Raw genomic sequence first — 57,671 nt, 5'->3', positions numbered from 1 at the left:
AAATGGTGAGAATGCGTGGGTCGGCGGTATCAAATTTCAAACAGCATTTTAATTGATGTCAAATTAGAGTTCTTATAAAAGCAATTCGGTAATTCTGAGAAAAATTACGATATTTCCCCTTGAATTGTTTTTGTAACAACTTCTCTTTGCGACATAAAAACGGTGGTGTGTTGAATGTGTTTCACGCACCAAATACAACATTCGACAATAGAGGTGGTCAACATGAGCAACCCATCTACCGGAACTGGGATGCGAACATTTACCGTCGTTGTGATGGCAATTTTCGCCTTGGTTCTATTGATTGGTGGTATCTGGCTGGCAGTCCTTGGCGGTTCTTGGTACTACATTATCGCCGGCCTGTTAATGCTGGCTTCAGCAATATACTTAAGAAAAATTCAAAACAGTTCTTTATACATTTATGCAGCGTTGATGCTGGGTACAGTGATTTGGGGACTTTGGGAGGCAGGTTCTGACTTTTGGGCACTTGCACCGCGTTTTGATATTTTAGGCTTATTGGGCCTTTGGTTACTGATTCCTGCCGTGACACGCGGTATGGAAAATGGCAAAACTGCGAAAATTACATTATCAGGCACACTGGTGATTGCGATTATCGTGATGATCTATTCAATTTTTAATGATCCGCAAGAAATTCACGGTGAAATTAAAAATGCACAACCTCAAACAGCCAAAGCGATTGAGGGTATTGCTCCTGAAGATTGGCCTGCCTATGGTCGTACACAAGGTGGTGTACGTTATTCTCCACTCACCCAAATCAATAGCGACAACGTTAAAGATTTAGAAGTAGCATGGACTTTCCGTACAGGTGAGTTACCAACAGAAAACGACTCAGGTGAAACCACAAACCAAGTCACTCCGATTAAAGTCGGCAATGACATGTTTATGTGTACAACTCACCAACGTTTAATTGCACTTGATCCTGCGACAGGTAAACAAAAATGGGCATTCGATCCTAAACTTAAAGCGGACAATACCTATCAACATTTAACATGTCGTGGTGTGTCTTATTTTGACGCAGCAAATACCACTCAGTTTGCAAAAAGCTTAGAGAACAAACGCTCGACTTCTACTGAATGTCCGCGCAAAGTGATCTTGCCTGTAAATGATGGTCGTTTGGTTGCAGTCAATGCTGACACAGGTAAAGCATGTAGTGATTTTGGTCATAACGGCGAAGTCGATCTACAAAAAGATATGCCTTATCCGTATCCGGGCGGTTATATCCCAACTTCACCTCCAGTGGTTACTGGCACAACCATTGTGATTGGCGGTTCAACAACTGATAACTTCTCGACTAAAGAGCCATCTGGTGTCATCCGTGGTTATGATGTTAATACTGGTGAATTATTGTGGATCTTTGATACAGGGGCGCAAGATCCAAATGCCATGCCAGGTGAAGGTCAAAAATACTCTGTAGCCTCACCGAATGCATGGGCACCTTTAGCATATGACGAAAAACTTGACATCGTTTATGTGCCAACAGGTGTAGGCACACCAGACATTTTTGGTGGTCACCGTACGCCATTAGATGAACGCTATGCAAACTCAATGTTGGCATTAAATGCATCAACAGGTAAATTAATTTGGAATTTCCAAACCACACATCATGATTTGTGGGATATGGATGTACCATCACAACCTTCATTGGCAGATATCAAAGATAAATCAGGTAATATTGTTCCAGCGATCTATGTCTTAACCAAAACAGGTAATGCATTCGTCCTTGACCGTCGTACCGGTAAAGCGATTGTGCCAATCACCGAAAAAGCGGTTCCACAAACTGTAAAACGTGGACCACAAACTAAAGGTGAGCATTATTCTGCAACTCAACCGTTCTCTGATTTTGATTTAGCACCAAAAGATAAATTGACTGATAAACAAATGTGGGGTGCCACTATGTTTGACCAGTTGATGTGTCGTGTGTATTTCAAATCATTAAACTACGACGGTATTTATACACCACCTTCTGAAAATGGCACATTGGTATTCCCAGGTAACCTTGGGGTATTTGAATGGGGTGGTATGTCGGTGAACCAAGACCGTCAAGTCGCTGTGATGAACCCAATTGGCTTGCCATTTGTGACTAAGTTGATTCCTACAGATCCAAACCGTGAGCAAACTGCGAAAGGTGCGGGTACTGAACAAGGCGTGCAACCGATGTATGGCGTACCTTATGGTGTGGAAATCAAAGCCTTCTTGTCACCACTTGGCTTACCTTGTAAACAACCTTCATGGGGCTTTACTGCAGGTGTAGATTTAAATACACATGAAGTGGTCTGGAAAAAACGTATTGGTACAATTCGTGATAGTTTACCGAAATTGTTCCAATTACCTGCTGTGAAAATTGGTGTACCGGGTCTTGGTGGATCAATCTCGACTGCTGGTAATGTCATGTTTGTAGGCGCAACACAAGATAACTATATCCGTGCAATCAATGTAACGAATGGTGATACTTTGTGGGAAGGTCGTCTACCAGCAGGTGGTCAAGCGACTCCAATGACTTATGAAGCAAATGGTAAACAATATGTTGTGATCATGGCTGGTGGTCATGGTTCATTTGGTACAAAACTTGGTGATTACCTTGTTGCGTATGCGTTACCAGATAAAAAATAAGTGATTTTACATCGCTAAATAAAAAGCCCGATTTATCGGGCTTTTTATTGGCTGAAATTCTTTATGTAAATTTATGCTAAGTAATGGAGAAATAATTCAATATATTAATAAATAAAAAGTAAAGGACCGAAATCCGCTATATCAGTGAAATTGCGACAGTCTTATCAATAAAATCGCTATTAAATATGTAAAAAACGCATTTTCTTGATAGATGAAATCTCGTTATGCTGTGCATTGTTATAATAGAAATTACTAGCTGTACGCCATGTATTTATATACTGATTTTGACCAGCAACTGGTTAATGAACGTGTTGCACAGTTCCGTGATCAAACGGAACGTTATTTAGCAGGTAAATTGACGGAAGATGAATACCGTCCACTGCGTCTTCAAAACGGCCTTTATGTACAACGTTATGCACCGATGCTACGTATTGCAGTACCTTATGGCCTGATGAATTCTAAACAATTACGTAAAATTGCGTCATTGGCTCAGGACTATGACCGTGGTTATGCGCACGTATCTACTCGTCAAAACATTCAGTTTAACTGGCCTGCACTAGAAAATGTGCCTGATATGTTACAAGAGCTCGCATCTGTTCAAATGCATGCGATTCAAACTTCGGGTAACTGTATTCGTAACACAACCACTGACCAATATGCAGGTGTGGTTGCAGGTGAAATTGCTGACCCACGCCCAACGTGTGAATTGATTCGTCAATGGTCAACTTTCCACCCAGAATTCGCTTTCTTGCCACGTAAGTTCAAAATTGCAGTTTCAGCACTGGAAGAAACTGATCGTGCGGCAACGTCTTTCCATGATATCGGTGTGTATATCGTGAAAAATGAAGCAGGCGAGATTGGCTATAAAATCAAAGTTGGTGGTGGTTTAGGCCGTACCCCAGTGATTGGTAGCTTTATTCGTGACTTCTTGCCACGTGAAGATTTGATTGCTTATTTAGAAGCGGTACTTCGTGTATACAACTTACACGGTCGTCGTGATAACAAATATAAAGCGCGTATCAAAATTTTGGTGAAAGCATTAACACCAGAAGTATTTGCAGAGAAAGTGGAAGCTGAATTTGCACATACCATCAAAACGTTAAAAATCGATGCTGATACCTTGGCGAAAATGGATGAGAACTTCACACCATTTGATTACCAAGATTATGCGGATGAAGATTTCGCAGAGCAATTTGCCGCAGAGCCGAAATTTAAACAATGGTTCAACATCAACACCAATGCACATAAAGTCAAAGGTTACCGCATCGTTACGATTTCTCTGAAACGTGCGGGTATTGCACCGGGTGATATGACTGTTGAAGAAATGAACCTGATTGCTGATTTGGCTGACAAATATACCTTTGGTGAGTTCCGTACCACACATGAGCAAAATATTGCGCTTGTGGATGTACCACAAAAAGATTTGTTTGATCTATGGAAAATCCTTGATCAACATAATCTTGCACGTGCGCATATTGGGTTCTTAACCGACATCATTTGCTGCCCAGGTGGTGATTTCTGTTCATTGGCAAATGCGAAATCGATTCCAATTTCTGAAGCGATCTCTCGTCGTTTTGATGACTTAGATACCATTTACAATTTGGGTAAATTGGATTTAAACATCTCTGGTTGTATGAATGCGTGTGGTCACCACCATGTCGGTAATATCGGTATTTTAGGTGTAGATAAAAAGGGTGCTGAGTTCTATCAAATCACTTTGGGTGGTAATGCCGACCATGATGCATCAATTGGTGACATCTTAGGCCCATCATTTGCAGCCGAAGTTGTACCAGACATCATTGAAGAAATCTTAAATACTTATCTAGACCTTCGTGCAGAAGGCGAAGAGTTTATTGATACTTACCGCCGTGTTGGCATCCAACCATTTAAGGAGCGTGCATATGCTTAATACAGCACTACAAGTCCTCTCTAAAGATGGCTCGATTGCAGACAATACTTACCAAGTCATTGGTGAAGATGGTGTGTTGCCACAAGGTGACGTGGTTTTAACAGTTGAGCAGTTAGATCAACTTGCGAATGTGTCTGGTAAAAAAGCACTTTTCGTAACGGTGGATGCTTCACCTGAAACCAATGAATTCCCGCTTGATCAGTTAGATGCAATCTTTATCGAGTTTGCTGGTTTTAACGATGGTCGTGGCTATTCATTTGCTGCGTTGTTACGTCGCCAAGGTTTTCAAGGCGAGCTACGTGCAACAGGTGATGTATTCAAAGATGTGTTGAACTACATGAAGCGTTCAGGTTTCGATACTTTTGTAGTGAAAGAAGGTAAAGATATTGCTGAAGCTGCTGCTGGCTTAGGTGATTTTACCAATCCATATCAAGCTTCAACTGCAGTGCCGCAAGCGCATTATCAAACTGGTGCTTAAGTACCTCGATCAATAAAAAAGCCTCCATTCGGAGGCTTTTTTATTGATCGAAATACTTTTAATGAGTGATTATTCATTTTTAAGCTGGCAATTGACCATCCATTTAATACCGAACTGATCGGTAAATGCGCCATAGAGTGCACCCCAAAAGGTCTTTTCGAGAGGCATTTCTATAGAGCCACCTTTGGACAATGCATCAAACAATCGTTTGGCTTCAGCTTGTTCACTGCTTTCTAAATTAATCGAAATATAGTGATTGCTGCCTAAGGTAAAGGGTTGATTGGATTGCGCACAGAATTGTTCGCTGACATCTGAGGCCATCAGCACGGTAAATTCATTGATCGGTAGGGAAATATGCATAATCTTTTGCTGATCTGCATCGGATAGTGAAATGCCTTCCTCAGCAGGCATATCACCATAACGCATCACATTGAGGAACTCTCCACCAAATACAGAACGATAAAAATTAAAGGCTGCCTCGGTATTGCCTTGAAAATTCAAGTAGTGATTGAGCTGCATAATGGTCATCCATTTTTTATTATGTCGACATTTATTTTAAGAGCCTTTGCTGACCTGTATGTGAACAATTTATGTCTAAAATGTAAGCATAAAAAATCCCTCTTACAGAGGGATTTTTCAGTCTCCCTCCTTTATTAAAGGAGGGGTTAGGGGAGGATTAAAGAATATTCCCTCTAAATCGCCCTTTGCGAAGGGAGTCTACAGAGCATTAAAGCAATTCAATCGCCACAGCAGTCGCTTCACCGCCACCAATACACAGTGCTGCAATACCGCGTTTACCACCTGTGCGTTTTAATGCATGGATCAGCGTTAAGATAATGCGTGAACCGGTAGAACCAACAGGATGTCCAAGCGCACAAGCACCACCATTGATATTTACTTTTTCAGCATCTAATTTAAATTCATCAATAGGGCACATTGTGACCATCGCAAAGGCTTCATTGATTTCCCATAAATCTACATCAGCAACATTCCAACCCGATTTATCTAGAACTTTTTGAATTGCGCCTACAGGTGCAATGGTAAACTCGGATGGATGTTGTGAATTTGATGCATAAGCCACAATTTTTGCGAGCGGATTTAAACCTTTTGCTGAAGCTTGATCTGCTGAAGTTAAAACTAAAGCAGATGCACCATCAGAAATAGAACTTGCATTGGCAGCGGTAATCGTTCCATCTTTAGCAAAAGCAGGGCGCAGCGTTGGAATTTTTTCGATGTTAGCGTTAAAAGGCTGTTCGTCTTTATCGACAATCACATCGCCTTTACGACTCGAAACAGTGACAGGCACGATTTCGTCAGCAAAATAACCCTCAGTAATTGCAGTTTGAGCACGTTTAAGGGAGCGAATGGCGAAGTCATCCATTTGTTCGCGTGTATAGCCTTTGGTATTTGCCATATCTTGCGCAAAAGAACCCATGAGTCGGCCCGTTTCTGCATCTTCTAGACCATCTAAGAACATATGATCTTTAACGTCACCGTGGCCCATACGGTAGCCAGCTCGTGCTTTGGTCAAAACATACGGGGCATTGGTCATTGACTCCATACCACCTGCAACCACGACTTGAGCCGAACCTGCCTTAATCATATCTGCCGCTTGCATCACGGCCTTCATACCTGAACCACACAGCTTGTTGATGGTTACGGCACCAGTTGAATCTGGAAGACCGGCTTTACGCATCGCTTGACGGGCAGGACCTTGTTTCAGGCCAGCCGGAAGCACACAGCCCATAATGACTTCTTCAACATCTGTCGGTTGTAAACCCGCGCGTTCGATGGCTGCTTTAATCGTAACTGCGCCTAATTCTGGTGCAGTGACAGCGGCTAAACTCCCTTGAAAACCACCCATTGCTGTACGGGCACCATTCACGATGACGATATCAGTCATTACATGTCTCCATTTTCTTATACATTAATTTTTGAATACGTCAGCAGTATAAGTAAAATTGAACAGGAATAAAGCAAATTTAAAAGGCTGCTTTGGACTCACCGGTTCTCAAATTAGCAAGTGGCTGGGTTTTCAAATCGGATATGTCCCATTCGACTTAAGACTGCTCGGATCGGTTGAAGTCTTGATTTCGAACAGTAGTAGAAACTGCCATTTGAACCATTGGGTAAACCTGAGCTGGCTTGAAAGGTGAGACTTGGAATGTGTAGAGTCCCACGCCAAGAGAGATCGCCATATTTTAAATTGAGTTTATCTTGCAGCAATATTTTTTCATTTGCGTCGACTTGACGGTTTTTATTACTGTCAATAAATATGATCAGACCACTGTTCCAGTTGTTAGGTTGGCAAAGTTTAAAGTTAAGACTAGGACAAATCACAATATTGGAATGATAAATAGTGGCCTGAGCCCGTGCGAATGCATTGTGATTCTGAATAGTCAATTTGATGTTATTCGCTTCTTGCTGCGCCATTAAATTGTTGAAATGTGGTAAAGCTATCGTCACGATAATGACCATAATCGCAATTGAGACCAAAAGTTCAAATAACGTAAAGCCGGTTTCTTTATTGTAAAGCATTGATTTAATCCAAAATTTAATATTATTTTTATATGTTTAGTGTTATATGTGTTTTTAATGGCGATATTAATTTTGAGTATAGAATTTTATTACTCAATTTTAGATAAAGCTGTTAAAATGAAAATAGCAAGTGACAATAGGCGATTCACTGCTCAAAATTGAGTAAAAATTTACCGAATTACAACGGAAATTGTAAGTAATTTTGTCAATAATTTACTTGATTAGATTAATCAAGCACTTGGAAAAAGAAAAAAGTGTTTGTATGATTCAGTGTGAATAGCTTAAAAAAAAACTGGGGTATAAGAAAGCCTATCTCAGGATAGCCAATTTTTCGGCTTGAGCTTTAACAACAATTGTTATCTCTGGAGGATAAATCCATGAAAATGAGTCGTATTGCATTAGCAATGCTCGTAGCTGCTCCTTTAGCAGCTGCAAACGCAGGCGTAACTGTTACTCCATTAATGCTTGGTTACACTTTCCAAGATTCTGAACACAACAACAGCCGTGGCAACCTTACTGAAGGTCCAGAGCTACAAGACGACTTGTTTGTTGGTGCAGCACTTGGTGTTGAATTAACTCCATGGTTAGGTTTCGAAGCTGAATACAACCAAGTTAAAGGCGATGTGGATACTGATTGGGGTGAGTACAAACAAACTCAAATCAACGGTAACTTCTATGCTACTTCTGATTTGATTACTAAAAACTATGACAGCAAAGTTAAGCCATATGTATTGTTAGGTGCTGGTCACTATAAATACAAATTTGACGAAGCTGCTGCTCGTGGTTTAGGTGCTGACCGTGGTACTACTGAAGAAGGTACTTTGGGTAATGCTGGTCTAGGTGCTTTCTGGCGCTTAAACGATGCTTTATCTCTACGTACTGAAGCTCGTGCTACTTACAACATCGATGAAGATTTCTGGAACTACACAGCTTTAGCTGGTCTTAACGTAGTTCTTGGCGGTCACTTGAAACCTGCTGCTCCTGTAGTTGAAGTTGCTCCTGTAACTCCAGTTGCTCCAGTTGCTCCAGCTCCTCAAGAGTTGACTGAAGATCTTAACATGGAACTTCGTGTGTTCTTTGATACAAACAAATCAAACATCAAAGATCAATACAAACCTGAAATTGCTAAAGTAGCTGAAAAATTAGGCGAATACCCTAATGCTACAGCTAACATCGAAGGTCACACAGATAACACTGGTCCACGTGCTCTAAACGAACGTTTATCACTAGCCCGTGCTAACTCTGTTAAATCTTCACTTGTTAACGAATACAACGTTGACCCAGCTCGTTTATCTACTCAAGGTTTCGCGTGGGATCAACCGATCGCTGACAACAACACTAAAGAAGGCCGTGCTATGAACCGTCGCGTATTCGCTACGATTTCTGGTAGCCGTACTGTAGTGGCTCAACCTGGTCAAGCTCAATAATTTGAGTTTAACTTCGGTTAGAAAAAAGCGGCTCTTTTGAGTCGCTTTTTTTTATGTCAAAAAATTAAAAAAAGCATTCTTAAATAGGGAAAAGCTCTAATACAATTAAGGTGTTAACTTTTGAATAATCATTGGATGTAAATGGATTTATCTATTCATGTGGCAATTAACCATGTAAAAATTCAAACTATTTGTATATTAATTAATCACTTATTTGCCTTAGAGCTTTAATTGAACATACACAGTTTTTGATTTAATTTTTTATAATATTAATTAAAAACAAATATTTACATTTATTTTATCTACAATTTATAAAAAATGAATATTTATATTTTTCATTAAAAAAATATAATTATCGGGATTCATGATGAAGTTGAGAATTATTCTAAATATAATAATGATTCTTATTCAAATAAATTAAGCGTTCAACAATGATCAATTTTCCAAAAACTCATTTAGTCCGTGCGATTTCAATCGCGATCTTAGGGGTGGGCACATCTGCAGTAGTAAATGCAGCAGAGCGAACCGTGCTTGAAACAATTGAAGTTGAGGTACCTGCAGAAAAGCAGCTTGCAAATGGAAAATTGAAGGCGCAGACAGACCTTGGTGCTTTGGGAAGTAAAAAAATTGTTGATACGCCATTTAGCGTTGCTGCATATAGTGAAAAGTTAATTGAAGAACAGCAAGCGACCACCGTGGGTGAAGTGCTGAGAAATGATGCGAGTGTTCGTATCACAACAAACCAAGGCCATTTAAACGAAAACTTTAATATTCGTGGCTTTGATGTCAATCATGATGATATTGCACTAAATGGTATCTATGGTATGGCACCTTATGGGCGTGTACCAACTGAATTTTTAGATTCGGTTACTGTATTGAAAGGCCCAAATGCTTTAGTTGCTGGGATGTCACCAGCAGGTGGAGTGGGTGGTGTTGTCATTGCCAAAACTAAGCGTGCAGATCAGCAGAAGACCCAAGTTTCAGCGTCAATGGAAGATGGTGGCTTTTATCAATCAGGCTTTGATGTTTCACGTCGTTTTGGTGTTGAAAAAGAGTTTGGCTTACGTGTGAATGGGGCTTATGGTCAAGGTGAGCACATTATTGAAGGCATGGAAGATAAACATACATCAGGTGCAATTGCTGCAGACTATACAACCGATAAATTGAAACTGAATTTTGATGCGTATGCTGTACGTGATGACCGTAATGGTGGTTCGCCTGCGATGATGGCATTTGGTGTCAAAGATGCTCATGGCCATACCTATAATGGCGTGCTTGCTGCACCTAAAGGCGATACCAATTATTTTAAAAATTTGGAAGGCCATACTGATAGTGAGTTTGTAGGCTTAAGTGGTGAATATGCATTTACACCTGACTTAAATGTTTATGCAGGTGTAGGACATATTGAAAAGGCCTATAGTGGCCATATTTTTGGTACGCGTCTTGTCGTTGGCCAAGCAGATGGTCATGCCACATCTCAGTACTATCGTACGGGGTCATCAGAGTCGATTACATCAGCAAATACAGGTATTCAATATAAGTTTAATACGGGTGCTGTAAAACATGCTGTAAATGTTCGAGCTGATTATTTGACCAAAGAAACAGATCAGCATGTTGCGGCAACACAAGAGAAAATTAATTCAACTAATTTGTACGATCCTAACACGACTGTAGGGATGCCTTCTGCGTACCCAGTGGTTAAACCGAATTTAGATAATAAATATACTAGCTATACGGTATCTGATCAGATTTCAATGTTAGATGATAAGTTGCAATTTATTGTTGGTGCACGTTATCAAGATATCGATACCAAGAATTTACAGAAAAATACAGGCTATCAAGATGATAAAATTTCCCCAAGCTTAGGTGTTGTGGTTAAACCATTTGGTGAGAATATTTCTATTTATGTAAACTATGTTGAAGGTCTTTCTGAAGGTGTAACGGTGAATAACGTTGCAGATGCCAACAATAATGTCACCTTTGCGCCATTCCAAACCAAACAATATGAATTGGGGGCTAAATATCAAACAGGTAGTTGGTTAAATACATTTGCACTGTATCAAATTGAAAAACCATCGACGATGTCTTCTGATTATTCTGATGGAATTACCGGCAGTAGTGTTAATCAAATCACAACAGATGATGCAGAAACACGTTCACGTGGCGTCGAATGGGCATTTTCTGGAGAGATTTATACAGGACTAAATCTGATGGGTAGTTTGGCGTATATTGATGCTGAATATACCAAAGCAGCGGTGAAAAGTGGCGTAACCAATCAAGGTAATACGGTGTATGGTATTCCTGACTTTACTGCTACACTCGGCTTGGATTATGCAGTGCCGTATGTGGATGGTTTGAATGTCAATGCACGTGCAAACTACGTGAGTGAACAGTACTTAAATGAAACTAATACACTTAAACTGCCAGACTACACAATTTTAGATCTTGGTGCGCGCTATAAAACTCAATTAGGTGGTGTGAACACAACGTTCTTAGCTAATATTGATAACGTGACTGATGAAAAATATTGGGAAGGTATATTTAACTCAGGTTATGCCTTAGTGGGTGGTCCACGTACTTATAAAGTTGGTGTGACTTTTGATTTCTAAGTTAGATTAGTTTTTTAATATAAAAAGCCACCTATTTAAGGTGGCTTTTTTGTTGATGAGTGATTCACGGAATATATTGCTTCACCACACCGTCATCTAGGAGTTGTTGGAAATGCTCAACCACACTGTTTTGAATATCACGGTATTCGATCCCTAATTCTTTCTTGCTCTTATCTGCATTAAAGTAAATTGGGTAACCCATATTGAGTTCAACAAACTTTCGCGGGAAACCTGCAAGAGGGCCAAAGGCTTTAAAGGCAAACTTCGGTAAGGTATTGCGCGGAAATGGAAATTTATTACCAAAATGCGAGCGTAATATTTTCCCCATTTCTAATAAACTTAAAGTACCACCACTAATAATATAACGTCCGCTTGCTGCGGGATTGAGAGCTGCTTGTACGTGCGCATCGGCAACATCGCGAACATCGACGATACCATTCCACATTGGTGGAACACCGGCCAAAGTCATGCCATTGGCAAACTGTTGTAGCACTTCAACGCTTCCTGACTGTGTTGACGCTGTTAAAGATGGCCCCATGACCAGTGCTGGATTAACACAGACCAGATCCCAACGGTTTTGTGCTTTTTGCATATCCCATGCTTTTCGCTCTGCCATAACTTTTGAATACGGATAAGGCTGATGCGTCTCAGAGCTAGAAGTGTTCCAATGCGATTCATCAAATTCATTATGCTCGGTCTGTAGAATATCAATGGCATCACCATAGGTTGATGCGATGCTTGAAGTCACGACAACACGTTGTACAGATTCTGTTTTATTGACACTGTTGAGTACATTTTCAGTGCCTAAAATAGCCGGCTCAATAATGTCTTTTATTGCGTCTTTATAGTTGGTCACAACAAAAGGGGATGCCATATGGATCACAATGTCACAACCTTGCATGGCTGAATCAAATGCACCCTCATCCAATAAATTGGCTTGAAACAGTTTTAAAGCGCCAGTTGTTTTAGCTGCAATTTTTTCGAGATGTGCAAATCCTGATGTTTTATTCAGATCTCGAACTGTGGCATGCACTGTATGACCTAATTCAAGTAAGTTTTTAATGACCCAACTGGCAATATAGCCTGTCGCGCCTGTGACGAGTATCTGTTTTGTTGTCTTGCTATTCATATTCTTCAACTTTAATTGACGCATTTTTTTATCATATTGAGAATATTTGGTTTTGTCTTTGATTGATTTGAAAAATATATGTTGATGATTGGGTTTAATACGCTCTAAATTCAGCAGAAAATGTATGTGAATGCTGTAAAAGTACTTTTTTTATTGATCTTAAAAAACGCGAATATGGGATGAATGTTGGATAGATGTATATTCTTATGATTATGGACGCAAAATCTCATAAATAGATGGACAAAGAGTCGTATCTAACTTGTGAGCTTTAATTTAAAGCCTAGATCAGAGTTATAGGCTTCTTCTGTTATTCCCAAGTAGAAATGTCCTACCTTAAAACCAAATAGAAATGTCCTATACAGGCATTTCCAAGTCAAGCACAGGATTCAGATTTCGTTGTTCAATCGCTGTTTTCTGTGCACGTCTACTTGGCATCTTTTGAGAACGATTGCGTTTGTTTTGTTGTTCCAGTTCTTCATGCTGTTGTTGGATATGATTCAGAACAGCACCCAACCGTTTATTCTCAACAATCTCTCGCTGATTCAGCTGACTTAATTTATCGAATAGGCTGTAATTGATCTTTCGGCCATCATGCATGAGGGATACAGTACCATCCGGGTATTCCAGGAACTCAAGATACTTACCGATCAACCTTTGATTTTCTTCGGTGTTTTCTAGGAGATATACGCATTTATCATAAGTAATCGTCAGGCTATTCGTGACTCTGCGGGGTTCACGCCAGGTAAAAACATCATCTAATTCTTCGGCTGTTTCAGCGATAGGCCGATGTAGATCCTTGGGATTAAAAGCCATCTTGGCGAATTTACGATTAAATTGCTCAATAAAGCACGGCAGCCACTTATTGGCATCTGCAATTGAACTGATGCCTTCTAGACGCATCTCCTTAATCAGACGATCCTGAAGTGTTCTATTCGCTCGTTCTACACGACCTTTGGCCTGGGGTGAATTAGCGAAGATAATATCGATATTCAGGGTGCTGAGTACGCGTCCAAACTGGGTAATCTTGGTATCTTTCTTGCTGCTTTGATTCACTCTAAAGACTGAATGTTTGTCGCTGTAAAACGCTAAGGGCTTGCCGTGCTGTTCGACATACAGGCGTGTCGAAATCATATAGTCAAAGGTTGATTCTGATTCACAGAAGCGTAAGTGCTGCAATTTTCCTGTGGCATCATCAATAAACACCAGCAAACAGCATTTAGCTGCACGTCCTTCGAGCCAGTCATGGTGAGAGCCATCGATTTGTACCAGTTCACCATAACAATCCCGGTTATAGCGTGGCTGATATGGGCGTTTCAGGCGCTTGGAGCGAGGAATCCACAGATCGGCTGCAATCATCCAGGAACGCAGGGTTTCTACTGAAAGATCGAATCCATGCCCGGTGGTGAGCTTTTCATGCGCTAAAGTGGGTCCGAAACCATGGAATTGATCAGCGACAAGATTGAGACACTTGAGCCTGATTTCTTCAGGAAGCCTGGAGTTGCTGGTTTGGCCACGACCAGCATGGGCTAATGCAGCTGGGCCTTGAGCTTTGTATTTCTGCAGTAAGCGTCTGATCTGACGTTCTGAAATATGAAGTAGCTGAGCAGCTTGGGATTGAGTTATGCGTTGATCACAGATTTCCTGTAAGACCGACAATCGTTTAAGTTCTTTATCCGACATAGACACCAACATATCAAACCGTCCGCTAAGGAAATTGCAGAAGTGCATATTCTAAAAGCGGACATTTCTACTTGGGAATAACACTAACTTTTATTTCATATAAATCATTATTTTATGCTGATATGAAAAGCCCTATCATCACAGATTGGGCTTTTTTGTTGATTCTTCATCTTCCACGGTTTTTTTAATGAAATCTAATGCTATAGCAACCAAAAATGTACAGATTAAATAAGAATAGATTTCCAAGTGGTTATTGATTTGCAGAAAGACAAATAAAAGGATAGGGGCGTCATTGAGCATTAAATTCACGTACAATATCGCTTAATTTGCAGGTCTAGATCCTGCCTTATCAGATGATTCTGTTCTCCCGTTGATTATTGGCATTCATATGGCGCAAGCAAAGAAATCTTTTCCGCAACAAAAATCGGAACTACATGCACGAAATCTGCATCGCAGTCGTTACGATTTTCCGCAGTTAATCAAGAGTTGTCCGGAACTTGCGCCTTTTGTCAGCCCAAATAAATATAATGATTTATCGGTAGATTTTTCTGATCCGCACGCTGTGAAAATGCTCAACAAAGCATTGCTCAAGCATTTTTATGGCATTCAATATTGGGATATTCCTCAAGATTATCTTTGCCCACCTATTCCGGGTAGAGCGGACTATATCCACTATATAGCTGACCTGTTGAGTGCAAACAATAAAGGGCAGATTCCAACTGGACACGCCGTTCAAGTCTTAGATATTGGGGTTGGCGCGAACTGTATTTATCCGATCATTGGTCATCGGAGCTATGGTTGGAAATTTGTCGGCTCAGACATACATGCTGCATCGGTTAAAAGTGCTCAATTTATTGTGGAGGCCAATCCGAATCTGCGTAAAGGGATTCAGATTCGATTGCAGAAGACAGCGAGCAATATTTTCAATGGTGTGATTAAACCTTCAGATCGTTTTGATTTGACCATGTGTAATCCACCATTTCATGCCTCGCAAGATGAAGCCAACGCGACAGCAACGCAAAAATTAAGAAAACTGGGTAAGCCAGTTAATCGGACCAAGGTGGTATTGAACTTTGGTGGTCAAAAGAACGAACTCTGGTGTGATGGTGGTGAAGAACGATTTGTCTGCCAAATGGTGCAAGAGAGTATTCATTTTGCTGAGCAATGCCTTTGGTTTAGTACGCTGGTTTCCAAGAAAACAACATTGCCCGTGCTTTTAAAGGCCTTAGCGAAGAGCGGCGCAGTGGATGTGAAAACCATTAAAATGACGCAGGGACAAAAAGAAAGCCGTTTTGTCGCTTGGACTTTTCTAGATTTAAGGCAACAGCAAGCGTGGAAGAATGCACGTTGGACTTCAGCTTAAGTCTGTCTTCGTTGGAGATTTTCGCCTTGTCTTTGACAGCAATGCATAGGGCATCAATATAAAGTTTCCCATAGCGATAAGCTCAGTGTGTTGAATCAATCAGGAGATATTTTTGCTAAACAAGACGCATTGTTAATTGTTACAAAAAACAGCATCCAGCGATTTTTGATTATTTCGTGTTCTAAATGCCTTAAATTTTCTGCAAGGGCTTCTTTTATATGTGAAAAATGCGCGGAATTGAACTGCAAATGCGTATGTTTATCATTTAAATTTTATATAAATCATAAACTTACAAAAATTATATTTTGCATTCATTTTGAAACTTGTCCATAATATTTGAAAAGGGTATGGAGTGAAGAAAATGCGTGGCAATCCAGAAGTCGTAGACTACTTAAATATGCTGATCGGTGGCGAACTGGCTGCTCGTGATCAATACTTAATTCATTCCCGTATGTATGAAGATTGGGGCCTGAGCAAAATCTTTGAACGTATCGATCATGAAAGCCAAGAAGAAGGCTCACATGCAGATGCATTGATTCGTCGCGTATTGTTCCTTGAAGGAACACCGAATATGAATCGTGATGATATTGAAGTCGGTACAGACGTTGTGACCTGTTTAAAAGCAGATTTGGCGCTTGAATATCATGTGCGTGAGAAACTTGCACAAGGCGTAAAATTGTGTGAAGAAAAGGGTGACTATGTGACCCGTGATATGCTCCGTCAGCAAATGTCAGATACTGAAGAAGATCATACCTACTGGCTTGAAAAGCAAATGCGTTTGATCGAACTTATTGGTCTACCAAACTATATTCAGTCTCAAATGTAATTAATAAAATATAAAAAACCCAGCTTCTGCTGGGTTTTTTATTGGACCATGAAAACTATTGTTGTAGTTTTTTAATATCTGCCAAGACCTTCGTCGCGTGTGTCTGTGCATTCACGCTGGTGTAGTGATACACAATAATGCCTTTCGGATCAATCAGAAAGGTTTCACGTTTGGCAACTTTCAAAATCCCTAAGTTTCGTACAATACCTAGCTGAGTCGCCAGCTTATGCAGTTGGTCGGCAAGAATTGGAAAGGGAAGTTCGAGTGCTTTAGAGAACTTTTGATGTGATGCAACATCATCTAAGCTTGCACCCAAAACAACCGCATTACTTTTTAAAAATTGTGGATATAGGGTTTTAAATTGATTGGCTTCTTCTGTACAACCGGGTGAGTTGTCTTTGGGATAAAAGTACAGAACGAGCCATTTCCCTTGATATTGCTTCAGTTCGTGCCATTTTTCATTTTGATCTTGCAATTTAAAGTTGGGTGCGGGTGTGCCTACCCATTGTTTTTGTTTGTTTTGACTGGTGCTGAGTATTGATGTTTCGGCAACTGTGATTTGGGTAGTTGCTATTAAAGCACATGTCATGAAACAGATTTTTAGCAATGAAGAAACTTTCATAGAGCATCAGTTTATATTGTTCTTTATCCGATCTTAGCAAATTTTAAAGCGCTATAGGCTAGCTGATTTTATATTTATCAAAGTCGATTTCGAATGTCTTTTGGCAAATCGGTTGATGTGCTGAAATGCCACTATCAAACTTGCTCAGAACTTTTATACTATTTGGAATCGGTTAATTTTAGAGTTTGCATTGAATCAACATATTTTACTTATTACTGGCTGGGGCGGCGGTCGTAAATTACTTACTCCTTTACAGCAGGCATTGATCACACAAGGTTATCAGGTCGAATTATGGAATATTTTTGATGCCTTAAATCTAGAAGTGCTCGAACAGAAAGTTGAATTGGCGCAGCAATTTGATGTGATTATTGGCTGGTCACTTGGTGGTCAATTGGCGACGATTTTGGTAGATGAAATTCAAAAAAAATATCAACAACAAAAAGTGCTGATCACACTTGGCTCAAATCCAAGTTTTGTGGCTCATGAAAAGTGGTCTGCTGCGATGGATCAAGCGAGTTTTCAAAGCTTCAAACAATCTTTCGAGCAGGATGCTATTTCTACCTTAAAGAAGTTTGGTTATATGGTTTGTCAGGGTACTGATAGCACTAAGCAAGATTTCATCACCTTGCAAAGTTTGATTCAAGCGCAAAATTTAGATGTGCTTCGAGCAGGATTGAACTGTTTGGGGAAGCTTAATAATGTCAGTATCTTGAAAAATTACACTGGTCATCAATACCATTTGTTTGCTAAGCAAGATTTTTTAGTTAGTTACAAAGTTGAACGCTTACTGCGTAATTTAGCTGTAAAGTTTTTGGAGACTGAATTGGTTTCTGGCTCACATGGCTTTCCATTGTTTCAATCTGAAGTCATAAGTTGCAAAATCTGCCAATATTTAAAGAAAATAGAACAAATCTCTGAATAGCTGGGCTTTATGGCAATTTATTTTTCCTTGCCGTGGGTTTAACATCTTGCCACATTGATGTTTAAGCCTGATACATGGAGTGAGGGATGGCCAATTTAACCGATCTACAATTTGATCAGCAGCATATTTGGCATCCCTATACATCGATGACTCAGCCCCTTCCAACGTTTAAAGTGAAACGTGCGCAAGGGGTGATGATTGAGCTTGAAGATGGTCGTCAATTGATTGATGGTATGTCTTCATGGTGGTGTGCGATTCATGGTTATAACCATCCTGAGCTAAATCAAGCTGTGACCGATCAACTGCAACAGATGTCTCATATCATGTTTGGTGGATTGACACATGATCCCGCGATTCAGCTGGCTAAATTACTGTTAAAAATCACACCGCCCAGTTTAGATAAAATCTTCTTTGCTGATTCAGGTTCGGTTGCTGTCGAAGTAGCCTTGAAAATGGCAGTGCAGTATTGGGCATCTTTGCATCAACCGAATAAAACCAATTTTATCACACCACGTTCTGGCTATCATGGCGACACTTGGAATGCGATGTCTGTGTGTGATCCCGTGACAGGGATGCATCAGATTTTTGGTTCAAGTTTGCCCAATCGAATTTTTGTTCCCGCGCCGCAAGTTGGCTTTGACCAAACGTGGAATCCAGCGGATATTGCTGAACTGGAAAAGACACTCGCCGAACAGCATGAAAATATTGCGGGATTGATTCTAGAGCCCATTGTGCAAGGTGCAGGAGGCATGCGTTTTTATCACCCAGAATATTTACGTCAAGCTAAATTACTCTGTGAGAAATATCAGGTCTTATTGATTTTTGATGAAATTGCCACAGGCTTTGGCCGTACCGGAAAATTATTTGCATGGGAATGGGCTGAAGTTGAGCCAGATATTATGTGTATTGGTAAAGGACTGACAGGCGGTTATATGACCTTGTCTGCAACCCTGACTACGCAGAAAGTCGCGAATACGATTAGCCAAGGCGAAGCCGGCGTGTTTATGCATGGCCCAACCTTTATGGCGAATCCGCTGGCGTGTGCAGTTGCGCTGAAAAGTACCCAACTTTTAATGCAACAGGACTGGGCGAGTAATATTCAACGTATAGAACAACAGCTAAAGTTGGGCTTGAGTTCGTTAGCTAAACTCAATTATGTGCAAGATGTGCGAATACTTGGTGCTATTGGTGTGGTGGAATTGACCTTTAATGTCGATATGAAAACGCTACAACAGGAGTTTGTTCGTCGTGGTATTTGGATTCGTCCATTCGGTAAGCTAGTGTATGTGATGCCACCCTATATTATTTCTGAGTATGAATTAAAAATTTTGCTAGAACAAATGGTTGAGGTGGTGAAAAACATGGGGCAGTCGGTATGAATCTGCTTAGCCATTTTTCAGATCAACTTGATCAACTGAAACAGCAAGGCAACTTACGTCAGTTCACTTCTAATCTTCAGCACGATCATTGCATCAGTATTCACGATCACAATATGTTGAATTTAGCGTCAAATGACTATTTAGGTCTGGCTTCAAACCTACATCTACGTGAACAGTTTTTTGATGAAACCCCGAACGCACAGCGTTGGATGAGCTCATCCTCTTCGCGTTTATTAACTGGAAACTTTCCTGAATATGAACAACTTGAATCAACATTAAGTGATGCCTTTCATGGCCGATCAGCACTGCTCTTTAATAGTGGCTATCACATGAATATCGGGATTTTACCTGCACTGGCAGACAGTAAAACCTTGATATTGGCGGATAAGCTGATTCATGCCAGTATGATTGATGGCATCCGATTATCGAGTGCGAAATATGTACGTTATCGCCATAATGATTTGGCACATTTATCTCAGCTTTTATGCAAATATCATGAAGATGAGGCTTTTGAGCGGATCATTGTAGTGACGGAATCGATTTTCAGCATGGATGGTGATGAAACAGATTTAGCTGAACTGGTACGGATCAAAAGGCAATTTAGCAAAGTCATGCTGTATGTCGATGAAGCGCATGCCATTGGTGTGCGCGGTGGGCGAGGTTTAGGTTGTGCTGAACAATATCAAGTGATGGATGATATTGATCTTTTAGTCGGAACATTTGGTAAAGCACTGGCTTCAATAGGGGGGTATCTCATCTGTCATTCGATTATTCGTGACTATTTGATTAACTCGATGCGACCGTTGATTTTTAGTACCGCACAGCCCCCGATCTGTATGGCGTGGACAGATTTTATCTTCAAGAATGTTTTAAATTTAAAAGCAGAGCGTCAATATTTACAGCAAATCAGTCAAAGTTTGCAGCGAGCTGTGCAAGACAAAGGTTTTGATTGTCCATCTACATCACATATTGTGCCCGTCATTATTGGCGAGTCGAATAAAACTGTAGCAAAGGCTCAAGCTTTGCAAGCGGCAGGTTTTTATATCATGCCTGTACGTCCACCCACTGTGCCGCAGCATAGTTCGCGCTTACGCATTTCACTCACTGCTCAAATTACACAAACTGATTTGGATCAGTTGACTCAATTGTTGTGAGTGACTTGTGAATAATTTTGAGATTGATAAATCCCAAGTGGCGTTGCGCTTTGCTCAGGCAGGGCACAGCTATGCTGAACATGCCGTAGCACAAAAAGAGATTGCTCAACATTTATTTGAGTTGATGCAGCAGTATTGTCCAAAGTTGCAAAACCACCCCGTAGAAACCGTTTTTGAAATTGGATGTGGCTCGGGGAATTTAAGCCATTTAATGCTGGAAAATATGCAAATCAATCATTTGGTTTTAAATGATCTGTATGCAGAAATTCAACAGCATTTTCCGTTAAATCCACAGATTCAGTGCAGGCTTGGAGATATCGAACAACTTGAATTTCCACAGCATATCGACTTGATCGCATCCAGTTCGGCTTTGCAATGGGTAGGAAACTTTGCGGGCATTGTCGAAAAAGCCTTTCAAAGTTTAAATCAAGAGGCATATTTTTGTTTTTCGACTTTTGGGCAGCAGAATTTACAGGAAATAAAAGCTTTGACTGGGCAGGGTTTGGACTACCTCGATGTTGATATGCTTCAAGCTATATTAAGTCAAAATGGTTTTGAAATTCTGCATCTTTCAGAGCAGACAGCGGCATTATATTTTGATCATCCAAAGCAGGTTTTGCAGCATTTAAAAGCGACAGGTGTGACTGCGACAGCCTCACATTTTCGTTGGACGAAACAATCGCTCTTTGATTTTTATTCAGCATATCAACAGTTTTCTTTGCGCGATGAAACTGGGCAGATGCGTTATGCACTGACCTATCATCCGATTTTTTGTATTGCACGGAGAATGCCATGACAGGGCAAGTTTATTTCATTAGTGGGATCGATACAGGCATCGGTAAAACATATACCACGGGCTATTTGGCTAAAATATGGAATGAACAAGGGGCGCGAACGATCACGCAAAAGTTGATTCAAACAGGCAATGTCGATATTTCTGAAGATATAGAACAACATCGTCAAATTATGGGTACGGGGTTGTTGGTCGAAGATGAAACTAAACTCACGATGCCTGAAATATTTAGTTATCCTGCGTCGCCACATCTCGCCACCAAACTTGATGGACGTGACATTGATTTTGCTAAAATTGAATATGCGACAAAACGTTTAACTGAAAAATATGACAACGTTTTACTCGAAGGTGCGGGAGGGTTGATGGTGCCATTGACTACGGACCTTTTAACCATCGACTATGTTGTAGAGAAGCAATATCCCGTTATTTTGGTGACTTCGGGGCGTTTGGGCAGCATTAACCATACGATTTTAAGTTTGGAAGCACTAAAAAGTCGTGGCTTGGCGCTTTATGCACTGGCTTATAATTTAAATGATGAATCGCAAGATGTATTGATTTCTAAAGATACTGCTGAATATTTAAAAGCATATTTAGCCAAACACTTTCCAGAGGCGTTATGGATTGATGTTCCTGTATTGGCATAATGGGCTAACTCTATATATTGACAATGATTGGGTGTAATTATGACGGATCATGCGTTTATAGAACTTGCGATTCAACTTGCGAAAGAAAATATTGAGCAAGGTGGGCGACCATTTGGTGCTGTGATCGTTAAGCATGGTGCTGTGGTGAGTACAGGGGTGAATGAAATATTAATCTCAGGCGATCCGACATCTCATGCCGAGTTAAATGCATTAAGACAAGCCGCACAAAATTTAAATACGACGTCTTTGAAGGACTGTGTCGTTTATGCGAGCGGACAACCGTGTCCAATGTGTTTGGCAGCTCTGCGAATGGTTGGAGTTGAAAAAATTGTGTATGCCTATTCAAATGCTGATGCAGAAGCCTATGGCTTATCTACAGCAGAGATTGCCGAAAAATTAAGACATGAACCTCATGAACAGCAAGGGTTGAGTTTTAGTCAGTTAAAGCCAAATTGTGATCATGAGCTATATGAATTTTGGAAGCAGAAAAATACTTAATAAATACTAAGAGTTTCTTTCTGAGTCACTAACTGTATAGATTTCTGTGAAGAATTAAAAAAGCCAACTGAGGTGATCAGTTGGCTTTTTTTGTTGGGGAGCAATTATTGATTTGCTGAGACCCCAATTTTTTTGACATTCAAACGTTGTGCTGCTGCCATCACCATAGCGACATCTTTATATTCTGTCATTTTGTCAGGTTGCACTTTGATCGTATCTTGATCTGCTTGTTGTGCAACACCAGCAAAAAGTGTTTCTAAAGCTTGCTTATTGGCAACGGGTTGACCATTCCAAAATAATTTACCTTGCGCATCAATCCGTAAAGTGACCGGCTCAGGCGGCTTTTCATTGGTTGGCGGTGGCGTACCGTTTGGCAAATCAATATTGATCGAGTTATTTGGAATTGGAATTGTGATAATAAACATAATGAGCAAAACCAACATCACATCGATCAATGGCGTCATGTTGACGTCCAACATAACATCATCGTCTTTATCGGAACCGACATTCATTCCCATACCTTGTCCCTCATCCGATTATGGTGCGGCAACAGGGGTGGTGACAAAAGCAATTTTGCCAATTCCTGCTGCTTGTGTTGCACTAATGACTTCATCAATCGCTTCATATTTTGTCACCTGATCGCCACGGATATGAACTTCAGGTTGCGGACGCTTTTTAGCTTCCGCTTGTAGTCGACTGATCAGCGTATCTTTATCTGCAATGTATTTTTCATTCCAGAAGATATCGCCATTTTTATTGACAGCAATCTGAATATTGATCGGTTTAGTTTCATAAGGCGTATTCTTTTCCTCAGGCAACTTCACCGGAACTGTATGGATTGCAACAGGTACTGTAATTAAGAAAATAATGAGCAGCACCAACATAATATCAACCAAAGGTGTTGTGTTAATGGCTGAAATTACATCATCTTCGTCACCATCTGAATTGACCATCATTCCCATGGCTGATGCCTCTCTTATTTTGTGTCGTTATTATTGTTTTTGATCTCACCGCTTAAAAGTACGGTGTGTAGATCTGAACCAAAGGTACGAACATTATCTAGAACTGCTTTATTACGACGTGTTAACCAGTTATAGCCAAGAACCGCAGGTACTGCTACAGCCAAACCAATTGCCGTCATAATTAGGGCTTCACCGACTGGGCCTGCAACTTTATCAATAGATGCTTGACCTGAAATACCAATTGCCGTTAAAGCATGGTAAATACCCCAAACTGTACCGAATAAACCCACAAATGGTGCAGTCGAACCTACAGTAGCGAGGAAAGCTAATCCACCACTTAAATGGCTTTGAATTTTATCGATAGCACGCTGGATTGAAATAGTTACCCATGTGTTGAAGTCAATACGTTCCAGCAGATTACCGCCGTGTTTTTTGGTTGAATTAATGCCTTTTTCTGCAATAAAGCGGTATGCACTCGATTCGTCTAAGGTTTCTGCAGCGCTATCAATTGAAGCTGCATCCCAAAATTTAGCTTCAGCTTCTTTGCCTTGGCGCTTAATTTTAGCTTGTTGAATAAATTTAGTGACCATGATGTACCAAGTTCCAATCGACATCAGGACCAAGATAAAGAGTGTCGATTTAGCAACGATGTCACCTTCACGCCATAGTGCTTCTAAGCCATACGGGTTGTGGACTTCTTGGGTTGCTGCTGGTTTTGGTGGTGGCGTGTGTGTTCCATCATCGGTAATTTGAATTTTATCTTCACTGATTTCGACTTTAACCATACTTGGCGGTGTTGCAGATTCTTCAGCAAATACAGATTGAAGCGGGAGTAATGTAGTTGTTGCTAATACAGTTGCTGATGCAAAAATACGTGCTGATTTCATCATTTTATTCATTCATATTCTCCAAATTTTTGTAGATTCATTAATCAAGTTTAAATTCGTATTCAATATCAAACCAATCTTCAACTGGCTCACCATTTTTGAGTGCAGGCTTAAATGTACATAAGCTGAATGCTTTGCTAGCAGCCTTATCTAGAGATTTAGTACCACTCGATTTTTTGACCTTCACTTGTTTCGCACTGCCGTCAGGCCCAACCAATACAGAGATGCGGACAGTTCCTACTTCTTCTGCCATTGCAGCTTCACGAGGGTAATCTGGTTCTTTACATCCAACGCTACCCTCAGATGCACCACGTGTTTCCCCAGCTGGTTTTGGAGCAGGGGCAGGAGCGGGTGCTGCCGCAGCGATTGGTGCAGGTGCTGCAACAGGGCTAGGAGATGGAGAGGCTGTAGGCGTAGGTGTTGAAACGGCTTTCACTGTTTGTGTTGGTGCAGCTTTTTCAACAACCTTTTGTTCAGGTTGAGGGTCTGGTGTTTTGAGCACTTCCTTAACGAGTTTTGGTAATTCAGGTGGTTTTTCAATTGGTTTCGGTTTTTCTGGCTCAGGTTTTTTATCTTGAATAATGATTAATTCAACAGGTTCTTCTACAGTTTTCTCACCTTTTTTGGACAGGCCAGTAATTAATCCGTAGAGTACAATGAGATGCAGAAGAATGACTGCCCCAATTCCGATCAGGCGTTTGCCGGAATTATTTTCTAATTCGGAAAAGCTTTTGCCCATTACTACTCCTGAAATGTGAGACAAACAATCAATAGTGAAATTGGCACTTGAGATATAAGTGTTTTTTGCATTTTTTATGTTTGACTAATTAAATAAATTAACGCTACTAACACGGTTAGACGAGTAACCGTGTTAGCAAAGTTATGTTTTAGAAGAATTTATATGTACCACGTACAAAGTAAGTACGTCCTGTTGGATCGCTGTAGCGAGGGTCATAACCATACTGTGCATTGTTTTTTGCGTCAGATGCAGCTGGCTCGGCATCAAACATATTTTTGATACCTGCTGTAAGCTCTAGATTTTTAAAGCCTTTGTAAGTACCTGCAACGTTATACAAGGTATAGTCAGCAACATCACGAGTTTCAGATGCGTCTTCATAACCGCGGGTGAATTGTTGTTCGAAACGCAATCCCCAGTTTTCATATGCCCAATTTAGGTTGGCCGTATGTTTCCAGCGGACAACTGCAGGGTCATCATAAACACCGACTAAGCCTTCCCATTCACCGCCTTTTTCAGTTTGGTAATCCATTTTGATGACATAAGTACCATCAATACCGAAGCCCCAACGTCCTGTAGGTGTATTTGGAGTTTGATAATTTAGACTTAAATCAACACCAGAAGTTTTTAAACCACCCATGTTTTGCAGTGTTGTATTTAAATACTGAATTCGGCCATCTGGTGCATATACAATTAAGTTACCGTATTGACTAAGATTGTCGAAAATCATGTCAGGTGTAATTGAACCAACAAGATCTTCAATTTCAATATTGTAGTAATCAGCAGTAAAGACTAAGTTTTTGATTGGTTCAAAGACGAAACCAGCTGTATATGATGTTGATTCTTCAGGTTGAAGATCTGGGTTACCACCTTGCTTGCGTTTGAATTGCATACCACATTGGTCGGCGTAGTTAACATCATTTGGCTTGCCCTCAGCATCACAAAATCTTGGATTGTCGAAGCTGGCGCTAGTGTATGTTTCGCTTTGTGGAGCGTTGATTTCCCAAAGGCTTGGGGCACGGAAACCAGTGCTATATGACGAACGGAACATCAATTGCTTTGTCGGTTCCCAACGTAATGAAACTTTCGGGTTGAATGTATCGCCGAAATCACTGAAATCATCATAACGCGCTGCAAGTTGAGCTTCTAAGGTTGGTAAAATCGGAATGTGGAATTCTGTAAAGAATGCTGTATTTTCACGATCACCTTTACTGATTGGTTTATCAGGGTCTATACCACTACCAGGAACTAAAGCGACAATCGGTGAGTTTACTTTAGCCTCCCAATCTTGCTTAGTGAAACTACCACCGAATGCAAAACCAACTTCACCCGCAGGTAGTTCGAAAATTGGTCGGCTAATTGTGAAGTCAACAGAAGTTGATTCTAAACTCGCGACGTTTGTTTTACCTCTAACATCAAAAGTCGACCATTTCCCTGCATCTTCAGGTGCTTGCGCACCAAATGGATTAAGTGTTCCATCATTCAGCGCATCTTGTACTTTCTCCATGTTGAGATAGCCGCTCTTGAAGCTGTCACTTGATTCACCTTTGGCATATGTCACCCCAGCATTCACATCCCAGCCTAAAGCTTCACCTTCAATTCCGGCAAAGACACGATTCGATTCATTAATGGTGTGTGATACACGATTACCAGCTTGAGAACGAAGATAAAGGGCAGCTTCATCATCTTTTAAACCAGTTATACCTGGAGTTATGCCATTGCCAGGGTAGTATTTACTTGTATTCGGAATAGTTAGGCTACCACCCCAAACATCTGGAGCAATAGAAGTGGTGACTTCGCTTTTTGTATAGATGTATTCAGCAACAGCATTGATATTGTCATTGATTTTAATTGTAGCTTTACCAAGAGCAGATAGTGTTTCTTCTTCCGGAATAATACCAATCAATGCTTGGGTATTAAGTAAACAGCGTGTACCAGAGACAAATGTATTTGGTGCATTATTACAGTTATCGTTGATATACGGGTTAACAATACCAACGCCTGAATCACCGATATTTGCAGGGAATCCAGCTGTCGATCCAATTGCCATACCGAGTTCAGGAATTAAACCGCCACGTTTACTGACTTTACGATCTTTAGCCCAGATTGGGTCGGTTTTACGATAATCGATAACACCATAGACATTAAAACCTTGTTCATCTAAATCGCCATAACCACCAAAAATAGAGACGTCCTTTTTATCGCCTCCAGCTTCTTCAGGTGCAAATATACCTCCGCTAATACCAGCGCCTGTATATTGTTTTTTAGTGATAAAGTTGATTACACCTGCGATTGCATCTGCACCATAAACGGCAGATGCACCATCACGTAGGACTTCGACGCGGTCTACCATTGCCAATGGAATGATATTCAAATTGACTTCTGAAGTACTGAATGGACTATTTGCCAGACGGCGACCATTTAAAAGGACAAGTGTTTTATCGGTACCAATACCACGTAAATTTGCTGAAGAACCAGAGGTATTACTTTTACCAATATTCTGGGAAGTCACAAAGCCAGCCTGGTTAGCACTGACTTTATTCATCGCTTCTTCCACAGTGGTAACACCCTGTTTAATTAATTCTTCAGCTTTAATCACCGTAATTGGTGATGCACTCTGTGCTGCTACCCCTTTAATTGAAGAGCCTGTTACGGTCACTTTAGCTACTTTTGGCTGAGCTTTCTCTTCTTCGTCCGTATTATCTGCTGCATGCGCTAAAGATAAACACAGCATACTTAAACTAAGAGTACTTAATTTAAGTATTGTTTTGCTAAATGGTGTGCCCCCCACAGATTTAGCATTTTTTTTCTCTTTCATAGTAAAAGTATTCCTTTTTGTTGTAGTTAGCGATATTGCTTGATTCTTTTTAAGCAATTCAAGTGCCATATTTATATTTAAATTTTATTTTCAAATATAAAATACTGATAAATATCTACATTATTGATTTTAAATTGGAGAAATTTAAGATGAACGGTAAGTATATTTTTTAAAATTATCCTTTTGATTGGGGTTTGTTGGGAATTTAACATTTGATCAAAAAAAAATTTAAAAACATGATTAGGTGCAAATTAAACCATAAAAAGTGTGATTTAATTCATATTTATGTGTTTGATTTATAAGGCTAATAAGAGAAATAAATAAAAAATAAAAACCATAAATTCAGTGGCTTAGTTGTCTGTTGTCTGTCATTTCATCTGAACATGATCCATTATGAATCAGGAATGTATTATATTTGTGCAGAATGTGCATGGATGAGTACACATCCAAGAGTTGAATTTTTGATAAAAACGAGCTTTACTCGGAAAGTCGCTATTAGTATAAATTTATCTTAAAAAATGAATTTAAAAGGATATTTAATTCAGATAACTTTCAACCAAGGAGTGGTGGCATGAATTTCGCTTTATATTAATTGCTGTATTAAGTTCTACGTTTAAAACTCAATTTAAACTAGATTGTTTTATTTTAGTGAGGGTGGCTTTATTTAAAGTCTGCTTGCGGCTTTGTATTATTAAAAAATCATCAGAAAGGAAAAGGTTTGGAAACTAGAAAATTTAAAATAGCGCTCCTTGCATTATTAATTTCAACAGGGATGATGGCCGAGGTTCAAGCTTCTGCACAATCGAATAAAGTTTTAAATATTGCATTTGAAGCACCTGATGATGGTTTTGATATGGTCAAAACCTATAATTATTATAGTGGCAATATTGCGGAAGCCATTTTTGAACCCTTATTGAAATATGACTATCTAGCACGTCCTGTTGTTCTTGTTCCAAATACCATTGAAGCGATGCCAAAGATTGAACAAGAAGGAAAAGTCTATACCTTCAAAATCAAAAGAGGCATCCATTTTTCAGATGATCCAGCCTTTAAGGGAAAAAAACGCGAGCTAGTTGCGCAAGATTACATTTACGCGATTCAACGAATTTTAGATCCAGCTAACCGTTCTCCGACCTATTCATTTATTGATGGCAAAATCTTAGGAGGGGATGCGGTCGTTGCGGATGCAAAGAAGTCAGGAAAATTTAATTACAATGCGGCTATTGCCGGCCTAAAAGCGATAGATCCTTATACTTTGCAAATTACTTTGACGCGCCCTGACTATAATTTTCAATATATTTTGGCCTATGTTACGTTTGGTGCAATTTCAAAAGAAGTTGTTGAATTTTATGGCAATAAAATTGCACAGCATCCTGTGGGAACGGGACCGTATCAGCTCAGTAAATATGTGCCACGTAGCAAGATCGAACTGGTTGCAAACCCGAATTATCGTGGTTTTGTCTGGAATTTTAAATCGACAGGCACAGCTTGGGACAATCAGTTAGTTAAAGAAATGAACGGGAAGAAAATGCCGCAAATCGGCAAAGTTTCCGTCAGTATTATTGAAGAAGAACAGTCACGGTGGTTAGCATTTAAAACAGGGCAGCTGAATTTTGATAAATTGACCTCAAATGCAGTACCGCAAGCCTTAGATTCGCAAAATAAACTTAAGCCTGATATGCAAAAGCTCGGCATTAAGCATTATCCAAATAAAGATGCTGAAATCACCTACAGCATGTTCAATATGCAAGACCCGCTTGTCGGTGGTCAAAGCCTTGAAAAGATTGCGTTACGCCGTGCTATCAGCATGTCATACAATCAAGCTGAAGCGATTAAACAGTTATATCAAGGGCAGGCCGTAAAGGCTGAAATGTTTTTGCCAGAAGGTGTGAGTGGCTTTAATCCAAAATATCGCAGCAGTTTGGGATATAACCCATTGCTGGCCAATAAATTACTGGATCGATTTGGGTATAAGAAAGGTGCTGATGGTTATCGAACCTTGCCCGATGGTAAAGCGTTGACCTTAAAAATAAATACTGAAAATAGCTCTAAATCAGTGATTCAATCTGAGTTGTGGAAAAAAAATCTCGATGCCATTGGGATACGGGTACAGTTTAAGGTCAGTAACTTTGCTGATAATTTAAAAGAAGCAATGCAATGTAAATATATGATGTGGTCAGGAGCGTGGATTGCAGATTATCCTGAAGGGGAGAACTTTGCTCAATTACTATATGGGCCAAATTCAGGACAAGGGAATTTAAGTTGTTATCAATCTAAAGCTTATGACGCTTTATATAAACAAGCAATTGTGTTGAAACCTAAAGATCGTGAACCTTTTTATGAAAAAATGAACCGTCAAATTGAAGCGGATAACCCTTGGATTATCCATTCTACACGGATTCGTAATTGGTTAATTCACCCTGAAATTCAGGGGTATAAAACACATCCAATGATGAACACCAGTTGGCAATATCTCGATATTCAGCCTAGTAAAAAATAATTGAGTCAGGATTACAATGAAGCGAAATTCGAATTTTACGCTAACCAAATTTGCTACAGCGTGTTTGATGGGGGGAGTGCTATTCAGTGCGATGCCGACATTAGCAATGGCAAAGAATCCAGCAGATCCAAATAAAGTTTTACGTCATATTTTCCCTGTCGCAGAAACAGGTTTTGACCCAGTTGGCGTACATGATCTGTATTCTGCACATGTGAATACCTCAATCTTTGAAACCTTATATACCTATGACTATTTAGCATCACCAGCAAAGTTGGTTCCTAAAACGGCGGCTGCGATGCCAGAAATCAGTGCTGATGGTTTGACTTATACCATTCGCCTGCAAAGAGGCATTTATTTTGCGGATGATCCTGTATTTAAGGGCAAAAAAAGAGAATTAACCTCGGCTGATTATGCATATACCTTTAGACGTTTAGTCGATCCACAACTTCGTTCACCAAACAGTTGGCTACTTGATGGTCGTATTTTAGGGATGGAGAAGGTTTTAGAAAAGGCAAAAAAAACAGGTAAGTTTGATTATGATGCGCCCATTGAAGGCATACAAACCCCTGATCGGTATACCCTTGTCATTCGTTTAAATTCTCCAGATCAAAACTTTCCAATGTTATTGGCTCATCAACCTGCATCGGCCATGGCACGTGAAGTGGTCGAAAAATATCGAGACAAAGCGGGTTTTGTGATGGGTAAACCTGTGGGCACAGGGCCATATATTTTGACACGCTGGACACCTGGTTCACGAATTATTTTAAAGGCCAATCCAAACTATCGTGGCTTTGTCTGGGACTTTAAAGCATCAGATGCCAAAGATGAAAAGATTGTAAAAGCCATGCAAGGCAAAAAAATGCCGCAAATTGGCGTGATTGATATTCAGGTGATGGAAGAATCACAATCACGTTGGTTGACCTTTGCAAAAAATGAAGCGGATTTGTTGGTACTAGATGGAGATTTGTCGGTACAAGCCTTAAAAGATGGAGAGCTAAAGCCTGAGTTGGCTAAAAAAGGCATCCAAATGTCGCGGATTTCTGACCCCTCTATCGACTATCACTATTGGAATATGCAAAACCCTGTGGTTGGAGGTTTTAGTAAAGAAAAAATTGCATTACGTCGTGCAATGGCGATGGCTTATTCAGCAGATAATCAAATCAAAATTTTGATGAATGGTGATGCACAAAAATTACAAAGCCCAATTCCACTCGGCGTTGTCGGCTATGACCCGAATTATAAGTCGAGTATTCCATACTCAGTTAAAGCGGCAAATTTATTGCTCGATCGTTATAACTATAAAGTCGGCGCAGATGGTTGGCGTACTCAACCGAATGGTAAACCGCTTACGATTGAAATGACGATATCGGGCAATAGTAGCCGTAGTCAGCAGTTGGGCGAATTTTGGAAGAAAACTTTAGATAGTATCAAAATTAAAATGACAACAAAGTCGATGCCATTTGCAGAAGCTTTAAAAGCCGAAAAACAGTGTAAAACCATGTTTAAAGCATCTGCATGGATCGCAGACTATCCAGATGCAGACAATTTTATGCAATTGTTCTATGGCAAAAATATCAATGTCACCAACAACGGCTGTTCAAAAATTCCTGAATACGACCGTTTATATGAACAGACGCAGCGTATGAAACCGGGACCGGAGCGTGATGCAATCTATCGGAAAATGTCACGCATATTAGAAGTGTACATGCCTGTCCAAATTAATTATGCACGTTACCGTAGTGTGTTGTCGCAACCACGCGTGATTGGTTATAAAAAGCATCCAATTTTGGCAACAGAATGGATGTACATCGATATTGACCCGAAAAAATAAAATGGAACAAAACTGGAGAAATTATGAAAAATAAAGCTTTGAAACTCACCACCCTCAGTATGTTGATGATCGGCGCTAGCCAATTCGTTCAAGCCGAAGATTCAATACGGAGTACTTTGCCAAAGTTCCAAGCCAAAGAAATACCTGCGCTGTGTGATGCCAAAATTCAGCAAGTGAAAACAGATTTAGCGGCATTTGAGCAAAAAAAGATAAAAAATAATGCAAAAGCAGCACCTGTTTTGGCGGAGTGGGATCAAATTTTTGCCAAATTTGAAGATTTTTATGGACCAATCGGACTATATAGCAACGTCGATCCTGATGAGGTTTTACGTAAGGCTGCGGAAGATTGTGAAATTAAAATTATGGAGTTTCAAACTTCGGTTTATCAAAATCCAAAACTTTATGAGCAAATTAAAAAACTCAAAACCAATGACGAAATTGATAAAAAAATGCGTCAAGACATCTTGGATGGTTTTGAAAATACAGGGGTACAATTTACACCTGAAAAACGTGCTCGTTTGAAAGCTATCTTTGATGAATTAGCAAAAATTGAACAAGAATATGCGCGTAATGTACGAGATAATAAAGAAAAACTGGAGTTTACACCGGCGGAGTTGAAAGGCTTGCCAGACAGCTATATTTCGGGCTTAAAGAAAAATGAAAAGGGCAATTATTTGCTCGGTTTTGAATACCCAGAATACCGTCCATTTATGGAACTCGCAGAAAGCGATGATGCGCGTAAGCGTTACCAAACTGCATTCACGCGTCGTGGTACTGAGAAAAACTTAGTATTGTTAAAGCAAGCAATGGATTTACGTTATGAAATTGCGCAGCTCTTTGGCAAAAAAAGCTATGCCGAATGGGTGTTGCAACACCGTATGGCAAAAGACCCTGAAACAGTGAATAAGTTCTTAGCCGATGTTCATCAAACGGTGGCACCTTTAGAGAAAAAAGAAGTTGAGACTTTACGTGAGTTCAAAGCGAAAAGCCTGAAAATTCCACTCGAAAAAGCTGAAATCAATCGCTGGAGTGAGAGTTACTGGAGTGAAAAACTTCGCAAAGAAAAGTATCAAATCGATCAAGAAAAATTGCGTGACTATTTCCCAACCCAAGCATCTCAAGAATGGATTTTTGCCATTTCATCTGACCTTTATGGCATTGAATTTAAGCCTGCGAAAGTCGATGTTTGGCAGTCAGAAGTTGAATATTACGATGTAAAAGATAAAAAGACCGGTGAGTTGCTTGGTGGTTTATATATCGATAAATACCCACGTGAAGGGAAGTATGGTCATGCGGCTGTTTGGGGCGTAAAAGGTGGTAGTACCTTGACTAAGCGTAAACCAATTTCTGCTTTGGTGACTAATTTTAACCGTAAAGGTCTAAATAGTGATGAACTTGAAACCTTTGTTCATGAGTTTGGTCATGCTTTACACGGTATTTTGTCCAATACACGCTATGCATCCCAATCGGGGACTTCAGTAGAGCGCGACTTTGTAGAAGCACCTTCACAAATGTATGAAGAATGGGCGCGTCGTAAAGAAACTTTATCTACACTCGCAAATTACTGTAATCCAGCGTGTCCACCTGTAGATGATGCACTGATTAATAAATTAAAAGCAGTTCATAGCTATGGACGTGGTTTGCATTATGCACGTCAAGCCTTGTATGCAAAATATGATATGGCACTTCACTCATCAGATGCTTTGAGTGTTAAACCTTTAGATGTCTGGAAGAAAATGGAAGGCGAGACAGCTTTAGGCTATGTCCCAAGCACTGAATTCCCAGGACAATTCAACCATATCATGGGCGGTTACCAAGTTGGCTATTATGGCTATATGTGGTCTGAAGTGATGGCACTCGATATGTTGTCTGCTTTCGGAGATAACCTAAATAACCCTGAAGTGGGACAACGCTACCGTAAAACGATCTTGTCGCAAGGTGGTCAATATGAAGCAGAAAAATTGGTACATGATTTCTTAGGTCGTAAACCTGATAACAAAGCTTTCTTTGATGAAATTACTGGACAACGAGTGAAGTAAGGACAACTTTATGCTGGCATATATCATACGGCGTATATGGCAGATGATCCCAACGATGTTGGGGGTTGTTCTGCTCATATTCTTCTTATTTAATTGGGTAGGTGGGGACCCTGCTTATATTTTAGCAGGCAAAATGTCGAACCCAGAGCAAATTGAAAACATCCGTCAACAGTTGGGGGTTGATCAACCCTACTATGTCCAATTGTGGATCTTCATTAAGCAGATTTTAACTTTTGATTATGGAATGAGTTGGAGTACAGGTGAGTCGGTGTCAGATATTATTTTGACCCGTCTAGGACCATCACTGACGATTTTAATTCCTTTAACTATTTTGCAAACGATCATTTCAATTGGTTTGGCACTTGCTGTGGCTTCAGTTCGTGGCACATTAACCGATCGTATGATTATGATGCTTTGTACGATTGGTATGTCGATCAGTATTTTGGTTTATATTATTGTTTTTCAATATGTTTTTGCATATCAGTTGAGTTGGTTTCCGGTTCAAGGCTGGAGTGATCACTTTAGCGAAAACTTATTTAAATACGGTTTATTGCCTATCTTAATTATGTTGGTGGTAAGTATTGCGCCAACTTTGCGCTTATACCGCAGTTTTGTATTGGATGAAGTCAATCAAGACTATGTTCGAACTGCGCGCGCAAAAGGTGTGGGTGAAAGCCGTATTTTAGGTGTACATGTACTGCGTAACGCCTCAATTCCAATTATTACCGATGTCATGTCGAGTCTACCGGCACTGCTGATAGGCGCTTTCCTGATTGAACGATTCTTTGGTATTCCGGGTATTGGTCGTGAAGTCATTATTGCTGTTGAACGCAGTGACTTCCCTGTCATTAAGGCGATTACAGTCTACGTTGCAGCGGCTACAATGATTTTTAACTTAATCGCGGATTTGATTTATAAACTTGTCGATCCTCGCGTTCAGTTGAAGTAGGTGGCCTATGCTAGGAATATTCAATAAGACCAAAGCAACGGCATCAACACCTGCATCGACTGGCTTGTGGAAGTTGGCGATGCGACGCCTAAAGGCCGATAAATTAGCGATGGTGTCGTTGTTCGTTGTACTGTGCTATTTCGTGGTGTTGCTATTGTCGATGACAGGCGTGGTTGCATCCAATTGGAATAAAGAAGTGGCAGTTAGTTATGCACCTCCAAGTTTTATTGGGGCGGAACTCAATGAAACAGCCAAAACCAAAGCATCAGCAGAAGATATGGCATTGCCTGAAAATCCTGTTGATCCTTTAAAAGATGTAATTGCTGAACTGAATGCAGAGATTGCGACTGAGCAAGGTGGTGCCAATGCAATTGACTACTATGGCGTTGTCGATCCACTAGCAGAAGATATGAAGGCGATTGATCAGCAATTGGGTGGTCATTTGTTAGATCAACAAAGTGAGCTAAAACAAACTTTACCGTTTGGTGCGGATAAATGGGGGCAGGATGTCCTGCAAAAAACCATTAAAGGCGCTGAAACATCTATTATTGTTGGTGTGGTAGCTGCATTACTTGCTGTCGTGATCGGGACAATTTTAGGGGCAATTTCTGGCTACTTTGGTGGTTGGGTCGATGACATTTTAAATTGGTTCTATAACATTTTTACCTCGATTCCGTATTTGCTCTTGGTTCTTGCGATTGCTGCTGTACTACAACAAAAGGGGATCTTATCGATTGTCCTCATTCTAGGACTTACTGGGTGGACGGGGGTGTATCGTCTGATTCGTGCAGAGTATATGAAACATACTTCGCGTGAATATGTGCTCGCTGCCAAAGCGATAGGGGTGAGTCATTTCCGACGCATCTTTGTGCATATCTTTCCGAACGTCAGTCATATTGCATTGGTGCAAATCTCGATTTTAGTGGTGGCCTTTATTAAGTCAGAAGTGATTTTGAGCTTCTTGGGATTTGGTGTTCCTGTTGGGGTTGTGTCATGGGGTAGCATGCTTAATGAAGCACAAAGTGAATTGATTTTAGGTAAATGGTGGCAGCTTATCGCAGCATCTGTAGCAATGGCGGTTTTAGTTACGGCATTTTCGATGTTTACTGATGCACTGCGTGATGCATTAGATCCAAAATTGAAATAAGGAGGAGTAAAGGATGACGGAACAAAATCAAACTGTTAAACCAACGCTCCTCAGTGTTCAAAACCTGAAAGTGAGCTTTAAAGCCGAAGATAAAAGCTATATCGAAACGGTCAAAGGAATATCTTTTGACATTCCTGCCAATACAACTGTGGCGCTTGTGGGAGAATCTGGCAGTGGCAAGTCGGTGACTTCGTTGGCAACCATGGGGCTGTTACCACGTGATCAAAGCCGTATAGATGCAAGCAGTAAAATAGTTTTTGAAGGGCAGGATTTACTGAGTCTATCTCCAAGAGAAATGCGTAATATCTGTGGTAAAGATATTGCGATGATTTTTCAGGAACCGATGTCGTCACTCAATCCAGTCTTTACGGTGGGTGATCAAATTGCCGAAGTATTACGACTTCATCTAGGTATGGGACGTAAGCAGGCAAGAGCACGGACTTTGGAATTATTGAAGGAAGTGGGTATTCCTTCTCCTGAAACGAAAATTGATGCCTATCCTAGCCAAATGTCAGGTGGCCAACAACAGCGGGTCATGATTGCTATGGCGATTGCATGTGAGCCGAAGTTATTGATTGCCGATGAGCCAACCACGGCACTTGATGTGACGATTCAAAAGCAAATTTTAGATTTACTTGAAGCCTTGCAAAAGAAACGTGAGATGTCGATGCTATTCATTACGCATGATTTAGCATTGGTAAGCGAAATTGCCGATCAGGTGATTGTCATGCGTCATGGAGAAATCCGTGAACAAGGCTTGGTCAATGAAGTGCTGGATCATCCTAAAGATATCTACACTCGAGCTTTGCTTAAGTGTCGTCCACAGATGTCAGAGCGTCCTTATAAATTACCGATGATCAGTGATTTTATGCGTCAAAATGGTGATGAGCTGATTGAGGATGTGCATTTATCTGAGGAAACCCGTAGACAACGAACGCGTGGTCTTACGGGTAATGAACAGATTATTTTAGATGTCAAAGACTTAAAAAAATCGTTTTATAGTCGCAAGGGTTTATTTGGTAAGGATGAGTATCAGGCGGTCAAAGGTGTCTCGTTTCAACTGGCGAAAGGTAAAACGCTCGGGTTGGTTGGAGAATCTGGCTCAGGTAAAACTACAATCGGCCTTTTACTGATGCGTCTACAGGAAGCGACAGGTGGTCAGGCGCTGTTTGAAGGTCATGATATTTTGGCGATGAGCGAAAAAGAATTTACCCAATATCAGCGCAAAATACAGATCATTTTCCAAAACCCATATGCTTCACTTAATCCACGTTTTACTGTGGGTCAAATTCTGATGGAGCCGATGCAAGTGCATCAGATTGGGAAGGATGATGCAGAACGAGAGCAAATGGCGTTTGATTTACTTGAACGTGTCAGTTTGCCTGCACAAGCATTTTATCGCTATCCACATGAGTTTTCTGGTGGTCAGCGTCAACGTATTGCCATTGCACGATGCTTGACCTTAAAGCCAGAAATTTTGATCTGTGATGAGTCTGTCTCTGCATTAGATGTTTCGGTTCAAGCCCAAGTTCTGAATTTATTGCAAGACTTACAAGATGAGTTTGGTTTGAGCTATATCTTTATTTCACATGATTTATCTGTAGTGAAATATATTTCTGACCAAATCATGGTGATGAACCATGGTGATATCGTTGAAATTGCAAACTCGGATGAGTTGTATAGATCGCCGCAGCATGAATATACCAAGCGTTTGCTGAGTGCGATTCCACAAACCACTGAACAATTTGCTTAGTAATCATAAAAAAAACCGCTCAAATGAGCGGTTTTTTTATACTTAAGAAATTAAAATTTCTTAAAGCCTTTGTTGTTTCCGCTAAATGCGCGACTTGGCACAGAGTCATTACGACGCTCACGATTGCCAAAATTGTCGTTACGACGTTCACGGTTACCGAAGTTTTCACTGTTGCGATCATTACGGTTATTGTTGAACCCTTCGTTGCGACGCTCTGAACGGTTAAATCCATTGCCTTGGAAAACACCTTCAGTACGACCAGTACGACGTTCGCCACGGTTGTCTTGATAACCATTGCTTTGTTGTGGCTGGTTTTCGTCACTGTCACGACGTTGTTGGCGTAAGTAACCACCACGACGTGCTGCCATTGGTTTATCTTGCATACGTTCAGTACGACGTTTCGCCATACCAAACAGGCCAGTACCTTGACGTGGTTTAAGCTCAACGGACTTGGTTAAGTTGTCGATATCTTGTTTATCTAGCTCGATCCAGCGACCAGTACGTAGTTCGCGTGGCAGAATTACTGAACCATAACGTGTACGTAAAAGACGGCTCACTTTTAAGCCTTGAGATTCGAAAATACGACGAACTTCGCGGTTACGACCTTCTTTTACGACCACTTGATACCAACGGTTAATACCGTCACCACCAATTTCAGAGAATGACTCAAATTTTGCAGGGCCATCATCTAAAACAACGCCTTGTAACATGTTGTTTTTTAACTGAGGAGTGACTTCACCCATGACACGAACGGCATATTCACGTTCGATTTCGCTAGAAGGGTGCATTAAACGGTTCGCCAGTTCACCATCATTTGTGAACAGCAATAGACCTGTAGAGTTGATATCTAGACGACCTACCATTACCCAGCGATCACCGGTAATTTGAGGTAATTGTTCAAATACCGTTGGACGGTTTTCAGGGTCATTGCGTGAACAAATTTCGCCTTCTGGTTTATAGTAAATCAACACACGGCGACGAATTTCGTCTTCAATTTGGAACTGAACTTTACGACCATCGATGCGAAGCTCATCACCCGGTTCAATACGTTCACCCACTTGGGCAACTTGCCCATTTACGCTCACACGACCAGCGGCAATGACTTCTTCCATATAACGGCGAGAACCCAAACCAACGCGTGCGAGCACCTTTTGCAATTTTTCACTCATGACAGCATAACCTTAGAAATTATCATCAACAGTTCACCTATTTATGACTTCGGTGCATTCGCATCGAGGGCCATAAAAGCTTCCTTGGCATCCTGCAGGGGAGGCAATTGGCCCAAAGAGGTTAGACCAAAAGCATTTAAAAATTGAGGCGTTGTAACTAACAACGCGGGTCGTCCTGGGAGTTCACGAAAACCAGATTCTTTAATCCAGTTCCAGTCAAATAACGTACGTAAAATTTGACTATTGTTGGTCACCCCACGGATTTGCTCAATATCTGCGCGGGTTACCGGTTGATGGTAAGCAATGACAGAAAGAGTTTCGAGCAAGGATGGCGATAAACGAGTTGGTCGTTCAGGCCAGGTCTGTGCAATAATATTACGATATTTTGCACGTACTTGAAAACGGAAACCTTGAGCGGTTTCAACAAGTTCAATTGATCTGCCGTGTTGCAGCATTGAAAGTTGCTGCAAATATTGGCGTAATTCAGTTTTACTGAAACGGTCTTGGAAAGCCTCTTTTAAACGGGCAATACTCACTGCCGCTTCACTGGCAAAAATAATGGCTTCAAGCTGCATCAAAATTTCATGCAGATTATCTTCTGAAGTCACCGCAGTCATTTGTTTAAGTTCAGTGTTCATGCACGTGCTCCCTGAATTGCAAGCGGTGCTTCTACACCTGATGCGACAATTTGAACTTTTTGTTGGCGTGTCAGTTCCAATACGGCCATAAATGTCACGACAACACCCATGCGGCCTTGGCTTGGTTTGAGTAAGTCCGCAAAGTCTAATACTTCACCTGACTCAAGCTTAGTTTCAATATAAGCAATACGTTCTTCGAGTAAGACAGGCTCTTGCAAAATTTGGTGGGTAACTGGTTCTGGTCGATTAAAAACACAGAGTATGGCATCACGAAGTAATTGAATGTCATAGCCATCATTGGTTTCGACAATAGTTCCTAAACTGACATTGGTATCGAAAGTATCTCGATCCAATACCGACATTTGACCTAATCTTTCCGCAGCTTGTTTGATGCGCAAATAGGTTTCTAAACGGTCAATCAATTCTTGTTTAGGATCTTGTTCATGTGCTGCGGTCGATTTAGGTTTTGGCAATAATAGACGCGATTTTAAATCGGCCAATAGGGCTGCCATCACCATATAGTCTGCGGTTAATTCAATATCTAGAGATTTCATTGCATCCATATAGGACAAATATTGGGATGCAATCGGGGCAATATCGACTTGTAATAAGTCGAAGCCATTTTTTTGAATCAGGTAAATCAGAAAGTCGAGTGGTCCTTCGAAATGCTTTAATAGAATTTCAAATGCAGCGGGTGGAATGTACAAATCTTCTGGAATAGCTTCTTGCCACTCATCCAAAACACGAATGTGTGGAGCATCTTCCATAGAATTATGGACAGTTTGGTTCATTGCAATTATAGGCCACGCGAATTTTCAAAGGCATGCAGACAGCTTTCGCTTCGATCTCACATCGAAAGTAAAAGCACAAAAGTTATAGGGAATAGTGTAATGGAAAAATGCGTTTAAAGAAATTACTGAACGGTTGAATTGGGTAAAAAACTTAAAATTTATAGGGAATAGTCTTTATTTATACACATGTAAAATTTTAAAGCTGTGATATCGATCACATCTTGTGTTAATTGTAAAAAATACACTCATCAATCCATGAACTCATTTAAGCTGTGATATCTGGGTGATGGGCGTCCAGCATGAAATGAATTGAATGAAATGACTAAAAGAATATTAGCTATGCCACAACAATATAATCAATGGGGTCAGGCCGTAGGGATGACGTTGGAGCATTTTGAACCTTGCCAGTTCAGATGTAAAACCGAAGTGGGGCAATCTGTTCGGCTTATTCCGATGCTACCCGATCAGCTTGATGATAGTCTTTTACAGCGGCTATGGCAGACAGTACAACAAGAACCTGATGAACGCTGTTGGACGTATTTGCCTTATTCTCAAATTCAAAGCATGCAGCAATTGCGTGATTATTTTCAGCAATCCTTTCATTTTACCGGTTCGATGCATTATGTCATTGAGGTCGGTGATGCCATTGTAGGGTGGATTGGATTGCTCAATGTACGCCCAGCACATGCTGTCATCGAAATTGGCAATGTCTTTTTTTCAAGTTTAATGAAGCGATCAACCGCCGCAACAGAAACCATTTATCTATTGTTAAAAGCATGCTTTTCAGCGGGATATAGACGGGTGGAGTGGAAGTGTGATGACTTGAACACGCCTTCGAAAAACGCTGCTTTGCGTTTTGGCTTTCAATTTGAAGGGTTGTTTCGTCAACATGTGATTGTGAAAGGTCGTAACCGTGATACCGCTTGGTTTGCGATGTTAGATCAGGATTGGCCAATGTTGTCTCAAGCTTATGCAGCTTGGCTCAATACAAATAATTTTGATGAGCAAGGGCAACAAAAAATTCATTTAAAAGAATTTATGCAGCTTTATCGCGCTTGAGCAAAAGCCAACTATCAAGACTTTGAGCCTGTTAGTCATATCTTTTTTCAAGTGCAAATTCGATGATGTGCTGGCACTGCGCTTGCGAGCAGAGATTTTGACTTGATCGGTGTTTAAATAGTGATTTGACCGTTGATGCATGCAGAAAGTAAGAAAAAGCCTGCGGCTGTGTTGTCGCTGTTGGTAAAATTAAATTTTTATCTATTGCCCTTAGTTGAGCCGTGGATTCTAAAGTCCAAGGCTCAGTGGCATATATAGCAAAATGATTGAGACTGCTTTGCTCGGAGACACTGAGGTCTGTCGCATTTTGGAGCTTGAGTAAAATCTGAAATAAAGTCATCAGGTCGATTCCTTTATCGAAAGGTAATTTAACCGCGCTTTGAGCAGATGACCTTTACATGCTGTGCCTCTGATCGGATACAGCATGTATTTAACAGTACATGCTATTCAAAGGCACTGACATCACCGACACCACGGCGAATCACTTCAGGGTATTCACCTGCAAGGTTTACAACGCTAGTGGTATTTAAAGTACCTAAACCGCCATCAATTAATACATCTATTCGTTTGCCGATTTGCAGTTCAATTTCGTAAGGATCATCAATCGGTTCTTTTTGGCCAGGTAAAATTAAGGTCGATGTTAATAAAGGCTCACCGAGTTCTTTGAGTAATAATTGGCAAATCGGGTTGCTCGGAATGCGTAGTCCAATGGTTTTCTTTTTAGGATGCATTAAACGGCGAGGAACTTCACTGGTCGCAGGCAAAATAAAGGTAGTGACCGCAGGGGTGTTATTTTTCAATAAACGATACATGGCATTATCGACTTTGGCATAAGTGGCAATGTCAGATAAATCTGCACAAATAATCGCATATTGATGTTTAGCATCGAGCTGACGAATTTGGGCAATGCGTTCCATGGCATTTTTGTTCCCAATTTGGCAACCGATGGCATAGGCGGCATCTGTAGGGTAAACCACCACATCGCCGGCACGAATCCGTTCAACGGCTTGCGTAATTAAACGGGGCTGAGGATTTTCCGGATGTATTCTTAAATGCAACATGTCGTTTTCCTCTTATTATTAAAAGCTCTAGACATTATGTCGCGGTCTATTTGCTTTGTGCAATGTGAAATGCAGTCAAATTGTATAATTTAATCAAGCATTTCACGTTGAAATTCATTCGCCTGTAACATTTTGCCAGCACGTGTACAGTGGCAAATGCATTGGATAAAGCGCCAAGCATCGCGTGGAAGTTTGGCTTCGCCCTTAAAATAAGCCTGTAATTGTGCATAGACATTATCTTTAAAGCTACTGCCATCACCGCCTTCACCAGTAAGGTTATCAAGTGAGACACGAAATTTACGTCCAAAGGCTTTGGCAAATAACCATTCGATCGCTTGCGGCTTAATTTCTACCTGTTCAAAGAGGGCTTGTTGCTCTTTACTACGACCATCAGGTGCATACCAATAGCCTAAATCGGGAAGTAAACGACGTTGATCACCAGCAATAGTCCAATGACTAATTTCATGCAAGGCGCTATTGAAATAACCATGAGCAAATTGAATACGGGCAGGGCCGTTTGAATCAGCAGGAAAGTATTCGGGCTCAAAGTCACCTTTCACTAAGCTCACATTCAGGTGGGAAAACCAATGATTAAAGTGTAAGATGAGCCATTCGACGTGTTCTGTTTCTGTGGAAAGTTTCTCCCAAGCCGAGAGTTGCACTTGGTCGGTTGAAATGTCAGAATCAAGCGTTGAAATTGTGCTCATAAGTGATGAAACATTCACTTCTGTTTGCGGCTGCAACAGATGCATAACTTAAGTTACCCAAATGGTCTGTCTAAATAAGTACAAAATTGTATCTTAATCTTTGACAGAGTACTGATGAATTTGTAGAATTGCCGCCTTAATTATGTCAGCAAATACCTTTCCGGCACAGATTGAGCCGTTTAAATGGGCTGAACAGGGCTTTAAATGGTCAGGAACACTGCCATTATCTCGCTTTGTTCGTATTGCTCGTGAAGCTGTTGGATCAATTGATGATCAATTGATTAACATAGACTGTAAGCTATCAATGGATGCTTATCATCGCATTGTATGGCTAGATGGTCATGTTGAAACAAATGTTCCAATGGAATGCCAGCGTTGTCTGGATACTGTTGAGATTCCACTTGTTTTAAGTTTTCATCTAGCTCTTGTAGATGACGAGTCACTGATAGAGCGCTTGGATGAGGATGCTGATTTCATCGTTTTAGGTGAAAGTGAAGCAACAACCAAAGGTTCATATGATGCACCTGCGACTGCTGATTTACTCTCACTGATAGAGGATGAATTGTTATTGTTGATGCCTTTGTCACCTAAGCACGACGCTTGTGAACATAAGCATCAACCTGCCGCTGAAGAGCTTGTTGAAGAAAAGCGGGACAACCCGTTTGATGTTTTGGCAGGTTTGAAGGGTAAACTTAACTAATTTTTGTGTTATACTCTTGAGTATAAGACAATCGAATTTGTTCTGATCCATTTTTTCGATCTTTGTAAGGAGCCATCATGGCCGTTCAGCAAAACCGTAAAAGTCGCTCTCGCCGTGACATGCGCCGTTCACATGACGCTTTAACCGAGAATGCATTAACTGTAGACCAAGCTACTGGCGAGACTCACCGTCGTCACCACGTATCTAAAGATGGTATCTACCGTGGTCGTCAATTATTCGCTAAAGCATCTGCTGAATAATTGGTGATGTATTAAGCGTCAAGCTTAGTAGAAAAAATGGGAGCGTTAAGCTCCCTTTTTTTGTACCGATTTTTTGTTGCATTTGGCAATTACCAAGACAAAAATTAAGTGTTAAATTTCCGTCCCTGAAACAAGCTTACATGGGATTGTGTTGAATAAATGTCCAAATAGCATAAATTCACCAGTCTTGATAAAGGATTTTTTTATGTCTGCTAAACAACTCGAGCAAGCAGCTCAAGCTACTAAAACTGCATTCGTGTTCCCAGGTCAAGGGTCACAGAAAGTCGGCATGCTCGCTGAACTTGCAGAACAGTTTAGTAGTGTGCAAGCAACATTTGCAGAAGCATCAGAAGCAGTTGGCTTTGATCTTTGGCAGATTGCGCAAAGTGGTGAAGGGTTAAACCAAACAGAATTTACTCAACCTGTACTACTGACGGCCAGTATTGCTTTATGGCGTGTGTGGTTGGAGTTAGGTGGTGTTGCACCGAAATACCTTGCAGGTCACTCATTAGGTGAATACAGCGCCTTGGTTGCTGCAGGTGCGATGAGCCTAGGTGATGCCGTTAAACTGGTGAACCTACGTGGTCAGTTAATGCAAAGTGCTGTACCTGAAGGTCAAGGTGCAATGGCGGCAATTTTGGGTCTAGATGATGCCAAAGTCATTGAACTTTGTGCTCAAGCAGAAGGCCCAGGTTCAGTAGATGCTGCAAACTACAATGCACAAGGTCAAGTTGTCATTGCTGGCGATAAAGCCATGGTTGAAGCGGTTATGGCTGCTGCTAAAGAAAATGGCGGTAAGGCAATCGCACTTCCGGTTTCTGTGCCATCGCATTGTGCATTGATGAAACCTGCTGCTGAACAGTTTGCGACAGCATTGGAACAAACTGCCATTGAGCTGCCTACTATACCTGTAATACAAAATGTAGGCGCTGAAATCGCGACTGATGTAGCGCAATTACGTCAGGCGTTAACTGCACAGTTATACCAATCTGTACAGTGGACAAAGACCATGCAGTATTTGCAAGACCAAGGTATTCAGTACATTGCTGAATGTGGTCCGGGTAATGTCCTTGCGAATCTCGCAAAACGTTTGCCAAATATTGAAAAAGCATTCCCACTCGACACGAAAGGTCGTATGGAAGATGCACTGAATGCCATTTTAGTGGCAGAAGGGAAAATTGCATGACACAAGAACGCAAAGTTGCTTTAGTAACAGGTGCGAGCCGAGGGATTGGAGCAGCCATCGCTCAGCAATTGATTCAAGACGGTTATTTTGTTGTAGGTACTGCAACTTCAGAAGCGGGTGCGGAAAAATTATCTGCTGCTTTTGCTGAAAATGGTGCGGGTAAAGTTCTAGATGTACGTGATGCAACTGCAATTGATGCATTGGTATCAGACATTGAGCAAAACTTTGGTTCTGTATTGGTTTTAGTGAACAATGCGGGTATTACCAAAGATAATTTGTTACTTCGTATGTCAGAAGATGATTGGGATGACATTCTCAACATTCATTTGAAAGCCGTTTATCGACTTTCTAAACGTGTTTTAAAGGGCATGACCAAAGCACGTTTTGGCCGAATTATTAATATTAGTTCTGTGGTTGCACATTTTGCTAACCCAGGACAAGCAAACTATTCTGCTGCAAAAGCAGGGATTGAGGCCTTTGGTCGCAGCCTTGCAAAAGAGATGGGAAGCCGCCAAATCACTGTAAATGCAGTGGCTCCGGGCTTTATTGCAACAGAAATGACAGAACAGTTAAGCGAAGAAATTCGTAAAAAGATGAGTGATCAAGTGGCTTTAAACCGTTTAGGTGAGCCGCAAGATATCGCAAATGCCGTAAGTTTTCTTGCTTCTGAAAAGGCAAGTTACATTACCGGAACTGTATTACATGTAAATGGTGGTTTATACATGAGCTAAGCGCTCAAGTATAAACTTTCAAAACGATTTAGATTCAATTAAACTAACGGCATTAAAAACGCCACAAGCAATGAGGAGAATTCCTGTGAGCGATATCGAACAACGCGTAAAACAAGCAGTAGCTGAACAACTTGGTCTTAAAGCAGACGAGATCAAAAACGAAGCTTCTTTCATGGATGACTTAGGTGCAGACTCTCTAGACCTAGTTGAATTAGTTATGTCTTTCGAAAACGATTTCGACATCACTATTCCTGATGAAGATTCAAACGAAATCACTACTGTACAATCTGCAATTGACTATGTTTCTAAGAAACTAGGTTAATTTTAGATTTCAGCGATGCTGATTTAAAAAGCCACCATTCGGTGGCTTTTTTTATGCTGAATATTTTGTTTTTACATTAGCTTACGTTTCTGTCACCAACAACAACTCAAAAGCGGTTATTTTTTAGCTATAAAAATAGAGTTTGAACAATAGTTAAATTATTTAAAACAGTAAAAACAACGGAGAAAAACATGGGTCTTTTTGATTTTGTAAAAGGAATTGGTAAAAAAAATACAGCGCCTGCAGAACCTCAGGCAGCGCCAGCAACACCTTCTGAACCATCTGCACAAGAAATTGCCAATAAGTTATTGGGTCATATCAAAGCACTGGGCTTACCTGTAACTGGCTTGTCTGTGAGTTATAACGGGACTTCAGATCTAGCAACAGTGAAAGGTCAGGTGCAAAGCCAAGCAGATCGTGAAAAGATTATCTTGGCGGTAGGGAATATTGATCATGTGGCGCAAGTGGATGATCAGTTGACTGTAGCAACGCCAGAACCAGAAAGTAAATTTTATACAGTTAAATCAGGCGATAATCTTTCTAAGATTTCTAAAGAATTTTATGGTGATGCAAATCAATACAATAAAATTTTTGAAGCAAACCGTCCTTTGCTAAAAAATGCCGATGACATTTTCCCAGGTCAGGTGCTTCGTATTCCTGCATAAATATTTGTGTTTAAAGTAAAAAAAGCCATCTTGTGATGGCTTTTTTTTGTATGCGTGAATGGTGAAGTTGAATATAATGCGGCTGAAATAATTCAAAATAAGAAATCAATGAAACAAAAAATCATCTTTATTTTCTTGCTGTTGCTTGCAGTTGTTGTGTGTTTTTGTCTTTGGTTGCGGTGGGATGAGCGTATTGATCCTCGGGTGCTCAAGTGGCAGCAGTCTGAAATTTCTTATCATTCAAATTACACACAAGAGCCGTATTTTAACTTGCTTGGGCTGAATGCCGCAGATCGGTTTTCGGCATTGAATGTTGGGCGCTATCGTTATCATCAAGATTGGGCATTTAGTTTGTTGGGGCAAGAGCATCAGAATGTATTGGGCCAGCCATTGAATGCGAAGCTAACACGTGAAAAGTGGTCAGAAGAACAGATGAATTTAGTTGCGGAGTTTCAGCAATTGCTGGTCGATGATCCTAAGGCAGCTAGCGCATTTGTTGTTGAGCATCATCAGGTGCTCGGTGCGCTGATACAGCAAGAAAAGGTGCCGTTGCAGCGCTTTAACACATGGTTGCAGCATGCAGACCAATACCGCAGTTTAAGTATGCCGAGCAATTCCGCATATCCAGACTTTAAGTATTTAAATCAGTTGGCGATCCTTTATCAGATCAATATTGCGTTAAATAAAGAGGATAAGCTGGATGCATATATGGCTGAATATCAAAGATTGCAGCAGATGCTTGAGCGCCCGATCTCATTGGTTGAAAGGATGCTGATTCAAAGCTGGCTGGCACGTTATGTTCGAATTATACGTAATGAGCAATTAAAGACTGGACAAGTTGTTTATTTAGAGCCTTTAAGTGCCAGTCAGTTAAGTTTGCGCTCAGCAGCGCAATTGGAAGCCTATGGCGTATATGCGGTGTTGAAGCAGGTGCAGCAATTATCGGACTGGAATACCTCGTTGATGTATTGGTTGTATTTGCCAAATCAAACTGCAAATCAATTGTTTAAGCAATATGAAGAGGCGGCACAGCTATCTGAGCTTTCTTATGATTCGTTTAGGATGCAGGCTGGTCAAAAACAGGGACAGTATTCATCTTGGCATATCAAAAACTATTTGGGCAATACTTTGTCCAATATAGAGTGGGTGCCTTGGGAGCGCTATGTACTTGCGGGGCACATTTTGAATGATCGAATTATGATTTTTAATTTGTTGAATCAGGGTGCGACTGATTTAATGCAGTTGAATCAAAATAGCCACGGTCGACGTTTCTTTAAGAAAGAGGGGGTGTTGTGTGCTGAAGTGCCGTATCCGCGTGAGCAATTTAGAGCACACAATTGGAATATTTTAGATAGCTGTGTGCAGTTGTAGTTTTTGTATATAAACATTTTGATATAGAAATAAAAAAGCCCCAATGAGTAGGGGCTTTTTTTACAGTCGTTTAGAAGCTTGGCTTCACTACAACTAAAATGACAACCGCAAATAAAATCAAAGTGGGCATTTCATTAAAATAACGCCAGAATTTATGCGACTTATAATGTGCATTTTCGATAAGCTTTTTACGGTAATAACCACAAACAAAATGATAAATCACCAATAGTCCAACCAATCCAACTTTTAAATAGAACCAAAGCGCTTCATGGTAGTGTCGTGTTGCATCGCCCCAATCGACGAGGAAGTGCGCCGTGATCAGTGTAGCAATCATAGCGGGCCACATAATGCCGCGGTATAGCTTACGTTCCATGATTTGAAAGCGCTGATGACTCGTAGCATCATCACTCATAGCATGGTAGACATAAAGGCGAGGGAGATAGAATAGCGCTGCGAACCAGCAAACAACTGCGATGATATGCAATGCTTTTACCCAGAGGAAAGCATCTGATGGAGCATCCATATATTAACCCTTAAAAGGGCGGTGGGTATGTGCTTTGGCACCGAAGCGCCAAAGCAGCAAACTTTATATTATGCTTCCCATTTTTTGAAAACGAGGCAAGCGTTTACACCGCCAAAACCAAAACTGTTACTCATCACAGTATTCAATTTTGCATCACGTTTTTCAAGTACGATATCAAAAGGTTTTGCACCTTCGTCAAGTTCAGTCACGTTGATATTTGGTGCTATAAAGTCATTTTGCATCATTAAAATAGAGTAAATCGCTTCTTGTACACCTGCAGCACCCAGACTGTGACCGGTCATCGATTTGGTCGAGCTGAGCGGAGGAACTTGCCCTTCACCGAAAGCACGCTCCATCGCTTTAAGTTCAGTGACATCGCCTGCCGGAGTAGATGTACCGTGTGTATTAACATAGTCGATGGTATCTACACCATGTTGTTTAGCTTCTTCTAAAGCCATAAGGATACAACGCGTCGCACCTTCGCCCGATGGTGCAACCATGTCAGCGCCGTCAGAATTTGCTGCATAGCCGACAACTTCAGCCAAAATGTTTGCACCACGTGCTTGAGCATGTTCAAGTGACTCTAGTACAACGAAGCCACCGCCGCCAGCGATCACGAAACCGTCACGGTCAGCAGAGTAAGGGCGTGAAGCAGTCTCTGGAGTGTCGTTATATTTTGAACAAAGTGCGCCCATTGCATCAAATAAAAGACTTTGTGACCAATGGTCTTCTTCACCACCACCGGCAAGCATTAAGTCTTGTTTGCCTAATTGAATCAAATTGTATGCATAACCAATGGCATCTGCAGATGTTGCACATGCGCTAGTAATGGTGTGTGCAATACCTTGCATTTTAAATGCAACACCCACGTTTGCAGTAATGGTGTTGGTCATATTACGTGGTACAAAGAATGGACCAACTTTACGTGCACCTTTGGTGTCTAGAAGTTCTTTCATTTCAACAACAGATGCAGTTGAACCACCACCTGACCCACCCGCAATACCGTAACGTGGATTACCACCGATTTGTTCTGCTGTTAAGCCTGCATTTTCTACCGCAGCCAAAGCTGAGTTGTATGCATACATTGCGCATACGCCCATAAAGCGTTTTAAACGGCGGTCAATACCGTCAAAGTTTTGTTCTGCAGCCGCACTGACATGACTTTTAAAATTAAGTTCAGCATAACTTGGGTTGAAACGTGTTCCAGAAATCCCGTTTTGCAAAGAATGAGTGACATCTTCTAATGTATTACCAATGCATGAGTTGATGCCCATACCAGTGATTACAACACGTTTCATCTACAGATCCTTTATAGGTAGTGTGTGAGCAAGCTATAGAAAGTATACGAAGGAAACTTTCTAAATAGGCGAACTCATATAATTTGATTGGAATAATGATAGCAGAAAGCTTTTTGAATTCTTATGGCAAATCCTATGCCTATTGTTGACTGAGCTAATTTGCAACTTTGCAGCAAAAAACTTAACTTAAAGATACATATTCAAGTTGTGATAAAGTTTGACTACACCTAGTATTTATCAATAATTTCAAGAATAGTTTTAATGAGGTAGGGAATGGTGAAAACGAATAATAAACCAACGGCAGGTCTACTCTCAAACGCCTTTGGAGTGGCTAAAAAGTTCAGTTCTACTGGGGTGTCCATCATTAATCATGTCGCACCCGAATCCGTAACTAAGGTCATTCAACCTCAAAAAAATGGTCAAACCTTGGAGGGGCAGTCAAGGCAAGCGGGCGTATTTGATGTAAAAAAATATGATAATCCTCAGCAAATCTTACGTGAACACGTTCCAAATGTTTCTAGACAATTATTCGGTCGACATTTTAATACTGTAAATAATGTGGCTAATTTTGTTGCTCCTCAATTTAGTGACAAAATTTCTGATTATTTATTTGATCGACTTAATCATTTTAGTTCGGATATTTCATCTGTAGATGCTGTACTGGATGAAGCTGGGGTACGTGATTTAGAAGAGTTGACACAAGATGTCGATCGTTCGCGTCGTATTAGTCAGGCTCTGGGTGAGCAAAATAAATGGATTGCTTCGATTCAAGGGGCTTTAACAGGTGCGACAGGTGTCATTGGTTCAAGTATTGATATCCCTGCTTCACTGATTATGACTCTGCGAGTGATTTATCAAGTTGGACGTTCTTATGGTTTCGACTTAAGCAAAGAAAGTGACCAAGATATTGTTCAGTTTATTTTTAAACAGGTCGACTTGAGTTTAATTGCAGAAAAACAAACTTTGCTTATGGCAATAAAAGCTCTGAGTAGTACGCTACAAAATAGTGATTTACATCAATTGCAGCAATTGGTGGGTTCAGATACTGATGCAGCAGCATTGAAAAAATATGTACTAGATGAAAATGGTCAGTTTAAGTGGGCATGGCTCAATCAAATGCCAAAAGTTTCATTGTTAAATCAGCTATCACGATTATCTCCTGTGGCGAGTGTTGGTGTAAGTGTAGTGTATAGTCGCCGTTTAGTGGATGAAGTGAATCAGAAGGCACAGCAAGTCTTTTCTAATGCGCGCCAATATATTTTGCAGCATCAGGATATTAGCTTGTCACCTTTACATGCCTATGAGCGTTCTCTTGAGTTGCTTGCTCAAGCAACACCTAAATTACTAGAAGGTATTAAGGCGAAAGATATTGATTTGGCTGAGCCGGTACTAGATCAGACCATAGATGTTGCAGGTCATGAGAGTATCCGCGCAGTAAAAGTCATCAAAAAAGCACAAGTTAAAAACTCTGATGCAGCCGAAGTGGAAGTAGAGCAGGAACAAAAAGTCTCAGAAGGTTTGGAGGCACTTGCGGAGAAAGTTGTTGAGCCTCATGCACCCGGGGCTGCGCAAAAACCTACTTTAGCTGAAAAAGATGAGTTTGATGTGTTGGAATCTGTACAGCAGGAGGATGTCCCAGTGGAAAAAGCTGCACCCAAAACTAAGCCGCGTAAAGCCAAAACAGCAGCCGTAGATAAAGTTACAAAAAAATCAGCAGATTCTTCTGAAAAATAAACTATTTATTTGTGGGTGAAAAATTGCGCAAATCACGATGAATAAATGTTTTCGATGATCGTATATTGTTGACCAATTTTAAGTCTTCGCTTACAATTGCATGCCCTCAAAAAGTAGTATTTTTTGGGGCTTTTTATTAACGGGAGAATTGCCAAATGGCAACAACAAATCAGTTGATCCGTAAGGGTCGTACAACTTTAGTTGAAAAATCTAAAGTTCCTGCGTTGAAGGCTTGTCCACAACGTCGTGGTGTTTGTACACGTGTTTACACAACTACACCTAAAAAACCTAACTCAGCAATGCGTAAAGTTTGCCGTGTTCGCTTAACTTCAGGTTTCGAAGTTTCTAGCTACATCGGTGGTGAAGGCCATAACCTACAAGAGCACAGTGTTGTTCTTATCCGTGGTGGTCGTGTTAAAGATTTACCGGGTGTACGTTACCATACCGTTCGTGGTTCTTTAGACTGTGCTGGTGTTAAAGATCGTAACCAGTCTCGTTCTAAATACGGTGCTAAACGTCCTAAGAAATAATCTGAAAAGATTAACTTCTTAGTTCGTTAGAACTGCAATCCTTTATCGTCTCGCTTGTCTGATTTCTGCATTTTTTGTGAAAATTCCAAGCGACGTATAGTAAGGCCAGCGAAAGCACATGACACTTTGTGCACCTGCTGGAGTAACCTGAAGTGTCATATTTATTAGGTGTATTAAAATGCCAAGACGTCGCGTAGTTGCTGCCCGTGAAATCCTTCCGGATCCTAAGTTCAGCAGCCAAACAATCGCTAAATTCATGAACCACGTAATGCAAGATGGTAAAAAATCTATTGCTGAAAGTATCGTTTACGGTGCTTTAGACCGCGTTCAAGAAAAATCTAAAGTAGACCCAGTTGAATTTTTCGAGACTACTCTTGAAAAAGTTCGTCCTATGGTCGAAGTAAAAGCACGCCGTGTTGGTGGTGCTACATACCAAGTGCCTATGGAAGTACGCCCATCCCGTCGTACTGCCTTGGCTATGCGTTGGTTAGTAGATGCTGCTGCTAAGCGTTCTGAAAAAACTATGGCTTTACGTCTTGCTGGTGAGTTGCTTGATGCAGCTGAAGGTAAAGGCGCAGCGATCAAAAAACGTGAAGATGTGCATCGTATGGCTGAAGCCAACAAAGCCTTCTCTCATTACCGTTTCTAAGCGGATAAAACAGCCCCTATTCAGGAGGGTGACAAATCAGTTGTCACTGTTTTGTCATCGAATCGCTTTAAGTTGCTATGCAGCTTAAAGCGTCCTGTTTTAAACAACAAAATTTAGGAATGCTAGAAATCATGGCTCGTCAAACCCCAATTTCTCGTTATCGTAACATTGGTATCTCTGCGCACATTGATGCTGGTAAAACTACCACTTCAGAACGTATTTTGTTCTACACAGGTGAGAGTCACAAACTTGGTGAAACTCACGAAGGTTCTGCAACTACAGACTGGATGGAACAAGAGCAAGAACGTGGTATTACTATTACCTCAGCGGCAGTAACATGCTTCTGGAAAGGGATGGGTAACCAATTCGAACAGCACCGTATTAACGTAATTGATACCCCAGGACACGTAGACTTCACTATTGAAGTTGAACGTTCTATGCGTGTTCTTGACGGTGCATGCATGGTTTACTGTGCTGTAGGTGGTGTACAACCTCAGTCTGAAACTGTATGGCGTCAAGCAAATAAATATAAAGTTCCACGTATTGCATTCGTGAACAAAATGGACCGTACTGGTGCGAACTTCTTCCGTGCTGTTGAACAAGTTAAAACACGTCTTGGTGGTAATCCAGTGCCAATCGTTGTTCCAATCGGTGCAGAAGAAAACTTCCAGGGTGTTGTTGACCTAATCGAAATGAAAGCGATTATCTGGGACGAAGCGTCTCAAGGTATGAAGTTTGAATATGGCGAAATCCCTGCTGAATTAGTTGAACTAGCTAACGAATGGCGTACTAACATGGTTGAAGCTGCTGCGGAAGCATCAGAAGAACTCATGGACAAGTACCTTGAAGAAGGTGAGTTAACTAAAGAAGAAATCGTTTCAGGTTTACGTGCACGTACATTGTTGAATGAAATTCAACCAATGCTATGTGGTTCAGCGTTCAAAAACAAAGGTGTTCAACGTATGTTGGATGCTGTAATTGAATTCTTACCTGCGCCGACTGATGTCGAGGCGATTAAAGGTATCCTTGACGACAAAGACGAAACTGAAGGTTCTCGTGAAGCGTCTGACGATGCTCCGTTCTCTGCGCTTGCGTTCAAAATCATGAACGACAAATTTGTAGGTAACTTAACATTCGTACGTGTTTACTCTGGTGTGCTTAAAGCAGGTAGCCCTTGCTATAACCCAGTTAAAATGAAGCGCGAACGTGTTGGCCGTATCGTACAGATGCACGCAAATGACCGTCACGATATTGAAGAAATTCGTGCGGGTGATATCGCAGCATGTGTAGGTCTTAAAGATACTACGACTGGTGATACATTATGTGATGAAAACAATGTAATTACACTAGAGCGTATGGAATTCCCAGAGCCAGTAATTGCGCTTGCGGTTGAGCCTAAAACTAAAGCTGACCAAGAAAAAATGTCTGTTGCTTTAGGTCGTTTGGCGAAAGAAGACCCTTCATTCCGCGTACGTACTGACGAAGAATCTGGTCAAACAATTATTGCTGGTATGGGTGAGCTTCACCTTGACATTATTGTTGACCGTATGAAGCGTGAATTCAACGTTGAAGCGAACATTGGTAAACCAATGGTAGCTTACCGTGAAACGATCAAAAAATCAGTTGAACAAGAAGGTAAGTTCGTACGTCAAACTGGTGGTAAAGGTAAGTTTGGTCACGTATACGTACGTTTAGAACCACTTGCTGAAGATGCTGGCAAAGATTACGAGTTCGCTGAAGAAGTTGTAGGTGGTGTAGTACCTAAAGAATTCTTCGGTGCGGTTGACAAAGGTATCCAAGAACGTATGAAGAATGGTGTCCTAGCTGGTTATCCAGTTGTTGGCATCAAAGCGACATTGTTCGATGGTTCTTACCATGACGTCGACTCTGACGAATTATCGTTCAAAATGGCTGGTTCTTACGCATTCCGTGACGGTTTCATGAAAGCAGATCCTATCTTGCTTGAACCTATCATGAAAGTTGAAGTAGAAACTCCAGAAGACTACATGGGCGATATCATGGGTGACTTAAACCGTCGTCGTGGTCTTGTTCAAGGTATGGACGATTTACCTGGTGGTACTAAAGCTATCCGTGCAGAAGTTCCACTTTCTGAGATGTTTGGTTACGCAACTCATATGCGTTCTATGTCTCAAGGTCGTGCAACTTATTCTATGGAATTCGCTAAATACGCTGAAACACCACGTAACGTGGCTGAAGGCATCATCGCTAAGTTCCAATCTGGCGGTAAAAAAGGTGACGACGAGTAATCTTTCGATTACTATAAGCCCAAACTAATTCATAGTTAAAAACCAAATGCTCATGCAGTATCCCTGCATGAGTAGTTTAAAAAGGAAGATCTCATGGCTAAGGCTAAGTTCGAACGTAATAAGCCACACGTTAACGTGGGTACAATTGGTCACGTCGACCACGGTAAAACTACTTTAACAGCTGCAATTGCAACTGTATGTGCAAAAAAATTCGGTGGTGAAGCGAAAGATTACGCTGCAATCGACTCTGCACCAGAAGAAAAAGCACGTGGTATTACAATTAATACTTCACACGTAGAATACGATTCTCCAATCCGTCACTACGCTCACGTAGACTGCCCAGGTCACGCCGATTATGTTAAAAACATGATTACTGGTGCTGCGCAAATGGATGGTGCGATCCTTGTATGTGCTGCGACTGATGGTCCAATGCCACAAACTCGTGAACACATCCTTCTTTCTCGTCAGGTAGGTGTACCTTACATCGTTGTATTCCTAAACAAATGCGACCTTGTTGACGACGAAGAGCTTCTTGAATTAGTAGAAATGGAAGTTCGTGAACTTCTTTCTACTTATGACTTCCCAGGCGACGACACTCCAGTAATCCGTGGTTCTGCTCTTGCAGCGCTTAATGGTGAAGCTGGTCAATACGGCGAAGATGCTGTAGTTGCTCTTGTTGAAGCTCTTGACTCTTACATCCCAGAACCAGAACGTGCTATCGACCAAGCATTCCTTATGCCAATCGAAGACGTATTCTCAATTTCAGGTCGTGGTACAGTAGTAACTGGCCGTGTTGAAACTGGTATCGTGAAAGTAGGCGAAGAAGTTGAAATCGTTGGTATTAAAGATACAGTTAAAACAACTGTAACTGGCGTAGAAATGTTCCGTAAACTTCTTGACGAAGGTCGTGCGGGCGAGAACTGTGGTGTTCTTCTACGTGGTACTAAACGTGAAGACGTTCAACGTGGTCAAGTACTTGCTAAACCAGGTACAATCAAACCGCATACTAAATTCGACGCAGAAGTATACGTACTTTCTAAAGACGAAGGTGGCCGTCATACTCCATTCCTTAACGGTTACCGTCCACAGTTCTACTTCCGTACAACTGACGTAACTGGTGCGATCGCGCTTAAAGAAGGCGTTGAAATGGTTATGCCTGGTGACAACGTAGAAATGTCAGTAGAATTAATCCACCCAATCGCAATGGACGCTGGCTTACGCTTTGCGATCCGTGAAGGTGGCCGTACAGTTGGTGCTGGTGTAGTTTCTAAAGTAACTGCATAATCACTAAATGTGTGTAAAAAAGCGCCTCTTTGAGGCGCTTTTTTTTATGTTTATTCAATGTGATAGGGAAATTGTCTGACAATATTTTTTAAAGCTGTCCTTTAGTGATAATTCACTGTCCTTAACTGAAATAATTACGCGTCAATAAAACCGTAATATGAACTCAAGAAAACCAATAAAAGTTTGAGTATTTCATAACTCAAAAAGGAGTTAGGCATGAACGCTAAAGTAAAGATTACTAATCGAGCAGGTGCAAGTTTCCCTGTACGCCGCATGAATTTTGATTTTGATGCGGTACCAGAGTACTGGATGAACGGCTCAGCTGGTTTGACACATTTTATGACCGCATTATCTGCTTTATTTCCCGCGGGTGAAATGTTCTTTATTGATAGTGTGCGTGCAGTACGTAAACATCCCGCGATCGCAAATAATGAAGCCCTACAAAAAGAAATTAGTGCTTTCATTGGTCAGGAAGCCATGCATACGCAAGAGCATGAAGGTTTCA

At 40.8% G+C, this 57,671-nt stretch carries 53 protein-coding genes (2 of these 53 cut by a window edge); 34 read left to right on the top strand and 19 right to left on the bottom strand.

All coding sequences use genetic code 11. The features are described from left to right. The 4 genes from FTT76_RS12215 to FTT76_RS12200 all read left to right on the top strand — a co-directional run. On the top strand, positions 1–52 hold the final stretch of the coding sequence (locus tag FTT76_RS12215) for a carbohydrate porin (protein ID WP_257222677.1). 1,187 nt of this gene lie to the left of the window's left edge; only the last 52 of its 1,239 coding nucleotides appear in the window; its start codon lies beyond the left edge, outside the window; its stop codon occupies positions 50–52. Between the two features lie 170 nt (positions 53–222). Then, positions 223–2,628, top strand: coding sequence for a glucose/quinate/shikimate family membrane-bound PQQ-dependent dehydrogenase (locus tag FTT76_RS12210; RefSeq protein ID WP_180111392.1), 2,406 nt, complete (start codon positions 223–225; stop codon positions 2,626–2,628). Positions 2,629–2,893: 265 nt separating this feature from the next. Beyond that, positions 2,894–4,537, top strand: a complete 1,644-nt coding sequence (locus tag FTT76_RS12205) for a nitrite/sulfite reductase (RefSeq protein ID WP_078190090.1) — start codon at positions 2,894–2,896, stop codon at positions 4,535–4,537. Continuing rightward, a complete protein-coding gene (locus FTT76_RS12200; RefSeq protein WP_168379542.1) occupies positions 4,530–5,015 on the top strand; it encodes a DUF934 domain-containing protein in 486 nt (161 codons plus the stop codon). The genes FTT76_RS12205 and FTT76_RS12200 overlap by 8 nt, the downstream gene beginning before the upstream one ends. A 69-nt stretch (positions 5,016–5,084) precedes the next feature. Here the strand turns inward: FTT76_RS12200 and FTT76_RS12195 are convergent, their stop codons facing one another. The 3 genes from FTT76_RS12195 to FTT76_RS12185 all read right to left on the bottom strand — a co-directional run bounded on the left by FTT76_RS12195 (position 5,085) and on the right by FTT76_RS12185 (position 7,553). Beyond that, positions 5,085–5,534: a VOC family protein gene (locus FTT76_RS12195; protein WP_180190556.1), complete on the bottom strand. Its 450-nt coding sequence runs from the start codon at positions 5,532–5,534 to the stop codon at positions 5,085–5,087. Positions 5,535–5,742: 208 nt separating this feature from the next. Then, entirely contained in the window at positions 5,743–6,918 is a 1,176-nt protein-coding gene (locus FTT76_RS12190; protein WP_180190555.1) for a thiolase family protein, read from the bottom strand. Between the two features lie 113 nt (positions 6,919–7,031). Continuing rightward, positions 7,032–7,553, bottom strand: a complete 522-nt coding sequence (locus FTT76_RS12185; RefSeq protein ID WP_180190554.1) for a GspH/FimT family pseudopilin — start codon at positions 7,551–7,553, stop codon at positions 7,032–7,034. Positions 7,554–7,930: 377 nt separating this feature from the next. On the opposite strand from FTT76_RS12185, the gene omp38 reads away from it, so the two are divergent. Continuing rightward, positions 7,931–8,980 carry an outer membrane protein Omp38 gene (gene omp38, locus FTT76_RS12180; RefSeq protein ID WP_078190085.1) on the top strand — a complete coding sequence of 350 codons (1,050 nt, stop codon included), beginning with the start codon at positions 7,931–7,933 and terminating at the stop codon, positions 8,978–8,980. 431 nt (positions 8,981–9,411) lie between these two features. After that, the gene (locus tag FTT76_RS12175) at positions 9,412–11,589 is read left to right on the top strand and encodes a TonB-dependent siderophore receptor (protein WP_180190553.1); all 2,178 of its coding nucleotides are present in this window, start codon (positions 9,412–9,414) and stop codon (positions 11,587–11,589) included. A 64-nt stretch (positions 11,590–11,653) separates the two neighbouring features. Here the strand turns inward: FTT76_RS12175 and FTT76_RS12170 are convergent, their stop codons facing one another. Together FTT76_RS12170 and FTT76_RS12165 are read right to left on the bottom strand one after the other, a co-directional pair. Next, positions 11,654–12,742: an aldehyde reductase gene (locus FTT76_RS12170; RefSeq protein WP_257235098.1), complete on the bottom strand. Its 1,089-nt coding sequence runs from the start codon at positions 12,740–12,742 to the stop codon at positions 11,654–11,656. A 330-nt stretch (positions 12,743–13,072) separates the two neighbouring features. After that, positions 13,073–14,398, bottom strand: coding sequence for an ISNCY family transposase (locus tag FTT76_RS12165; RefSeq protein WP_180050273.1), 1,326 nt, complete (start codon positions 14,396–14,398; stop codon positions 13,073–13,075). A 388-nt stretch (positions 14,399–14,786) separates the two neighbouring features. Between FTT76_RS12165 and rlmF the strand changes: the two genes are divergently transcribed. Then, on the top strand, positions 14,787–15,761 hold the full coding sequence (rlmF, locus tag FTT76_RS12160; protein WP_180005444.1) for a 23S rRNA (adenine(1618)-N(6))-methyltransferase RlmF: 975 nt from the start codon (positions 14,787–14,789) through the stop codon (positions 15,759–15,761). Positions 15,762–16,122: 361 nt separating this feature from the next. Further along, positions 16,123–16,587 carry a bacterioferritin gene (gene bfr / locus FTT76_RS12155; RefSeq protein WP_067762676.1) on the top strand — a complete coding sequence of 155 codons (465 nt, stop codon included), beginning with the start codon at positions 16,123–16,125 and terminating at the stop codon, positions 16,585–16,587. A gap of 55 nt (positions 16,588–16,642) precedes the next feature. On the opposite strand, the gene FTT76_RS12150 is transcribed toward bfr, so the two are convergent. Further along, entirely contained in the window at positions 16,643–17,176 is a 534-nt protein-coding gene (locus tag FTT76_RS12150) for a peroxiredoxin (RefSeq protein ID WP_373686547.1), read from the bottom strand. Between the two features lie 223 nt (positions 17,177–17,399). Here FTT76_RS12150 and FTT76_RS12145 point away from each other — a divergent pair, with 223 nt between their 5' ends. The 6 genes from FTT76_RS12145 to FTT76_RS12120 all read left to right on the top strand — a co-directional run bounded on the left by FTT76_RS12145 (position 17,400) and on the right by FTT76_RS12120 (position 22,599). Further along, on the top strand, positions 17,400–18,131 hold the full coding sequence (locus FTT76_RS12145; RefSeq protein ID WP_180190551.1) for a YqiA/YcfP family alpha/beta fold hydrolase: 732 nt from the start codon (positions 17,400–17,402) through the stop codon (positions 18,129–18,131). A gap of 86 nt (positions 18,132–18,217) precedes the next feature. Then, positions 18,218–19,510 carry an adenosylmethionine--8-amino-7-oxononanoate transaminase gene (bioA, locus tag FTT76_RS12140; protein WP_180190550.1) on the top strand — a complete coding sequence of 431 codons (1,293 nt, stop codon included), beginning with the start codon at positions 18,218–18,220 and terminating at the stop codon, positions 19,508–19,510. Then, a complete protein-coding gene (locus FTT76_RS12135) occupies positions 19,507–20,664 on the top strand; it encodes an 8-amino-7-oxononanoate synthase (protein WP_180050261.1) in 1,158 nt (385 codons plus the stop codon). Before bioA ends, FTT76_RS12135 begins: the two co-directional genes overlap by 4 nt. Positions 20,665–20,671: 7 nt before the next feature. Beyond that, positions 20,672–21,460, top strand: a complete 789-nt coding sequence (gene bioC / locus FTT76_RS12130; RefSeq protein ID WP_180050258.1) for a malonyl-ACP O-methyltransferase BioC — start codon at positions 20,672–20,674, stop codon at positions 21,458–21,460. After that, complete coding sequence (gene bioD, locus FTT76_RS12125) at positions 21,457–22,101, top strand: dethiobiotin synthase (RefSeq protein WP_180050256.1); 645 nt, start codon at positions 21,457–21,459, stop codon at positions 22,099–22,101. The genes bioC and bioD overlap by 4 nt, the downstream gene beginning before the upstream one ends. Positions 22,102–22,140: 39 nt before the next feature. After that, positions 22,141–22,599 (top strand): nucleoside deaminase, encoded by a 459-nt coding sequence (locus FTT76_RS12120; protein ID WP_180008179.1) that lies wholly within the window; start codon positions 22,141–22,143, stop codon positions 22,597–22,599. A gap of 104 nt (positions 22,600–22,703) precedes the next feature. Here FTT76_RS12120 and FTT76_RS12115 read toward each other — a convergent pair whose 3' ends face one another. The 5 genes from FTT76_RS12115 to FTT76_RS12095 form a co-directional block, all read right to left on the bottom strand. Next, a complete protein-coding gene (locus FTT76_RS12115) occupies positions 22,704–23,117 on the bottom strand; it encodes a biopolymer transporter ExbD (protein ID WP_078190075.1) in 414 nt (137 codons plus the stop codon). Between the two features lie 18 nt (positions 23,118–23,135). Then, the gene (locus FTT76_RS12110; protein WP_078190074.1) at positions 23,136–23,561 is read right to left on the bottom strand and encodes a biopolymer transporter ExbD; all 426 of its coding nucleotides are present in this window, start codon (positions 23,559–23,561) and stop codon (positions 23,136–23,138) included. Positions 23,562–23,575: 14 nt separating this feature from the next. Further along, positions 23,576–24,451, bottom strand: coding sequence for a MotA/TolQ/ExbB proton channel family protein (locus FTT76_RS12105; RefSeq protein ID WP_373685391.1), 876 nt, complete (start codon positions 24,449–24,451; stop codon positions 23,576–23,578). A gap of 37 nt (positions 24,452–24,488) precedes the next feature. Beyond that, positions 24,489–25,187, bottom strand: a complete 699-nt coding sequence (locus FTT76_RS12100) for an energy transducer TonB (protein ID WP_180026721.1) — start codon at positions 25,185–25,187, stop codon at positions 24,489–24,491. A gap of 148 nt (positions 25,188–25,335) precedes the next feature. Next, a complete protein-coding gene (locus FTT76_RS12095) occupies positions 25,336–28,002 on the bottom strand; it encodes a TonB-dependent receptor (protein WP_168379578.1) in 2,667 nt (888 codons plus the stop codon). A gap of 772 nt (positions 28,003–28,774) precedes the next feature. On the opposite strand from FTT76_RS12095, the gene FTT76_RS12090 reads away from it, so the two are divergent. From FTT76_RS12090 to FTT76_RS12065, 6 genes are all read left to right on the top strand, one after another. Beyond that, positions 28,775–30,502 (top strand): ABC transporter substrate-binding protein, encoded by a 1,728-nt coding sequence (locus FTT76_RS12090; RefSeq protein WP_180050335.1) that lies wholly within the window; start codon positions 28,775–28,777, stop codon positions 30,500–30,502. Positions 30,503–30,569: 67 nt separating this feature from the next. Continuing rightward, positions 30,570–32,333: an ABC transporter substrate-binding protein gene (locus FTT76_RS12085; RefSeq protein ID WP_373685390.1), complete on the top strand. Its 1,764-nt coding sequence runs from the start codon at positions 30,570–30,572 to the stop codon at positions 32,331–32,333. Between the two features lie 23 nt (positions 32,334–32,356). Continuing rightward, positions 32,357–34,372: a M3 family metallopeptidase gene (locus FTT76_RS12080; protein ID WP_180022668.1), complete on the top strand. Its 2,016-nt coding sequence runs from the start codon at positions 32,357–32,359 to the stop codon at positions 34,370–34,372. A gap of 10 nt (positions 34,373–34,382) precedes the next feature. Then, positions 34,383–35,321, top strand: coding sequence for an ABC transporter permease (locus FTT76_RS12075; protein ID WP_078190067.1), 939 nt, complete (start codon positions 34,383–34,385; stop codon positions 35,319–35,321). Between the two features lie 7 nt (positions 35,322–35,328). Continuing rightward, complete coding sequence (locus tag FTT76_RS12070) at positions 35,329–36,468, top strand: ABC transporter permease (protein ID WP_078190066.1); 1,140 nt, start codon at positions 35,329–35,331, stop codon at positions 36,466–36,468. Positions 36,469–36,481: 13 nt separating this feature from the next. Next, entirely contained in the window at positions 36,482–38,221 is a 1,740-nt protein-coding gene (locus FTT76_RS12065; RefSeq protein ID WP_180190549.1) for an ABC transporter ATP-binding protein, read from the top strand. A gap of 50 nt (positions 38,222–38,271) precedes the next feature. Here FTT76_RS12065 and rluB read toward each other — a convergent pair whose 3' ends face one another. From rluB to FTT76_RS12050, 3 genes are read right to left on the bottom strand one after another with little or no spacing between them, the layout of a single operon-like run. Then, positions 38,272–39,390, bottom strand: coding sequence for a 23S rRNA pseudouridine(2605) synthase RluB (rluB, locus tag FTT76_RS12060; protein WP_180005438.1), 1,119 nt, complete (start codon positions 39,388–39,390; stop codon positions 38,272–38,274). 41 nt (positions 39,391–39,431) lie between these two features. Beyond that, entirely contained in the window at positions 39,432–40,028 is a 597-nt protein-coding gene (gene scpB / locus FTT76_RS12055; protein ID WP_168379583.1) for an SMC-Scp complex subunit ScpB, read from the bottom strand. Further along, complete coding sequence (locus FTT76_RS12050) at positions 40,025–40,819, bottom strand: ScpA family protein (protein ID WP_180190548.1); 795 nt, start codon at positions 40,817–40,819, stop codon at positions 40,025–40,027. Before FTT76_RS12050 ends, scpB begins: the two co-directional genes overlap by 4 nt. A gap of 339 nt (positions 40,820–41,158) precedes the next feature. Between FTT76_RS12050 and FTT76_RS12045 the strand changes: the two genes are divergently transcribed. Next, positions 41,159–41,878, top strand: coding sequence for a GNAT family N-acetyltransferase (locus FTT76_RS12045; protein ID WP_180065378.1), 720 nt, complete (start codon positions 41,159–41,161; stop codon positions 41,876–41,878). Positions 41,879–41,909: 31 nt separating this feature from the next. On the opposite strand, the gene FTT76_RS12040 is transcribed toward FTT76_RS12045, so the two are convergent. From FTT76_RS12040 to FTT76_RS12030, 3 genes are all read right to left on the bottom strand, one after another. Next, a complete protein-coding gene (locus tag FTT76_RS12040; protein WP_180011971.1) occupies positions 41,910–42,218 on the bottom strand; it encodes a hypothetical protein in 309 nt (102 codons plus the stop codon). A 103-nt stretch (positions 42,219–42,321) separates the two neighbouring features. Continuing rightward, on the bottom strand, positions 42,322–42,939 hold the full coding sequence (locus FTT76_RS12035; protein ID WP_078190059.1) for an L-threonylcarbamoyladenylate synthase: 618 nt from the start codon (positions 42,937–42,939) through the stop codon (positions 42,322–42,324). An 89-nt stretch (positions 42,940–43,028) separates the two neighbouring features. Beyond that, positions 43,029–43,691: an elongation factor P hydroxylase gene (locus FTT76_RS12030; RefSeq protein WP_180011969.1), complete on the bottom strand. Its 663-nt coding sequence runs from the start codon at positions 43,689–43,691 to the stop codon at positions 43,029–43,031. 97 nt (positions 43,692–43,788) lie between these two features. On the opposite strand from FTT76_RS12030, the gene FTT76_RS12025 reads away from it, so the two are divergent. The 7 genes from FTT76_RS12025 (at position 43,789) to FTT76_RS11995 (ending at position 48,881) form a co-directional block, all read left to right on the top strand. Next, entirely contained in the window at positions 43,789–44,346 is a 558-nt protein-coding gene (locus FTT76_RS12025) for a DUF177 domain-containing protein (RefSeq protein WP_078190057.1), read from the top strand. A 77-nt stretch (positions 44,347–44,423) separates the two neighbouring features. Continuing rightward, the gene (rpmF, locus tag FTT76_RS12020; protein WP_004279227.1) at positions 44,424–44,606 is read left to right on the top strand and encodes a 50S ribosomal protein L32; all 183 of its coding nucleotides are present in this window, start codon (positions 44,424–44,426) and stop codon (positions 44,604–44,606) included. A gap of 205 nt (positions 44,607–44,811) precedes the next feature. After that, positions 44,812–45,792, top strand: coding sequence for an ACP S-malonyltransferase (gene fabD, locus FTT76_RS12015; RefSeq protein ID WP_168379587.1), 981 nt, complete (start codon positions 44,812–44,814; stop codon positions 45,790–45,792). Continuing rightward, positions 45,789–46,523: a 3-oxoacyl-ACP reductase FabG gene (gene fabG, locus FTT76_RS12010; protein WP_078190055.1), complete on the top strand. Its 735-nt coding sequence runs from the start codon at positions 45,789–45,791 to the stop codon at positions 46,521–46,523. Before fabD ends, fabG begins: the two co-directional genes overlap by 4 nt. 85 nt (positions 46,524–46,608) lie before the next feature. Then, entirely contained in the window at positions 46,609–46,845 is a 237-nt protein-coding gene (gene acpP, locus FTT76_RS12005) for an acyl carrier protein (RefSeq protein WP_078190054.1), read from the top strand. Positions 46,846–47,036: 191 nt separating this feature from the next. After that, positions 47,037–47,510, top strand: a complete 474-nt coding sequence (lysM, locus tag FTT76_RS12000; RefSeq protein WP_180008199.1) for a peptidoglycan-binding protein LysM — start codon at positions 47,037–47,039, stop codon at positions 47,508–47,510. 108 nt (positions 47,511–47,618) lie between these two features. Continuing rightward, the gene (locus FTT76_RS11995; RefSeq protein WP_180190547.1) at positions 47,619–48,881 is read left to right on the top strand and encodes a hypothetical protein; all 1,263 of its coding nucleotides are present in this window, start codon (positions 47,619–47,621) and stop codon (positions 48,879–48,881) included. A gap of 70 nt (positions 48,882–48,951) precedes the next feature. On the opposite strand, the gene hemJ is transcribed toward FTT76_RS11995, so the two are convergent. After that, positions 48,952–49,404: a protoporphyrinogen oxidase HemJ gene (gene hemJ / locus FTT76_RS11990; protein ID WP_180022661.1), complete on the bottom strand. Its 453-nt coding sequence runs from the start codon at positions 49,402–49,404 to the stop codon at positions 48,952–48,954. Between the two features lie 68 nt (positions 49,405–49,472). Then, the gene (locus FTT76_RS11985; RefSeq protein ID WP_111885033.1) at positions 49,473–50,702 is read right to left on the bottom strand and encodes a beta-ketoacyl synthase N-terminal-like domain-containing protein; all 1,230 of its coding nucleotides are present in this window, start codon (positions 50,700–50,702) and stop codon (positions 49,473–49,475) included. A gap of 273 nt (positions 50,703–50,975) precedes the next feature. Here FTT76_RS11985 and FTT76_RS11980 point away from each other — a divergent pair, with 273 nt between their 5' ends. The 6 genes from FTT76_RS11980 to FTT76_RS11955 all read left to right on the top strand — a co-directional run. Continuing rightward, positions 50,976–52,436, top strand: a complete 1,461-nt coding sequence (locus FTT76_RS11980) for an EcsC family protein (RefSeq protein WP_180073192.1) — start codon at positions 50,976–50,978, stop codon at positions 52,434–52,436. A gap of 155 nt (positions 52,437–52,591) precedes the next feature. Next, on the top strand, positions 52,592–52,966 hold the full coding sequence (gene rpsL / locus FTT76_RS11975; RefSeq protein ID WP_000246374.1) for a 30S ribosomal protein S12: 375 nt from the start codon (positions 52,592–52,594) through the stop codon (positions 52,964–52,966). Positions 52,967–53,144: 178 nt separating this feature from the next. Then, positions 53,145–53,615: a 30S ribosomal protein S7 gene (gene rpsG, locus FTT76_RS11970; protein WP_005011815.1), complete on the top strand. Its 471-nt coding sequence runs from the start codon at positions 53,145–53,147 to the stop codon at positions 53,613–53,615. A gap of 131 nt (positions 53,616–53,746) precedes the next feature. Beyond that, positions 53,747–55,882, top strand: coding sequence for an elongation factor G (gene fusA, locus FTT76_RS11965; RefSeq protein WP_180004228.1), 2,136 nt, complete (start codon positions 53,747–53,749; stop codon positions 55,880–55,882). A gap of 93 nt (positions 55,883–55,975) precedes the next feature. Next, the gene (gene tuf / locus FTT76_RS11960) at positions 55,976–57,166 is read left to right on the top strand and encodes an elongation factor Tu (RefSeq protein ID WP_180002848.1); all 1,191 of its coding nucleotides are present in this window, start codon (positions 55,976–55,978) and stop codon (positions 57,164–57,166) included. 216 nt (positions 57,167–57,382) lie between these two features. Further along, positions 57,383–57,671, top strand: the beginning of a protein-coding gene (locus FTT76_RS11955) for a metal-dependent hydrolase (protein WP_078193116.1). 593 nt of this gene lie beyond the right edge of the window; the window shows 289 of its 882 coding nt (coding positions 1–289); the start codon lies at positions 57,383–57,385; its stop codon lies off the right edge, out of view.

The organism is Acinetobacter sp. YH01009 (assembly GCF_013420765.1).
Classification (GTDB): domain Bacteria; phylum Pseudomonadota; class Gammaproteobacteria; order Pseudomonadales; family Moraxellaceae; genus Acinetobacter; species Acinetobacter amyesii.
Note: the sequence above shows the minus strand (reverse complement) of the source record. Positions and strands in the feature narration are given on the sequence as shown.

Excerpts from the sequence above, each read along its gene's own strand:
- FTT76_RS12210 (WP_180111392.1), top strand. The coding sequence starts at position 223 with ATGAGCAACCCATCTACCGGAACTGGGATGCGAACATTTACCGTCGTT.
- FTT76_RS12205 (WP_078190090.1), top strand. The coding sequence starts at position 2,894 with ATGTATTTATATACTGATTTTGACCAGCAACTGGTTAATGAACGTGTT.
- FTT76_RS12200 (WP_168379542.1), top strand. The coding sequence starts at position 4,530 with ATGCTTAATACAGCACTACAAGTCCTCTCTAAAGATGGCTCGATTGCA.
- FTT76_RS12195 (WP_180190556.1), bottom strand. The coding sequence starts at position 5,534 with ATGCAGCTCAATCACTACTTGAATTTTCAAGGCAATACCGAGGCAGCC.
- FTT76_RS12190 (WP_180190555.1), bottom strand. The coding sequence starts at position 6,918 with ATGACTGATATCGTCATCGTGAATGGTGCCCGTACAGCAATGGGTGGT.
- FTT76_RS12185 (WP_180190554.1), bottom strand. The coding sequence starts at position 7,553 with ATGCTTTACAATAAAGAAACCGGCTTTACGTTATTTGAACTTTTGGTC.
- omp38 (WP_078190085.1), top strand. The coding sequence starts at position 7,931 with ATGAAAATGAGTCGTATTGCATTAGCAATGCTCGTAGCTGCTCCTTTA.
- FTT76_RS12175 (WP_180190553.1), top strand. The coding sequence starts at position 9,412 with ATGATCAATTTTCCAAAAACTCATTTAGTCCGTGCGATTTCAATCGCG.
- FTT76_RS12170 (WP_257235098.1), bottom strand. The coding sequence starts at position 12,742 with ATGCGTCAATTAAAGTTGAAGAATATGAATAGCAAGACAACAAAACAG.
- FTT76_RS12165 (WP_180050273.1), bottom strand. The coding sequence starts at position 14,398 with ATGTCGGATAAAGAACTTAAACGATTGTCGGTCTTACAGGAAATCTGT.
- rlmF (WP_180005444.1), top strand. The coding sequence starts at position 14,787 with ATGGCGCAAGCAAAGAAATCTTTTCCGCAACAAAAATCGGAACTACAT.
- bfr (WP_067762676.1), top strand. The coding sequence starts at position 16,123 with ATGCGTGGCAATCCAGAAGTCGTAGACTACTTAAATATGCTGATCGGT.
- FTT76_RS12150 (WP_373686547.1), bottom strand. The coding sequence starts at position 17,176 with ATGACATGTGCTTTAATAGCAACTACCCAAATCACAGTTGCCGAAACA.
- bioA (WP_180190550.1), top strand. The coding sequence starts at position 18,218 with ATGGCCAATTTAACCGATCTACAATTTGATCAGCAGCATATTTGGCAT.
- FTT76_RS12135 (WP_180050261.1), top strand. The coding sequence starts at position 19,507 with ATGAATCTGCTTAGCCATTTTTCAGATCAACTTGATCAACTGAAACAG.
- bioD (WP_180050256.1), top strand. The coding sequence starts at position 21,457 with ATGACAGGGCAAGTTTATTTCATTAGTGGGATCGATACAGGCATCGGT.
- FTT76_RS12120 (WP_180008179.1), top strand. The coding sequence starts at position 22,141 with ATGACGGATCATGCGTTTATAGAACTTGCGATTCAACTTGCGAAAGAA.
- FTT76_RS12115 (WP_078190075.1), bottom strand. The coding sequence starts at position 23,117 with ATGGGAATGAATGTCGGTTCCGATAAAGACGATGATGTTATGTTGGAC.
- FTT76_RS12110 (WP_078190074.1), bottom strand. The coding sequence starts at position 23,561 with ATGGGAATGATGGTCAATTCAGATGGTGACGAAGATGATGTAATTTCA.
- FTT76_RS12105 (WP_373685391.1), bottom strand. The coding sequence starts at position 24,451 with ATGATGAAATCAGCACGTATTTTTGCATCAGCAACTGTATTAGCAACA.
- FTT76_RS12100 (WP_180026721.1), bottom strand. The coding sequence starts at position 25,187 with ATGGGCAAAAGCTTTTCCGAATTAGAAAATAATTCCGGCAAACGCCTG.
- FTT76_RS12095 (WP_168379578.1), bottom strand. The coding sequence starts at position 28,002 with ATGAAAGAGAAAAAAAATGCTAAATCTGTGGGGGGCACACCATTTAGC.
- FTT76_RS12090 (WP_180050335.1), top strand. The coding sequence starts at position 28,775 with ATGATGGCCGAGGTTCAAGCTTCTGCACAATCGAATAAAGTTTTAAAT.
- FTT76_RS12085 (WP_373685390.1), top strand. The coding sequence starts at position 30,570 with ATGGGGGGAGTGCTATTCAGTGCGATGCCGACATTAGCAATGGCAAAG.
- FTT76_RS12080 (WP_180022668.1), top strand. The coding sequence starts at position 32,357 with ATGAAAAATAAAGCTTTGAAACTCACCACCCTCAGTATGTTGATGATC.
- FTT76_RS12075 (WP_078190067.1), top strand. The coding sequence starts at position 34,383 with ATGCTGGCATATATCATACGGCGTATATGGCAGATGATCCCAACGATG.
- FTT76_RS12070 (WP_078190066.1), top strand. The coding sequence starts at position 35,329 with ATGCTAGGAATATTCAATAAGACCAAAGCAACGGCATCAACACCTGCA.
- FTT76_RS12065 (WP_180190549.1), top strand. The coding sequence starts at position 36,482 with ATGACGGAACAAAATCAAACTGTTAAACCAACGCTCCTCAGTGTTCAA.
- rluB (WP_180005438.1), bottom strand. The coding sequence starts at position 39,390 with ATGAGTGAAAAATTGCAAAAGGTGCTCGCACGCGTTGGTTTGGGTTCT.
- scpB (WP_168379583.1), bottom strand. The coding sequence starts at position 40,028 with ATGAACACTGAACTTAAACAAATGACTGCGGTGACTTCAGAAGATAAT.
- FTT76_RS12050 (WP_180190548.1), bottom strand. The coding sequence starts at position 40,819 with ATGAACCAAACTGTCCATAATTCTATGGAAGATGCTCCACACATTCGT.
- FTT76_RS12045 (WP_180065378.1), top strand. The coding sequence starts at position 41,159 with ATGCCACAACAATATAATCAATGGGGTCAGGCCGTAGGGATGACGTTG.
- FTT76_RS12040 (WP_180011971.1), bottom strand. The coding sequence starts at position 42,218 with ATGACTTTATTTCAGATTTTACTCAAGCTCCAAAATGCGACAGACCTC.
- FTT76_RS12035 (WP_078190059.1), bottom strand. The coding sequence starts at position 42,939 with ATGTTGCATTTAAGAATACATCCGGAAAATCCTCAGCCCCGTTTAATT.
- FTT76_RS12030 (WP_180011969.1), bottom strand. The coding sequence starts at position 43,691 with ATGCATCTGTTGCAGCCGCAAACAGAAGTGAATGTTTCATCACTTATG.
- FTT76_RS12025 (WP_078190057.1), top strand. The coding sequence starts at position 43,789 with ATGTCAGCAAATACCTTTCCGGCACAGATTGAGCCGTTTAAATGGGCT.
- rpmF (WP_004279227.1), top strand. The coding sequence starts at position 44,424 with ATGGCCGTTCAGCAAAACCGTAAAAGTCGCTCTCGCCGTGACATGCGC.
- fabD (WP_168379587.1), top strand. The coding sequence starts at position 44,812 with ATGTCTGCTAAACAACTCGAGCAAGCAGCTCAAGCTACTAAAACTGCA.
- fabG (WP_078190055.1), top strand. The coding sequence starts at position 45,789 with ATGACACAAGAACGCAAAGTTGCTTTAGTAACAGGTGCGAGCCGAGGG.
- lysM (WP_180008199.1), top strand. The coding sequence starts at position 47,037 with ATGGGTCTTTTTGATTTTGTAAAAGGAATTGGTAAAAAAAATACAGCG.
- FTT76_RS11995 (WP_180190547.1), top strand. The coding sequence starts at position 47,619 with ATGAAACAAAAAATCATCTTTATTTTCTTGCTGTTGCTTGCAGTTGTT.
- hemJ (WP_180022661.1), bottom strand. The coding sequence starts at position 49,404 with ATGGATGCTCCATCAGATGCTTTCCTCTGGGTAAAAGCATTGCATATC.
- FTT76_RS11985 (WP_111885033.1), bottom strand. The coding sequence starts at position 50,702 with ATGAAACGTGTTGTAATCACTGGTATGGGCATCAACTCATGCATTGGT.
- FTT76_RS11980 (WP_180073192.1), top strand. The coding sequence starts at position 50,976 with ATGGTGAAAACGAATAATAAACCAACGGCAGGTCTACTCTCAAACGCC.
- rpsL (WP_000246374.1), top strand. The coding sequence starts at position 52,592 with ATGGCAACAACAAATCAGTTGATCCGTAAGGGTCGTACAACTTTAGTT.
- rpsG (WP_005011815.1), top strand. The coding sequence starts at position 53,145 with ATGCCAAGACGTCGCGTAGTTGCTGCCCGTGAAATCCTTCCGGATCCT.
- fusA (WP_180004228.1), top strand. The coding sequence starts at position 53,747 with ATGGCTCGTCAAACCCCAATTTCTCGTTATCGTAACATTGGTATCTCT.
- tuf (WP_180002848.1), top strand. The coding sequence starts at position 55,976 with ATGGCTAAGGCTAAGTTCGAACGTAATAAGCCACACGTTAACGTGGGT.